52 protein-coding genes and 2 pseudogenes (1 of these 54 running past the window's edge) are annotated in these 56093 nt (G+C 68.4%); 31 read left to right on the forward strand and 23 right to left on the reverse strand.

From position 1 onward, the window contains the following. Window positions 1-282, forward strand: partial view of a GlxA family transcriptional regulator gene (locus tag H1Q64_RS25090; RefSeq protein WP_237906589.1) — the end only. The gene continues 675 nt to the left of window position 1, outside the view; only the last 282 of its 957 coding nucleotides appear in the window; its start codon lies off the left edge, out of view; its stop codon occupies window positions 280-282. A gap of 87 nt (window positions 283-369) precedes the next feature. Here the strand turns inward: H1Q64_RS25090 and H1Q64_RS25095 are convergent, their stop codons facing one another. From H1Q64_RS25095 to H1Q64_RS25175, 17 genes are all read right to left on the reverse strand, one after another. Continuing rightward, window positions 370-2034, reverse strand: coding sequence for an AMP-binding protein (locus H1Q64_RS25095; protein ID WP_237906590.1), 1665 nt, complete (start codon window positions 2032-2034; stop codon window positions 370-372). 14 nt (window positions 2035-2048) lie between these two features. Continuing rightward, entirely contained in the window at window positions 2049-3122 is a 1074-nt protein-coding gene (locus H1Q64_RS25100) for an SDR family oxidoreductase (RefSeq protein WP_237906591.1), read from the reverse strand. A gap of 26 nt (window positions 3123-3148) precedes the next feature. Further along, window positions 3149-3883 (reverse strand): ABC transporter ATP-binding protein, encoded by a 735-nt coding sequence (locus H1Q64_RS25105; protein ID WP_237906592.1) that lies wholly within the window; start codon window positions 3881-3883, stop codon window positions 3149-3151. Beyond that, complete coding sequence (locus tag H1Q64_RS25110; protein ID WP_237906593.1) at window positions 3880-5583, reverse strand: ABC transporter permease subunit; 1704 nt, start codon at window positions 5581-5583, stop codon at window positions 3880-3882. Before H1Q64_RS25110 ends, H1Q64_RS25105 begins: the two co-directional genes overlap by 4 nt. 16 nt (window positions 5584-5599) lie before the next feature. Beyond that, on the reverse strand, window positions 5600-6463 hold the full coding sequence (locus H1Q64_RS25115; RefSeq protein WP_237906594.1) for a branched-chain amino acid ABC transporter permease: 864 nt from the start codon (window positions 6461-6463) through the stop codon (window positions 5600-5602). Between the two features lie 211 nt (window positions 6464-6674). Next, window positions 6675-7820 (reverse strand): ABC transporter substrate-binding protein, encoded by a 1146-nt coding sequence (locus tag H1Q64_RS25120; protein WP_237906595.1) that lies wholly within the window; start codon window positions 7818-7820, stop codon window positions 6675-6677. 75 nt (window positions 7821-7895) lie between these two features. Next, the gene (locus H1Q64_RS25125) at window positions 7896-8642 is read right to left on the reverse strand and encodes an enoyl-CoA hydratase/isomerase family protein (protein ID WP_237906596.1); all 747 of its coding nucleotides are present in this window, start codon (window positions 8640-8642) and stop codon (window positions 7896-7898) included. Next, window positions 8639-9040 carry a MaoC family dehydratase gene (locus H1Q64_RS25130; RefSeq protein WP_237906597.1) on the reverse strand — a complete coding sequence of 134 codons (402 nt, stop codon included), beginning with the start codon at window positions 9038-9040 and terminating at the stop codon, window positions 8639-8641. The genes H1Q64_RS25125 and H1Q64_RS25130 overlap by 4 nt, the downstream gene beginning before the upstream one ends. 2 nt (window positions 9041-9042) lie before the next feature. Then, window positions 9043-9426, reverse strand: coding sequence for a MaoC family dehydratase (locus tag H1Q64_RS25135; protein WP_014198889.1), 384 nt, complete (start codon window positions 9424-9426; stop codon window positions 9043-9045). Between the two features lie 26 nt (window positions 9427-9452). Next, window positions 9453-9860, reverse strand: a complete 408-nt coding sequence (locus tag H1Q64_RS25140) for a Zn-ribbon domain-containing OB-fold protein (protein WP_237906598.1) — start codon at window positions 9858-9860, stop codon at window positions 9453-9455. 35 nt (window positions 9861-9895) lie between these two features. Beyond that, window positions 9896-10981 (reverse strand): thiolase family protein, encoded by a 1086-nt coding sequence (locus H1Q64_RS25145; RefSeq protein ID WP_237907193.1) that lies wholly within the window; start codon window positions 10979-10981, stop codon window positions 9896-9898. Window positions 10982-11040: 59 nt separating this feature from the next. After that, a complete protein-coding gene (locus H1Q64_RS25150; protein ID WP_237906599.1) occupies window positions 11041-11889 on the reverse strand; it encodes an IclR family transcriptional regulator in 849 nt (282 codons plus the stop codon). Between the two features lie 230 nt (window positions 11890-12119). Further along, a complete protein-coding gene (locus H1Q64_RS25155; protein WP_237906600.1) occupies window positions 12120-13286 on the reverse strand; it encodes an iron-containing alcohol dehydrogenase in 1167 nt (388 codons plus the stop codon). 136 nt (window positions 13287-13422) lie between these two features. Next, on the reverse strand, window positions 13423-14157 hold the full coding sequence (locus tag H1Q64_RS25160) for an ABC transporter ATP-binding protein (protein WP_237906601.1): 735 nt from the start codon (window positions 14155-14157) through the stop codon (window positions 13423-13425). After that, window positions 14150-15946 (reverse strand): ABC transporter permease subunit, encoded by a 1797-nt coding sequence (locus H1Q64_RS25165; RefSeq protein ID WP_237906602.1) that lies wholly within the window; start codon window positions 15944-15946, stop codon window positions 14150-14152. Before H1Q64_RS25165 ends, H1Q64_RS25160 begins: the two co-directional genes overlap by 8 nt. 9 nt (window positions 15947-15955) lie before the next feature. Further along, a complete protein-coding gene (locus tag H1Q64_RS25170; RefSeq protein WP_237906603.1) occupies window positions 15956-16840 on the reverse strand; it encodes a branched-chain amino acid ABC transporter permease in 885 nt (294 codons plus the stop codon). Window positions 16841-17039: 199 nt separating this feature from the next. Next, window positions 17040-18251: an ABC transporter substrate-binding protein gene (locus tag H1Q64_RS25175; RefSeq protein ID WP_237906604.1), complete on the reverse strand. Its 1212-nt coding sequence runs from the start codon at window positions 18249-18251 to the stop codon at window positions 17040-17042. A gap of 444 nt (window positions 18252-18695) precedes the next feature. Here H1Q64_RS25175 and H1Q64_RS25180 point away from each other — a divergent pair, with 444 nt between their 5' ends. The 8 genes from H1Q64_RS25180 to H1Q64_RS25215 are packed head-to-tail and all read left to right on the forward strand — an operon-like array spanning window position 18696 to window position 27585. After that, a complete protein-coding gene (locus tag H1Q64_RS25180; RefSeq protein ID WP_419468858.1) occupies window positions 18696-19712 on the forward strand; it encodes a thiamine pyrophosphate-dependent dehydrogenase E1 component subunit alpha in 1017 nt (338 codons plus the stop codon). A gap of 6 nt (window positions 19713-19718) precedes the next feature. Next, entirely contained in the window at window positions 19719-20693 is a 975-nt protein-coding gene (locus H1Q64_RS25185; protein WP_237906605.1) for an alpha-ketoacid dehydrogenase subunit beta, read from the forward strand. A gap of 26 nt (window positions 20694-20719) precedes the next feature. Then, entirely contained in the window at window positions 20720-21508 is a 789-nt protein-coding gene (locus H1Q64_RS25190; protein WP_237906606.1) for an enoyl-CoA hydratase/isomerase family protein, read from the forward strand. A gap of 2 nt (window positions 21509-21510) precedes the next feature. After that, window positions 21511-22758 carry a dihydrolipoamide acetyltransferase family protein gene (locus H1Q64_RS25195; protein WP_330874587.1) on the forward strand — a complete coding sequence of 416 codons (1248 nt, stop codon included), beginning with the start codon at window positions 21511-21513 and terminating at the stop codon, window positions 22756-22758. 18 nt (window positions 22759-22776) lie between these two features. After that, complete coding sequence (locus H1Q64_RS25200) at window positions 22777-23949, forward strand: acyl-CoA dehydrogenase family protein (protein WP_237906608.1); 1173 nt, start codon at window positions 22777-22779, stop codon at window positions 23947-23949. A 50-nt stretch (window positions 23950-23999) separates the two neighbouring features. Next, window positions 24000-25514: an AMP-binding protein gene (locus H1Q64_RS25205; protein ID WP_237906609.1), complete on the forward strand. Its 1515-nt coding sequence runs from the start codon at window positions 24000-24002 to the stop codon at window positions 25512-25514. Further along, a complete protein-coding gene (locus H1Q64_RS25210) occupies window positions 25511-26917 on the forward strand; it encodes an MmgE/PrpD family protein (protein WP_237906610.1) in 1407 nt (468 codons plus the stop codon). Before H1Q64_RS25205 ends, H1Q64_RS25210 begins: the two co-directional genes overlap by 4 nt. A 29-nt stretch (window positions 26918-26946) precedes the next feature. After that, on the forward strand, window positions 26947-27585 hold the full coding sequence (locus tag H1Q64_RS25215) for a TetR/AcrR family transcriptional regulator (RefSeq protein ID WP_237907195.1): 639 nt from the start codon (window positions 26947-26949) through the stop codon (window positions 27583-27585). 34 nt (window positions 27586-27619) lie between these two features. Here H1Q64_RS25215 and H1Q64_RS25220 read toward each other — a convergent pair whose 3' ends face one another. Then, window positions 27620-28558, reverse strand: a complete 939-nt coding sequence (locus tag H1Q64_RS25220) for a LysR substrate-binding domain-containing protein (RefSeq protein ID WP_237906611.1) — start codon at window positions 28556-28558, stop codon at window positions 27620-27622. A 225-nt stretch (window positions 28559-28783) separates the two neighbouring features. Between H1Q64_RS25220 and H1Q64_RS25225 the strand changes: the two genes are divergently transcribed. The 14 genes from H1Q64_RS25225 (at window position 28784) to H1Q64_RS25290 (ending at window position 42849) form a co-directional block, all read left to right on the forward strand. After that, on the forward strand, window positions 28784-29533 hold the full coding sequence (locus H1Q64_RS25225) for an SDR family NAD(P)-dependent oxidoreductase (protein ID WP_237906612.1): 750 nt from the start codon (window positions 28784-28786) through the stop codon (window positions 29531-29533). Window positions 29534-29558: 25 nt separating this feature from the next. Beyond that, window positions 29559-30404 carry a transketolase gene (locus tag H1Q64_RS25230; protein WP_237906613.1) on the forward strand — a complete coding sequence of 282 codons (846 nt, stop codon included), beginning with the start codon at window positions 29559-29561 and terminating at the stop codon, window positions 30402-30404. Further along, the gene (locus H1Q64_RS25235; RefSeq protein ID WP_237906614.1) at window positions 30401-31429 is read left to right on the forward strand and encodes a transketolase family protein; all 1029 of its coding nucleotides are present in this window, start codon (window positions 30401-30403) and stop codon (window positions 31427-31429) included. Before H1Q64_RS25230 ends, H1Q64_RS25235 begins: the two co-directional genes overlap by 4 nt. Window positions 31430-31549: 120 nt before the next feature. Further along, window positions 31550-32605 carry a TRAP transporter substrate-binding protein gene (locus H1Q64_RS25240; RefSeq protein ID WP_237906615.1) on the forward strand — a complete coding sequence of 352 codons (1056 nt, stop codon included), beginning with the start codon at window positions 31550-31552 and terminating at the stop codon, window positions 32603-32605. Between the two features lie 114 nt (window positions 32606-32719). Further along, complete coding sequence (locus H1Q64_RS25245; RefSeq protein ID WP_237906616.1) at window positions 32720-34609, forward strand: TRAP transporter large permease subunit; 1890 nt, start codon at window positions 32720-32722, stop codon at window positions 34607-34609. A gap of 85 nt (window positions 34610-34694) precedes the next feature. Then, window positions 34695-35579 carry an NAD(P)-dependent oxidoreductase gene (locus tag H1Q64_RS25250; protein ID WP_237906617.1) on the forward strand — a complete coding sequence of 295 codons (885 nt, stop codon included), beginning with the start codon at window positions 34695-34697 and terminating at the stop codon, window positions 35577-35579. Between the two features lie 326 nt (window positions 35580-35905). Then, on the forward strand, window positions 35906-37204 hold the full coding sequence (locus H1Q64_RS25255) for an alanine racemase (RefSeq protein ID WP_237906618.1): 1299 nt from the start codon (window positions 35906-35908) through the stop codon (window positions 37202-37204). 21 nt (window positions 37205-37225) lie between these two features. Further along, window positions 37226-37894, forward strand: a complete 669-nt coding sequence (locus H1Q64_RS25260) for an amino acid ABC transporter permease (protein WP_237906619.1) — start codon at window positions 37226-37228, stop codon at window positions 37892-37894. 14 nt (window positions 37895-37908) lie between these two features. Then, window positions 37909-38559: an amino acid ABC transporter permease gene (locus H1Q64_RS25265; protein ID WP_237906620.1), complete on the forward strand. Its 651-nt coding sequence runs from the start codon at window positions 37909-37911 to the stop codon at window positions 38557-38559. Next, a complete protein-coding gene (locus H1Q64_RS25270) occupies window positions 38546-39274 on the forward strand; it encodes an amino acid ABC transporter ATP-binding protein (protein ID WP_119509256.1) in 729 nt (242 codons plus the stop codon). Before H1Q64_RS25265 ends, H1Q64_RS25270 begins: the two co-directional genes overlap by 14 nt. Before the next feature lie 85 nt (window positions 39275-39359). Then, window positions 39360-40163: a transporter substrate-binding domain-containing protein gene (locus tag H1Q64_RS25275; RefSeq protein ID WP_237906621.1), complete on the forward strand. Its 804-nt coding sequence runs from the start codon at window positions 39360-39362 to the stop codon at window positions 40161-40163. Between the two features lie 35 nt (window positions 40164-40198). Further along, window positions 40199-40543 (forward strand): RidA family protein, encoded by a 345-nt coding sequence (locus H1Q64_RS25280; protein ID WP_237906622.1) that lies wholly within the window; start codon window positions 40199-40201, stop codon window positions 40541-40543. Between the two features lie 105 nt (window positions 40544-40648). Continuing rightward, complete coding sequence (locus H1Q64_RS25285; RefSeq protein WP_237906623.1) at window positions 40649-41695, forward strand: succinylglutamate desuccinylase/aspartoacylase domain-containing protein; 1047 nt, start codon at window positions 40649-40651, stop codon at window positions 41693-41695. Window positions 41696-41739: 44 nt separating this feature from the next. Beyond that, window positions 41740-42849, forward strand: coding sequence for a LacI family DNA-binding transcriptional regulator (locus H1Q64_RS25290; protein ID WP_237906624.1), 1110 nt, complete (start codon window positions 41740-41742; stop codon window positions 42847-42849). 261 nt (window positions 42850-43110) lie between these two features. On the opposite strand, the gene H1Q64_RS25295 is transcribed toward H1Q64_RS25290, so the two are convergent. Beyond that, window positions 43111-43986 (reverse strand): FadR/GntR family transcriptional regulator, encoded by an 876-nt coding sequence (locus H1Q64_RS25295; RefSeq protein WP_237906625.1) that lies wholly within the window; start codon window positions 43984-43986, stop codon window positions 43111-43113. Window positions 43987-44062: 76 nt separating this feature from the next. Here H1Q64_RS25295 and H1Q64_RS25300 point away from each other — a divergent pair, with 76 nt between their 5' ends. The 7 genes from H1Q64_RS25300 to H1Q64_RS25330 all read left to right on the forward strand — a co-directional run bounded on the left by H1Q64_RS25300 (window position 44063) and on the right by H1Q64_RS25330 (window position 51884). After that, entirely contained in the window at window positions 44063-44944 is an 882-nt protein-coding gene (locus H1Q64_RS25300) for a fumarylacetoacetate hydrolase family protein (protein ID WP_237906626.1), read from the forward strand. Window positions 44945-44986: 42 nt separating this feature from the next. Next, the gene (locus H1Q64_RS25305; protein WP_237906627.1) at window positions 44987-45751 is read left to right on the forward strand and encodes an alpha/beta fold hydrolase; all 765 of its coding nucleotides are present in this window, start codon (window positions 44987-44989) and stop codon (window positions 45749-45751) included. Window positions 45752-45907: 156 nt separating this feature from the next. Continuing rightward, window positions 45908-47179: a metal-dependent hydrolase family protein gene (locus H1Q64_RS25310; RefSeq protein ID WP_237906628.1), complete on the forward strand. Its 1272-nt coding sequence runs from the start codon at window positions 45908-45910 to the stop codon at window positions 47177-47179. 128 nt (window positions 47180-47307) lie between these two features. Beyond that, window positions 47308-48189, forward strand: coding sequence for an HpcH/HpaI aldolase/citrate lyase family protein (locus tag H1Q64_RS25315; RefSeq protein ID WP_237906629.1), 882 nt, complete (start codon window positions 47308-47310; stop codon window positions 48187-48189). After that, window positions 48173-50029: an arylsulfatase gene (locus H1Q64_RS25320; RefSeq protein ID WP_237906630.1), complete on the forward strand. Its 1857-nt coding sequence runs from the start codon at window positions 48173-48175 to the stop codon at window positions 50027-50029. The genes H1Q64_RS25315 and H1Q64_RS25320 overlap by 17 nt, the downstream gene beginning before the upstream one ends. A gap of 81 nt (window positions 50030-50110) precedes the next feature. Next, on the forward strand, window positions 50111-51160 hold the full coding sequence (locus H1Q64_RS25325) for a formylglycine-generating enzyme family protein (protein WP_237906631.1): 1050 nt from the start codon (window positions 50111-50113) through the stop codon (window positions 51158-51160). Window positions 51161-51620: 460 nt separating this feature from the next. After that, window positions 51621-51884 (forward strand): DUF4347 domain-containing protein, encoded by a 264-nt coding sequence (locus tag H1Q64_RS25330; protein WP_237906632.1) that lies wholly within the window; start codon window positions 51621-51623, stop codon window positions 51882-51884. On the opposite strand, the pseudogene H1Q64_RS34160 reads toward H1Q64_RS25330, so the two are convergent. From H1Q64_RS34160 to H1Q64_RS25340, 4 genes and pseudogenes are all read right to left on the reverse strand, one after another. Next, window positions 51848-52045: pseudogene (locus tag H1Q64_RS34160) on the reverse strand (hypothetical protein); the annotation flags it as partial. The gene H1Q64_RS25330 and the pseudogene H1Q64_RS34160 sit on opposite strands and share 37 nt — an antisense overlap. A 47-nt stretch (window positions 52046-52092) precedes the next feature. Continuing rightward, window positions 52093-52149 (reverse strand): annotated as a pseudogene (locus H1Q64_RS34165) (hypothetical protein); the annotation flags it as partial. A 21-nt stretch (window positions 52150-52170) separates the two neighbouring features. Further along, window positions 52171-52311, reverse strand: coding sequence for a hypothetical protein (locus H1Q64_RS25335; protein WP_237906633.1), 141 nt, complete (start codon window positions 52309-52311; stop codon window positions 52171-52173). Between the two features lie 301 nt (window positions 52312-52612). Continuing rightward, entirely contained in the window at window positions 52613-53284 is a 672-nt protein-coding gene (locus tag H1Q64_RS25340; protein WP_237906634.1) for a TetR/AcrR family transcriptional regulator, read from the reverse strand. Between the two features lie 361 nt (window positions 53285-53645). Here H1Q64_RS25340 and H1Q64_RS25345 point away from each other — a divergent pair, with 361 nt between their 5' ends. Continuing rightward, entirely contained in the window at window positions 53646-55604 is a 1959-nt protein-coding gene (locus H1Q64_RS25345) for a hybrid sensor histidine kinase/response regulator (RefSeq protein WP_237906635.1), read from the forward strand. Window positions 55605-56093 lie beyond the last annotated feature (489 nt).

Raw genomic sequence — 56093 nt, forward strand, 5'->3', positions numbered from 1 at the left:
GAGTTGGCGGGGGCCGCCGCCTTGAGCCCCCGTCAGTTCAGCCGCGCCTTCCGCGCCGAGACCGGGCAGTCCCCGGCCAAGGCGGTGGAGCAATTGCGGCTGGAAAGCGCGCGTCTGATGCTGGAGCAGACGCGGCACCCGGTCGAGGTCATCGCCCGCGAGAGCGGCTTTGCCGATCCGGAGCGCATGCGGCGCGCCTTTCTGCGCGCCTTCGGCCAGCCGCCCCAGGCGATGCGGCGGGCTGCAAGGCAGGACGTGCGATCCACCGAGGCACCCGCTTGACCGGCTGGGGCCCCACATCGGTGGATCGGTGCAGACCCCGCTTCCCGAAGCGCGCCAAGCCCATCACAAGACGGTGGCCTCGTCCTGCTAACCCGCCAGCCCGTTGACGACGGGGCCTTTGGCGACCGGAACTTTAGAGATAGGACCTGGCCCCGAGGTCACCGCCTCGCGGTCCCAGATTCCGTCGTTCGGCAACGCGCGCAGCTTGTGACGCTCCACTTCGCGCTTCGTCACGGAGCGGGGGAAGCTCTCCACGAAGGCGATGAAGCGGGGGATCTTGAAGGCGGCCATGCGGCCCTCGCACCACGCGGCGATGGCGGCCGGCTCCACGCCGCTGCCCGGTTCGCGGATGACGAAGGCCTTCACGTCCTCTTCCCCCTTCTCGGACGGCGTGCCGACCACCACGACCTCGCGCACACCCGGACACTGGCTGAGCACGCTTTCCACCTCATAGGCCGAGACGTTCTCGCCGCGGCGGCGCAGCCAATGGGCCTGACGGCCCGTGAAATGCAGATAGCCGTCCGCGTCCAGATGGCCGAGGTCCCCGGTGTGCAGCCACAAATTCGACAGGCATTCCAGCGTGCGTTCCGGCGCGTTGAAATAGCCCGACATGAAGATGTGCGGGTAACGGGGGCGCAGGGCGATCTGGCCGGTGACGCCCGGCGGCACCGGCTGGTCGTCCTCGTCCAGGATGGTCACCTCCGCCCAGCCGTGGGTCAGTCCGTTGGCGCGCGGCTTCGGCGAGTCCATCCGGTTGTTGACGATCAGCACGCCGCCGGTCTCGGTCAGCGAGTAGACGTTGACGAAGCCGACGCCGAACCGCTCCACGAAACGGTCGGCCACGGCGGGCGGGATCTGGCCCGTCACCCCCAGCGAGACGCGCACCCGGTGGTCCCGGTCGGCCGGGCTCTCCGGCTGTTCGGCCAGCACGGTGATCATGGTGCCGATGAGATCGACGATGGTCGCCCCGCTCTCCCGCGCCCGCGACCAGAAGTTGCTGCCGCTGAAACGGCGGTCGATCACCGCGGGGATGTCGGCGACCATCGGCCCCATCACGCCGAGCATCAGGCCGTCGACGTGGAACAGCGTCAGGATCGAGTAATGGACGTCGTCCGGCCGCGTCTCGAACGCCTCGACGTAGCGCATCCCCGCCGCGATCCAGGCGAAATGCGGCAGCAGGGCGCCCTTGGGCAGGCCGGTGGTGCCGCCGGTGTAGATGATGACCGCCGGATCGCCGCCGGACACCGCCACCACCGGCAGCGGATGCCCCGGCTCCAGTAGCTCGGCGAAGGGCGGGAAGCGACCGCCTCCCCTCTCCTCGCCGTCCTCCACCGTGTAGACGCGCATGCGGGGCAGCCGGTCCGCGACCGCCTCGACCCGCTCCGCCAGTTCCCCATCCACCACCAGGACGGTGGGCGTGGCGTTGGTCAGGGTGTGGACGAGATCCTCCCCCACCAGACCCGCGTTCAGCGGCACCCAGATTGCCCCCAGCTTGCCGGCGGCGACCCAGGTCAGCAGATGCTCCGGCGCGTTGCGCAGGAAGCAGGCGACCCGGTCGCCCCGGCGCACCCCCAGCCGGTGCAGGTTGGCGGCCACGCGGCTGGACTCCCCGTCCAGCTCCCGGTAGCTCATCGCCCGTCCGGCGACGGTCAGCCGGGGCGCGTCCCCGTGCTGCGCCGCGCGAGCGGCGACCAGCGCCGGCAGGGTTTCCCATTGCACCGGAACGCCGTGGATTTTGCGCGTGATGGTCATGCGGCGGGCCTCTCTCATTCCGGCAGGATGCGGCGCTTCTGGAGTTCCTGGAGGAGCTCGACGAACATCTCCTCGCTGTCCACGCAGTCGTGGAAGCCCAGCTTGCGGGCCTTGATCGTGCTCATGTGGTGCGGGTTGGGGCGCTGGCCGTAGCCGAACAGGAAGTCGGCGAACTGCCAGGACGGCACGACCTCGGTGTATTTGTAGGGCTTGAGACCGTGCTTCGCGACGACGCGGTCCCAGATCGGCTCGTTCTGCGGCATGATGCGGGCCAGCGAGAAGGGCTGCGCCGGCTCCAGCTCCATGCGGAACAGCTCCGCCACCTTGGGGAACACGTTCTCCCAGACATAGACGTCGCCGTTGGCGATGTTGAAGACCTGGTTGGCGCATTGCGGGCTGGTGCCGGCCCATTCGGCAGCCTTTGCGATCAGCCGGGCGTCGGTTGCCTCGCCGATGCGCGACGCGCCTCCGGGGAAGCGCAGCGGCAGGCCGTATTCGCGCGACACCGCGGCGAAGACGCCGATGGCGGTGATGATGTTCAGCGGGCTGCCGACCGCGAGGCCGCAGACGATCTGCGGGCGCAGCACGCTCCAGCTCCATTCCTTGCCCTGCTGCCGTTCGCTGATCCAGTCCTGCTGGTCGTAGTAGAAATTCGGGCGCATGTAGCGCTGGTCGCTCTCGCGCGCCGGCTGGCGGAAGGGGCCGAGATGGCCGCCATAGGCCTTGGTGCCCTGCAGCAGCGTGATATGACGCAGGTTGGGCGACACCGCCTCGACATTCTCCACCACGTTCTTCAGCATGGCGAGGTTGGTCTCGACATGATCCCATTCCGACCAGCCGCGCGTCACGTCGGGCTTCTCGTAGACGGCGGTGTAGCAAATGTTGGTGACGCCCTTGATCTCGCGCAGCTTGCGGCAATCGTCGGGGTCGCGCAGATCGACGGCGGCCCATTCGGCGGTGGTCTCGAAATCCGGGGTGCGGCGCGACACGCCGCAGACGTCCCACTCCGGGGAGGCTTCGAAATGCTCCAGCATCGGGCGGCCGACGGTCCCCAGCGCACCCACGATCAGCATCTTCTGACGGGCCATGATTTCGTCCTTCTGTGCGGAATTCTTCAGAAAAGGGTCATCAGGTATTGGCGGTCGCCCAGCGGCTCGGGCGGGCCCTCGTAAATCTTGCGGCCGGTGCGCAGCACGGTGACGCTCTGCGCGATGGGCAGGGCGTGGACGACGTTCTGCTCGACCATCAGCACGGCCATGCGCAGCGCCCGGTTGACCTCGGCGATGGCCTCCATGACGCGCTGGACGAGGTTGGGGGCGAGGCCGATCGACGGTTCGTCGAGGATCATCACGTCGGGCCGGTGCATCAGCGCCATGCCCATCGCCAGCATCTGCTGCTGCCCGCCCGACATGGTGCCGGCGATCTGGCCGGCGCGTTCGCGCAGGATCGGGAACAGGTCCATCACCGCGTCGCGGTTCGCCCGGATTTCCGCCGGGTCCTGCGCCGTATAGGCGCCAAGCTCCAAATTCTCGCGCACGGTCAGGCTGCGGAAGATGCCGTGCCCCTGCGGGACCAGCGCGATCCCCGCCTTCACGTTGTCGGCGCAGCGCCGCCGGGTGATGTCCTCCCCCCGGTAGCGGACGGTCCCGGCGGACGGCCGCAGCAACCCGAAGACGGAGCGCACCAGCGTCGTCTTGCCGGCCCCGTTGTGGCCCAGCAGCACGCGAATTTCGCCGGCCCGCACGGTCAGGTCCACCTCGTGGACCACCGCCCGCTTGCCATAGCCGGCGCTGAGGCCGCGCACCTCCAGGATGGGTTCGGCGATCGGCATGGTGTGAATCTCGGTCATCCGAAATACCTCTCGGCCAGTTCGCGGTCGCGCATCAGCGTGTCCGGCGGTCCCTTGGTCAGCACGCGGCCCTCGTCGATGAAGACGATCTCGTCGCAGACGCCGCGGATGACCTCCAGATTGTGCTCGATGATGCAGACGGCCTTGTTGGCGCGGGCGAGGTCGCGGATCACCCCGCAGATGCGCTCCACCGTCACGGTGTCGAGACCGGACAGCGGCTCGTCGAGCAGCAGCACGTCGGCCCCGGTCGCCAACAGCCGGGCGATGACCAGCAGCTTCTCCTCGGCGTAGGACAGGTTGGCGGCGGTCTCGTCGGCCTTGGCGAGCAGTCCGACGAAGGAGGCGATCTCCAGCGCGCGGGCGACGTTCTCGCGGTCGGCCCGGCGGACGAGGCCGGGGCGGAAGTAGACGTCCAGCGGGCGGTCGCCCGGCTGCGCGGGCAGCGAGACCAGGATGTTCTCCACCACCGTCAGCTTGGTGAAGAGTTTCAGGTCCTGGAAGGAGCGGGCCAGCCCGGCGGCCACCACCTCGTGCGGCTTCAGCGTCGTCACGTCGCGGCCCCGGTATAGGATGGTGCCGCCGGTCGGGCGCAGGAAGCCGGACAGCAGGTTGAAGGCGGTCGTCTTGCCGGCGCCGTTAGGACCGATCAGCCCGACGATCTCGCCGCGCTTCAGGTCGATGGTCAGGTCCTTGACCGCCTGGATGCCGCCAAAATGCTTGGACAGCGAGGTCGCGGAGACCACCACCTCCCCCGGCGTGCCACCAGCGCGCTCCAGCGCGCCCATGAGTGGGCCGTTGGCGGGAACGCTGGACCGCGCGGCCCCGGTCGGGGTGCGGAACACCGTCTCGGGGAACAGCCCCTCCGGGCGCAGGCGCAGGATGACGATCAGCACGACGCCGTAGATCACCTGCCGCACCATGTCGGCGATGTCGCCCGGCACATGAACGAACTTCAGCCCCTCCGGCAGCAGCACCAGGATCGCCGCCCCGGCCAGCGAGCCCCACAAATTGCCCATGCCGCCCAGGATCACCATGGCGAGGATGAGGATGGTCTCCTCGATGGTGAAGGATTCCGGATTGACGAAGGCGATGTAGTGGGCGACCAGAGATCCTGCGACCGAGGCCAGCCCCGCCGACATCGCGAAGACCACCAGCTTCATCCGGACGAGGTTCTTGCCGACCGCCTGGGCCGCCGCCTCGTTCTCCCGCATGGCGCGCAGGGAGCGTCCGAAGGGTGAGGCGCCAAGCCTCCAGGCGACCGCGCAGCACAGCGCCGCCATCACCGCGGCCAGCGGCAGGAAGGTCACCGGGCTGGTCAGCGCCGTGCCGAACAGCGACACCGGGGGAATGCCGGCGATGCCGTCCGGCCCGCCGGTCACCGGCTTGCTGTTCATCAGCACGTCGATGGTGATGGCCTGCAGCGCCAGTGTGATGACGACCAGATAGTGGCTGCCCACCCGCATGGCGGGAAAGGCGACCAGCAGGCCGATGCCGGCGGTCACCACCACCCCGACCAGCAGGGTCAGGGGAAAACCGATGCCGAGCTTCGTCGCCAGTATGCCGGCGGCGTAGGCCCCGCTGGCATAGAAGGTGGCGTGCGCCAGGGCGAAGATGCCGCCGAAGCCGATCAGCAGGTTGAAGGAGGTCGCCAGGATGCCGTAGAGGCAGACCATGACGAGGATGTGGGCGAGATATTCCATGGCTGTGTCCCTCTCCTCACGCCCGGCGGACGATGCCGGAGGGGCGGGCGAGCAGGAACCCGAACAGCACCACGAAGACGATGGTGTTCTGCCACTCGGTGGGGATCTGCCACATGCCCAGACTCTGCACGAAGGCCAGCAGGAAAGCGGCGATGACCGCCCCGCGCAGCGATCCCACCCCGCCGACGATCACCGCGACGAAGGCGACGAACACCGCGCCGAAGCCCATGTTGGGGTTCAGCCCGTCGCGCAGCAGGACCAGCGCCCCGGCCACTGCCGACACCGCCGAGCCCAGCGCGAAGACCAGGATGGACAGCCGCGTGGTGTCGATGCCGATGACCGTGGCCATCTCGCGGTTGTCGGCCATGGCGCGGATGGCCTTGCCGTAGCGGCTGGCCCGCAGGAACAGCGCGATGCCGCAACCGACCAGCAGCGCCGCCGCCACCTGTCCCACCTGCACCGTGGTGAAGAAGGCGTTGCCGACGAAATGCACGTTGTAGGCGACGCTGTCCACCGTCTTGACGCCGGTGCCGAAGACGATGCCGATCAGGTTCTTCATGACGATGAACAGACCGAGCGAGGCGACCAGAACGACAAAGGGCGGGCTGCCGCTGATCTCGAACGGGCGGTAGATGAACAGGTAGCAGCCGACGCCGAGCGCCGCGGTGAAGGCGACGCCCACCAGCACCGCCGCCCAGAAGGGCAGCCCGACCAGCGCCGCCAGCGCCCAGATGGCGTAGGCGCCGACCGCATAGACCGGCCCGTAGGCGAAATGCACGACGCCGGTCGTCCCGAAGATCAACGCGAAACCCATCGCCAGCAGGGCGAAATGCGCGCCGTTGAACAGACCGTTCAGGGCCAGTTGGATGAGCAGATCCATGGAATGGCGCTCCTGTCTATGTCCCCCTCTCCCCTCCGGGGAGAGGGTTGGGGTGAGGGGGATGCGCGTGTCGGAGCGTCCGGCAAAAGCGCAACCCCCTCACCCTCCCCTCTCCCCGCTTTCGGCGGACCGAAGGTCCGCCTGTCGCGTCAGCGCAAACTTCGTTTGCGCGTGAGCGAAGGGGAGAGGGTCTACTGCATTGGAACCGCGATCATTCGCCTGAGGTGAACTTCACGAACTTCTGTTCGCCGTTCTCCAGGCGGAACACCGCCACCGGCTTCTGCGCCACGCCGTTCTTGCGGAAGGTCAGCGTCTTGCCGTAGACGCTGTCGAAGGTCGGATTCTCCCACAGCGCCTGCACCAGACGCTCGCCGCTGTAATAATCGCCGCCCTTGGCCTTCGCCCGCCGGATCAGCTCGGCGATGACGTAGACGCCCTCGTAATAGTTGGCGGCGTAGAAGTCCGGCATCTCGCCGAACTTCGCCTTGTAGGCGTCGGCGAAGCGCTTGGACCAGGGATTCTCGTCGGTGGCGGCGAAGTAGTCGGTGACGACCTCCACCCCCTCGGCGTGCTTGCCGGCGACCTTGGTGTCCTCGGCGGTCCATTCCATGCAGTAGACCGGCTGCTTCATGCCCAGTTCGCGCATGCGCTTCACCGCCAGCCCGGCCTGCGGCGTGGTCGGCCAGTTGGCGATGGCGTCGGGCTGGGAGGCGCGCAGCTTGGCGACCTGGGTGTCGATGTTGGCGGCGTCGGCCTGGAACTGCTCGGCGGCGACCATCTTCAGCCCCATGCCCTCCCACGCTTTGGTGGTGGCGGCGATGGTGGCGTCGCCGAACTCCGACTTGATGGCGATCTGGGCGAGCTTCTTGGCCCCCTGCTCCGCCGCGCGATGGGCGATGCCGGCAGCCAGATCCGACGCCATGGAGCGGATGTTGAACATGTAGGGAGAGGTGCCGACCGTCTGGGCGCTGACCCCGCCGCCGTTGATCATCATCACCTTCTTCTGGTCGCCGATGGGCATGGTGGCCAGCGTCACCGTGGAGAAGGAGGGCAGCACCGCCTTCACCCCCTCGACGTCGATCAGCCGGTTCATGCCGGCGACCGCGGCCTGGGCGCTGCCGCTCTTGTGGTCCTCGATGACCAGCTGCAGCTTGACGCCGTCGATGCCCCCCTGGGCGTTGATCTCGTCCACCGCGAGCTGCGCCCCGGCGCTCATCACCTTGCCGTAATGGGGCGAGGCGCCGGTCATCGCGAAGATGCCGCCGATCTTGTAGACCGCCGGATCGGCGGCCAGGGCGGCGCCGCCGGTGAGCGCGCTGGTCAGCACGAGCGCGGCGAACAGGGTGCGTTTCGACATCGTTCCCTCCCAGGAATCCGTTGTTCGGGGGTGACGCGGTCCCGTTGGCGGGACTCGTTGCCGTTTCGAAAGAAATCAGCGGGCAAAAGACAGCCCGGACAGCAGCCGCCGGACGGACGGCGCCGCGTGGTTCTCGGCCAGCAGCGGGGCCAGCCGCGCGGTCTTCTCCGCCATCGACGGGCGGTTCTCCATCCGCAGGATGCGCCGGCCCGCCGCCAGGGCGTCCAGCCGGTCGCGGTAGTAGGCGATGCGCGCCTCCGCCGTCTCGGCGAAGCCGTCGGCGGGCAGGATCTCCGTCAGGAAGCCGAAGCCGTAGGCCTGCGCCGCGTCCATCATTCGGCCCCCCGCCAGGATCTGGAAGGCCAGCGCCGCCGGCAGCCGTTCCGTCAGGGCGGCGTGGACGAAGGCCGGGTAGAGGCCGAAGCGCATCTCGGGAAAGCCGAACTGCACATCGTCGGCCCCCAGCACGAGGTCGCTGAGGCACGCCACGATGCAGCCGGCCCCCAGCGTCCGGCCGTGGATCACGCTGATCACCGGAACCGCCGAGCCGTGCAGCGCCTGCATCGCCGCCCGCAGCGCCTCCTCCTGGGCGGCGAAGGTCTCGGCACCGCGGCTCATCTCGGCCACATCGCCACCGGCGCAGAAGCCGCGCGGCCCGGCGCCATCGATCGCCACCAGCGCTATTCCGGCGGCGGGAGCGCCGTCCACGGCCTCGGCCAGCGCCCGCAGGGTCGCGGTGTCGAGCGCGTTGATCTTCGCGGGGCGGTTCAGGGTGATGCGCCGCAGGTCGCCGTCGTCGCGGACGAGAAGCGTGCCGGTCATGACGCCGCCCTCCCCGCCCCGTGCAGCATGCGTCCGGCGATCACCGTTTCCCCATGCTGGTTGTCGATCCAGACGTCGTAGCCGTCGCCGTCGGCGCGGCGCTGGCCGCCCGCGGTCACCACGTCGTCCTCGCGCACCGGGCGCAGGAAGCGGATGTCGAGCGTCGCGTCGGACACCGCCGCCTCGCCCAGGCTGCGGCGGACCGCCTGCCAGAGCAGGTTCACCGACAGCAGGCCGTGGGCGATGATGCCCTTCATCGGCGTCGTCGCCGCGAAGTCGGGATCGACGTGGATCGGGTTGAAATCGTCGGTCAGCTCGGCGTAGAGCCGGATCGCCGCGCGGTCGATCCGCTTGGTGACCGGGGTCAGGCGGTCGATGGTGGTCGTCCCGTCCGCCATGGTCAGGCCGCCCACAGGATGGTCATGCGGCCGCGGAAACAGGGGGTCCCGTCTTCCCCTACGGTCTCGGTGTCGAAATGGACCCAGCGGCGGTCGCGCTTCAGCTCCTTTCCGGCGCAGGCGATGCGGGTGGTCAAGCGCTCCCCGACCGCCGGGCGGCGCAGCATCTCGTAACGCTGGGAGCCGTGGATGTTCCCCGGCGGGCGCGGCACGACGAGGCTGGAATAGGCCCGCATGGTCGCCACCGCGATCATCCCGGCGGGCATCCGCCCGTCCGGCGGGTCGTCGGGGTAGAGGCTGGTCCAGCGCTCCATCAGCGCGTCGGACAGGTGAAGCTCCTCGGCGCCGAAGGCGGCGCCCTCCCGGAGCGTGTCGAACAGATGCATGGATGGTCCCTCCCGAAGGGTTGGGTTCACTCCACCAGGGGCCGGACCTGCGGCAGCGCGCCGCCGCCGGCCAGCGGCTCGAACAGGACGCGGACGCGCAAGCCGATGCGGGCGTCCGACGGCGGTCCACCGCGCAGATTGACCATCAGGCGGAAGCCCTCGTCGAAGTCGACCAGCGCCAGGACGTAGGGCGTGTCCGCCTTGAAGGCCGCGGTCGGCGCCCGGTGGACGATGGTGAAGCTGTGGATGGTGCCGAGCCCGGCGGACCGCTCCGTCCCCGGCCCTGCGGCCCGGCACGCGGTGCAGAAGGGCCGCGGCGGAAACTGGACGTGGCCGCAGGCGGCGCAGCGCTGAAAGGTCAGCGCCCCCTCCGCGCAGGCGTCCCAGAAGGTGCGGGTGTCGGCGGTGACCAGCGGAACGGGCTTTGCGGCCATTGGATCTTTGGCTGATGGATCGGTCGCGGTCATCGTCAGGCCCTCCCCAGGATCAGCGAGCAGTGGGCGGACAGGATGCCGCCGTCGCCATGGACGAAGGCGGTTTCCGCCCCCGCCACCTGCCGGGCCTCGGCCTCGCCGCGCAATTGCCGCACCGCCTCGACGATGTGGAACATGCCGCCCGCCGCCCCCGAATGGCCGTAGGACAGCAGCCCGCCGTGGGTGTTGCAGGGCAGGACCCCGTCCAGCTCCAGAGCGCCGTCGAGGATCGCCGGACCGGCCTCCCCCTTCGGGAAGAAGCCGATGGATTCCAGCTCGGCCAGCAGGGTGATGGTGAAGCTGTCGTAGATCTCGGCCACGTCGATGTCCGCCGGGGTCAGCCCGGCCATGGCGAAGGCCTGCGCCGCCGACTGCCGGCAACCGAAATCGGTCAGCGAGGGCATGGCGAAGGCGTGCTCGTGCGTGTTCATCTGGCCGTAGCCGAGGATCGACACCGCGCGGTCCGTATGATCGGCCGCCGCGTCGGCGGCGCTGATCACCAGGGCGGCGCCACCGTCCGAGACGAGGCAGCAGTCGTACAGCCGCAGCGGGTCGGCGATCATGCGGGCGGACAGCGCCTGCTCCATGGTCAGCGGGTCGCGGGCCTGGGCCTTGGGGTGGCGGCGCGCGTGACCGCGCTGGGTAACGGAGATGGCGGCGAGATGCTCCGCCGTGACGCCGCGCTCGAACATGCAGCGCCGGGCGACCAGCGCGTAGGCCGCGGGGATCGACATGCCGTAGGGGCGCTCGAACTGCGGGTGGCCGACCTCGGCCAGCGCGGCGACGGCGCCGCTGCGCCCCAGCCCGGTCAGGCGGTTGTCGGCGCAGACGGCCAGGACGTTGCGGCAGATGCCCGCCCGCACCAGCGCCGCCGCCTGCATCACCAGCGCGCAGGCGGTCGCCCCGCCGGCCTGGACGGCGGCGCTGTAGGACGGCGCGATGCCGAAATACTCGTTGAAGACCGACGACAGCATCAGATGCGGCTCGGCCAGCGAATAGGCGCAGAGCACGCCGTCCACCTCGTCCGCCCGCAGGCCGGCGTCGGCCAGCGCCGCGGACGCCGCTTCGGCGTGGAGCGCCATGCAACCGCTACCGTCCAGCCGTCCGACGGCGGTGTCGGCAGCTCCGGAGATCACCGGGGTCAGCGCGTGGTCTCCCGTGGGGAAAGGGGGGCGGCGGCCCGGCCCGGTCCGGCGAGCAGCCGCCCGATGCGCCGCGTGGTGTCGCGCAGGTCGCCGGCCATGGCCGCGGCCCGCTCGTCGGAGAACTGAGCGGTCAGCCCGACCGCCGACAGGGCCAGGAAGGGCCGGCCCTCGGCGTCGAGGATCGGGCTGGACACCGTCGTCACGCCGCGCGTGAAGCCGTCGCGGTCCACCGCGTAGCCGGCGGCCCGCGCCTCCTCCACCTCGGCCAGGAATTGCTCGAAGGGCGGCGGGTTGTCCTGGCGGACGGCGGCGTATTGCCGCCGCATCTCCTCCACCGGCAGGCCGGCGTGTGCCGCCATGCAGCGGCCGAGCGCGCCGACCAGCAGCGGCAGCCGGTGGCCGATCCGCATGTGAATCTGGATGGCCGAACTGGACACCGCCTGATCCACCAGCATGACGCGGTGGTCGCTGACCCGCAGCCACGCCGTCATCGGCGTCTGCCACGCGGCGGCCAGCCGTTCCAGCTCCGGATGGAGCAGCCGGGTGTAGCCGACCTGATCGAGCGCGCTGCCCGCCAGCTCCAGCAGCCCGGCGCCCAGCCGGTAGGCCTTGCCGACCTCCTCGAACTGGACCACTCGCTCGGCGGCCAGGGTCTTCAGGATGTTGAAGCAGGTGCTCGGGTTGAGGCCGAGCGCGCGGGCGACCTGGGCGCTCGACACCGCCCCGTCCTGCGCCGCCAGATAACGCAGGATCGCGAAGGCGCTGACCACCGCGCCGACCGGCTTGCCGGCGTTGAACGCCGTTGAAAGGGTGAAGGACTCCCGGTCCTGGTCGTCGGTGAGCATGGCGCGCTCTCCGTTCTCTATTGAGAATTTTATTTTCTATAAAGATTATGAGTGCGCAGATATTGTTGGTCAAACGAATTATCTGCCCTTGGCATTGTTTGAAATGCATACCCCCATAGTCATTTTGCACGGCTGCTCCCCTCCGCATCCCGAACGCAAAACGGTCCCGCCGGGAGGGGCGGGGCCGTTCGGGCTGCAGAGTGGCGGCGCAGAGTGGTGGCGCCTGCGGATCACCAGGCCAGTTCGAGGATCTCCCGGACATCGTCCTCCTTGGTGACCGGGCGCGGGTTGCTGCGGACCATCATGTTCTGCATGGCCCCGGCGGCGATGGCCGCGAAATGGTCGCGCGTCACGCCGACCGCCCGCAGGCTGTCGGGCTGTCCCAGGGCGCGCACCAGATCGGCGACCGCCGCCGCCGCGTCGCCGTCCTGCCGCCCCAGAGCCTGCGCCACCAGCCGTTGGCGGTCGGCGTTCACCGGGTGGTTCCAGCGCAGTACGCTGGGCAGCATGACGCAGGAGCAATGGCCGTGTGGCACGTTGGCGACGGCGCCGAGCTGATGGCCGATGCCGTGGCTGGCCCCCCACTCCACCCGACCCAGGCCGGTCGAGGCCAGCCAGACGCCGAGCTGGCTTTCCAGCCGCGCGTCGAGATCGTCCGGCCTCTCCCGGTTGGCGGGGAGGGAGCGCGCCAGCATCGCCAGCCCGTGCAGGCAGGTCGCGTCGGTGAAGGGCTGGGGCTTGCGCGAACAGACCGTCTCCACCGCGTGGTCGACGGCGCGGATGCCGGTGGACAGCCACAGCCGCTCCGGCGTGTGGACGGTCACGGCGGGGTCGAGGATGACCACCTGCCCGCCGATGTACCGCCCGGTGTAAAGGTCCTTGACCCGGCGGTCGGGGTCGGTGGCGCCGCCCAGGTTGGAGAATTCGGCACCCGACAGGGTGGTCGGCACGATGATCTGGCGCAGCGGCGGGTCCTTCACCGCCGGGACGATGCGGGTCCCGTCCTCGGCGACGCGGATGCGCACGGCGTCGAAGCCAGCGGTGTCGGTGATGCCCTCGGCCAGCGCGACCAGGGCGACCTTCACCGTGTCCATCGGCGTGCCGCCGCCGACCGTGACGATCAGGTCCGGCTCCAGCCGCCGCACCTCCTCGGCCAGCGCCAGGACGGAGGCGCGCGGCACATGCTCGACGCAGGAGTCGAAGACCCCGGCGCAACGCGCGCCCAGCGCGTCGCGGATGGCGGCGACGACGCCTGTGCCTCGGCTCAGCGTCCGGCTTGCCACGATCAGCGCGCGCTGTTTTCCCAGCTTGGCGACGGTTTCCGCCACCGCCTCCGCCGCCGGGCGGCCGTAGATGACGCGGTCCTGCGCCAGGAACTCATAGACACCCGACTGCATAGTGGTTCCCTCCCGTTCTTGTCTGGACACGCGTGCCCCCACCCCGGCCCTCCCCCGCTGACGCAGGGGAGGGGACCATTCTCCCTCCCCTGCGTCAGCGGGGGAGGGCCGGGGTGGGGGCAAGCGCAGCACCCACTCACCCGCCCAGATACGCCGCCGACAGCGCCGGATCGGCGGCCAGCTCCGCCGCCGGACCGCCGCGCACCACCTGCCCGCGCCGCAGCACGCAGCCGGAATGGGCGACGCGCAGGGCGATGGCCGCCACCTGCTCGCACAGCAGGATGGTGGTGCCGCGCTCGCGGCAGACGGACTCGATGAAGCCGAAGATCTGCTGCACGATCACCGGCGCCAGCCCGAGCGACGGCTCGTCGAGCAGCAGGTAGCGTGGCTCGTGGATCAGCGCCGCCGACAGGATCACCATCTGCTGCTGGCCGCCCGACAGCATGCCCGCCGGAGTCTGCCGCCGCGGCGCCAGCATCGGGAACTGCTCGTAGACGCGGTCGGCCACCGCGCGAAAGTTGCCGCCGCGGTTGCGGAAGTCCCAGGCGACCTTCAGATTCTCCTCCACCGTCATGCGGTGGAACAGCCGACGCCCCTCCAGCGCGTGCGACAGGCCGCGCCGCGCCCGCTCGTGCGGGGCCAGCCGCGTGATGTCGTCGCCGTCCAGCGTGATGCGCCCAGCCGTCGCCGGGACCAAGCCGGAAATCGCCTTCATCAGCGAGGATTTGCCGGCCCCATTGGCGCCCAGGATGGCGGTGATGGTCCCCGGCTCGGCCCGCAGCGTGACGCCGCGCACCGCCTCCACCGGTCCGTAGCGGACCTCCAGCCCGTGGATTTCGAGGCCCCTCGCAGGATTGATCTGGTCAGGCATGGATGGCCTCCCCCGGGTGGGTTTCGGTGCCGAGATAGGCGGCGACCACCGCCGGGTCACGGTACATGCCGGCCATGCCGCCCTGATAGATGACCCGCCCGCTGTCCAGAACGACCACGCGGTCGACCAGCTCGTTGAGGAAATCCATGTGGTGCTCGATCAGGATCACGCCGACACCCCGTTCCTTCAGATGGCGGACCAGCCCGCCCAGCCGTTGCAGTTCGACCTCCGACAGGCCCGCCGCCGGCTCGTCGAGCATGACGAGGCGCGGATCGGCGAGGATGACGCGCGACAGCTCGGTCATCCGCTGGTCGCCGTAGGGCAGGTCGCGCACCGGCGTGTCGGCCAGATGCGACAGGCCGGCCATGGCCATGATGGCGTCGGCGCGGCCCAGCATCGCCGCGTCCTCGCGCAGGGCGCCCGGCAGGTTCAGCGCCGCCGCCAGCGGGTTCTGCCGGTAGAGGCGGTGCCCGCCGAGCAGCACGTTCTCGCGCACCGTGAAGGCGGGGACGAGCCGCGGGTCCTGGAAGGTGCGCAGCGCGCCCCGCCGGGCCACCGCGTGGTCGGGCAGGCCGGTGATGGCGGCGCCGTCGAAGGTCACTCGACCGTCGCCCGGCCGGTAGATGCCGCTGATGATGTTGACCAGCGTGCTCTTGCCCGAGCCGTTCGGCCCGACGAGGCCGAGAATCTCCCCCGCCCCCACGGTGACCGATGCGTTGTCGAGCGCCCGCAGCCCGAGGAAGCTGATGGAAACCCCTTCCGCGCTCAGCAGCGGCCCGCTCGCCGATGGTTTCGGTGCAGCGGGCGGCGGGGTGGGCAGCGGCGCCACGTCCTTGGCGAAGCGCGGGCGCGGCAGCAGCAGGCCGGCCAGACCGCGCGGCAGCAGGACGAAGGACAGCAGCAGGATCAGGCCGTAGACCATGAACTGGTACTCGGCGAAGATCTGGAGCTTCTCCGGCAGATAGGTGAAGACGACTGCGCCCAGCACCGGCCCGGCCAGCGTGCCCAGCCCGCCGACCACCGCCATCACCAGCACCTCCACCGAGCGGTGCAGGCCGAAGGTCTCCGGCCCGAGATAGCCGACGAGATGGGCGTAGAAGCCCCCCGCCAGACCGGCCAGCGCGGCGCTGAGCATGTAGGCGTTGCGCTTGGTGCGGGCGCGCGGCACGCCGATGCTGCCGGCGGCGACCTCGCTGACATGGATGGCGAAGAAGGCACGGCCGAAGGGGCTGGTGACGAAGTTCCGCAGCAGCCACACCACCCCCGCGACCACCGCCAGCATGATCTGGAAGTAGGCGGTCGGGCCGATGGACCAGCCGAGCAGGGTCAGCGTCCGCAGGCCGGGCGACGGCACGCCGCTCAGCCCCATCATGCCGCCGGTGACCGAGGTCCACTCGCGCACCACCTCGTAGAAGATCATGCCGAAGCCGAGCGTCATCATGGCGAGGTAGAACTCGCGCACCCGCCCGGCGGCGAAGGACAGCAGCCAGCCGCTCAACGCCCCCATCGCCGCGCCGGCCAGCAGGGTCAGCGGCAGCGGAAGCCCGAAGTTCTTCATCAGCAAGGCGGAGCCGTAGGCGCCGATGCCGAGGAATCCGGCGTGGCCCAGCGAGATCTGACCGGCGACGCCGGTCAGCAGGTTGATACTCTGGGCCAGCAGGACGTTGACGAGGAGGAAGGACCAGATCTGCACGGTGGAGCCGCTGACGAACTCCGCCGCGACGCCCAGCGCCACCAGCAGGGCCGCGACCACCGGGGTCCGGGTGAGGAAGGAGAGGAGATTCCGCATCGCTGGCCCTTACACCTTCGTGAATTCCTTGCGGCCGAACAGGCCCTGCGGGCGGATGGCGAGGATCACCATCAGGATGGCGAAGGCCATGCCGTGTTCGGCGGCGGTGGAGACGTAGCCGCCGACCAGCTTCTCGATGACACCGAGCGCGATGCCGCCGACCAGGGCGCCCGCGGTGTTGCCCATGCCGCCGAAGACCGCGGCGACGAAGCCCAGCACCATCAGGTTGAAGCCGAAGCTGGGATCGACGGTGCCGGTGATCTGCGCCACCATCACCCCGGCGATGCCGGCCAGCACGCCGCTGGCGACGAAGGACAGCACGATCACCCGGCGCACCGGGATGCCGGCCAGCGCCGCCGCGTCGGCGTCGTGCGACACCGCCCGCACCGCGCGGCCCCAGGCGGAGCGGCGCAGGAACAGCTCCATTGCCACCATCAGGGTGAGCGACAGGCCAAGAACGGCGAGATACTGCGACGACACCTGGACCCCGGCGATGTCCACCGAATCCAGGCTGTCGAAGACCAGCGACGGGAAGGCGATGGCCTGCGACCCGAAGACGGTGGAGACGAAGCCCTGGAGGAAGATTCCGAGCCCCAGCGTGGAGACCACCCAGCCCATGCTGTCGCCGGATTTCAGCAGCGGGCGGATCGCGATCCGCTCCGCCACCACCATCAGCCCGCCGGCCAGCAGGATGCCCAGCGGCACGGCGAGGGCCGCGGGCATCCCGGCCGCCAGCATCGCCACCGTCGCGACCGAAGCGGTCATCAGCAGCGAGCCCTGGCCGAAATTCAGCGTCCGCGTGGTCCAGAAGGTCAGCGACAGCCCCATGGCGATGAGCGCGTAGACCGCGCCGACGCAGACGCCGGCGAAAACGAGTTGCAGCACGAAATGCATGGCGTCGTCCTTGTTGTCCTTTTCCCCCCGTCGCAGCACCCGCCTTTGAGTCCCCTCTCCCCTCTGGGGAGAGGGTTAGGGTGAGGGGGCCTCGCATCGCCTGCACTTTCCGTCCCCCGACATCCCCCTCACCCCGGCCCTCTCCCCAGAGGGGAGAGGAGGATCGCTCCGGAGACGAAAGGAGGAGAGGGGAAACCGATCAGTTCTTGACGATCGTCAGCCCGATCTTGTCGCCGGTCTTCACATACTCGAAGATCGCGACATCCTCCGGCGCGATGGCGTGGTGCTTGGTGGCGGAGAAGGAATAGGTGGCGTTCACCCCGCGCAGGCCCTGGATTCCCTCGATGGCCGTCGCAATGGCCTTGGGATCGGTGGAGTTGGCGCGCTTGATGCCCTCGAACAGCACGTCGGCGGCGTCGTAGGCGTTGCTGACCGACAGCGACATGAAGATCTGCGGGCGCTGCGGGTCGTTGCCCCACCAGCGGTCGGTGCCGTACTTGGCCTTGTAGGCGTCGGCGAAGCCCTGGGCCGCCGGATTCAACGTCTCCTCGCCGAACACGTAGACCATCGAACCGCGCGTGCCGGTCACCAGATCCCCGGCGGCCTCCTGGTAGGGGATCGACAGGGCGCCGTTGGAGGCGACCAGCGGCACGTTGAAATTCAGCCGCGCCATGGTGCGGCGGATCACCGCCAGATCGGCGCCCAGCCCGACGCAGACCACCACGTCGGCCCCGGCCCGCTGGAGGCGGGCGATCTGCGCCGTCACGTCCTGGGCACGCTGGTTGTAGGTTTCCGTCGCCACGACGGCACCGCCCGCCGCCTTCAGCTCCTTGGCGATCATGTCGGCGCCGGACACGCCGTAGGCCGTGCTCTCGTGGACCAGCCCCGGCTTCTTGAACTGCTTGGCGACGTAGCGGCCGAGCACCGTCGATTCGACGTCGTTCTGCAGCGCGAAGGAGAAGACGTTCGGGCGCGGCTTGCCGCCGTCCGGGTAGGTGACGGTCGGGGTCTGCGCCACCGGGTTCATGTAGGGGCGCCCGTCGGCGGCGGCCATCTCGATCACCGCCAGCGTCGGGCCGCTGCCCGCCGGGCCGATGATGGCGACCAGTTCCTTGTTGTCGAGCAGCCGGCGCATGTTCTGCACCGCGCGGTCGGGCACGAGTTGGTCGTCGAGCAGCATCGCCAGCTCGACCTTCTTCCCGTTGATGCCGCCCTTGGCGTTCCACTTCTCGATGGCGAGTTCGACGCCGCGCCGCCCGCCCTCGCCATACTCGTTGTAGGGGCCGGTCAGGGCCGAGGTCATGCCGATCTTGATGGTGTCCTGAGCGGCGGCGGACCCGGCGGACAGGGCGAGAGCCGAGGTCAGCGTGACGGCGGCCCCGAGCAAGCCGATGACGGAACGACGGTGCATGGCGCTTTTCCCTCCCTTGTGCGGCGGAGCGTGCTGCCTCGCCCTTTTTGAATGAACCATGAGTCATTTTTCATTGAGAATGTAACGCGCGCCAACTGTCAGCGCAACGGTGTATTTGAGGCTGCCCCCTTTCCCGCCCCGGAAGGGGGTGCCCGCGGAGGCGGGCGGGTGAGGGTTAGCACAAGGATCAAAGACCTTACTGGCGGCAACACCCTCACCCTTCCCGCGCTGGGCGCGGGCCCCTTCCCTCTCCCGGGGCGGGAGAGGGGCACCAGATGCCAGCGCCCCACCCAGCAGGAGGGAGCCGGAGCAGGGGCAAACAGACCGCTTGACTGAAATATGAATCATCATTCATTGTTTGATCGACCAACGGAGCATCGACTCCGCACCGCGCCTTCCCACACACACCGGCGGGGCGCGGAAGAAACGCGAAGGGAGGCATCCATGCCGTCATCCGCCGCTCAGGCAGATCCGATTCCGGCCAACTCAATCCCAACCGACCGGCGGCTGGCGCTTCACCGCACCATGCAGACGATCCGGGCGACCGAAACCACCCTGTCCCGGCTGTTCGCCGACGGCGAGATCCCCGGCTTCATCCATCTCAGCGTCGGGCAGGAGGCGGTGGCCGCCGGGGTCGTCGGCGCGCTGGGGCCACGGGACAGCTTCGCCACCACCCACCGCGGCCACGGCCATGTGCTGGCCCGCGGCGTGAAGCTGGACCTCTTCTTCAAGGAGATCATGGGGCGAGCCGGCGGTATCTGCGGCGGGCGCGGCGGCTCGATGCACGTCGCCGACCTGTCGCTCGGCGTGCTGGGGGCCAACGGCATCGTCGGGGCCGGGCTGCCGCTCGCCACCGGAAGCGCACTGGCCCACCAGACGCGGCGCACCGGCGGCGTGGCGGTCGCCTTCTTCGGCGACGGCGCCATGGCCGAGGGCGCCCTGCACGAATGCCTGAACATGGCGGCGCTGTGGAAGCTGCCGATGGTCTTCGTCTGCGAGAACAACGGCTGGTCGGAATTCTCGCCGACCTCCACCCAGTTCGCCGCGACTCTGGACAAGCTGGGTGCGGCCTTCGGCGTGCCGCACCGCCGGGTGGACGGCAACGACGTCGCCGCGGTGGCCGAGGCCGCCACGGAGGTGGTGGAGGCCGCCCGCGGCGGCGGTCCGCGCATCCTGGAATGCCTGACCACCCGTTGGCACGGCCATTTCGAGGGCGATCCGCAGCGCTACCGCAACGCCGACGAGATCGCCGGCCTGCCGCAGAACGACCCGCTGCGCCGCTCCGCCGAGGCGCTGCTCGCCGCCGGAGTCGAGGAATCGGCGCTCGCCGCCCTGGTCGACTCGGTGGACGCCGAGATCCGGGAGGCGCTGGAGGCCGCCCGCGCCGACGCCCTGCCCGACGTGGACGCCGCCTTCCGCGACGTCTACACGCCGACCGCCACCCTCACCGCCGGGGCCTGACCGCCGATGCCGAAGCCTTTGCGCTATGTGAACGCCGTCGCCCAGGCCCTCAACGACGCGATGGCCGCCGACCCCGCCGTGATGCTGATGGGCGAGGACGTGGCCGCCGCTGGCGGGCCGTTCAAGGCGACCCGCGGCCTGCTCGACGCCCACGGGCCGGAGCGGGTGCGCGACACCCCGATCTCCGAAGCCTCCCTGGTCGGCGCCGCCGTCGGGGCCGCGCTGACCGGTATGAAGCCGGTGGTCGAGATCATGTTCATGGATTTCGTGACGCTCGCCATGGACGCCGTTGTGAACCAAGCCGCCAAGGCCCGCTTCATGTTCGGCGGGCAGTGCAGCGTGCCGATGGTGCTGCGCACGCCGCACGGCGGCGGGCTGAACGCCGGGCCGCAGCATTCGCAGTGCCTGGAGGCGTGGTTCGCCCACATCCCCGGCCTGCGCGTCGTCTGCCCGGCCACCGTCGCCGATGCCTACAGCCTGCTGCGCGCCGCCATCGAGGCCCCCGACCCCGTCGTCGTCGTCGAGAACAAGGCGCTCTACGCGCTTCAGGGCGACATCGACGTGAACGCCCCGCGCGAAGTCGGCAAGGCGCGACTCGACCGGGCGGGCCGTGACGCCACCATCGTCACCTACGGCGCCACACTCTACGCCGCCCGCGCCGCCGCCGACCGGCTGGCCGCCGAGGGCATCGAGGCGGAAATCGTCGACCTGCGCTGGATTCAGCCCTGGGACGAGGAGGCCGTCTTCGCCTCCGTCGCCAAGACCCACCGGGTGGTCATCGCGCACGAGGCGGTGCAGGCCTTCGGCGTCGGGGCGGAGATCGCCGCGCGCATCGCGTCGGACGCCTTCGACGACCTCGACGCCCCGGTGCTGCGGGTCGGCGCGCCCTTCATGCCCATCGCCTTCGCCAAGACCCTCGAAGCGGCCTATCTGCCCGACGCCGACCGGATCGTCGCGGCGGTCAAGAGCACGCTCGCCTGATACCGACCCACGGGAGGACACACACCATGACGGAAGAAAGCCCCATCCTCACCAGCCGCGACGGCGCCGTGGGCCTGATCACCATCAACCGCCCGGCGACTCTCAACGCGCTCGACGTGCCGACCCTGCTGGAGCTGGAACGGGCGCTGGGCGAGCTGGAGACCGACGACGGCGTGCACGTCATCGTCGTCACCGGGGCGGGCGAGCGCGCCTTCGTGGCCGGCGGCGATATCGCCGACCTCGACAGCCGCCAGGGCCTCGCCCACTATCTCGACTTCGCGGAGATCGTGCACCGGGTGTTCCGCCGGTTCGAGACCTGCGACAAGCCGACCATCGCCGCCGTCAACGGCTGGGCGCTCGGCGGCGGGACCGAGCTGGTGCTGTCGCTCGACATCCGCATCGCCGCCGACAGCGCGAAGTTCGGCCTGCCGGAAATCAACCTCGGCCTGTTCCCCGGCGCCGGCGGCACCCAGCGCATCCTGCGCCAGGTTCCGCCTTGCCGGGCGCGCGAGCTGGTCTTCACCGGCGACCAGTTCACCGCCGCGGAGGCGGTCGCCTGGGGATTGGTCAACCGCGCCGTCCCCAAGGCCGAGCTGATGGCCGAGGCGATGGCCACCGCCCACAAGATCGCCGCCAAGTCGCCGCTGATCCTGAAGCTGACCAAGCGCACGCTGCGCCACGGGGCGGAGATGCCGCTCGGCGCCTCGCTGGCCTATGAGCAGGCGATGATCGGGCTGGTGCTCGACAGCCAGGACGCGCACGAGGGCTGCCGCGCCTTCCTGGAGAAGCGCAAGGCCGCCTTCACGGGGCAATGACCATGGTCCGCGAACTGGTGATGCCCAAGCTGGGGCTGACGATGACCGAGGGGGTGCTCGCCGAATGGCGGGTGTCTCCCGGCCAGCCCTTCCGCAGCGGCGACGTGCTGCTCGTCGTCGAAACCGACAAGATCGCCTCGGAGGTCGAGGCCGACAGCGACGGCGTGCTGATCGAGACGACCATCCCGGCCGGCGAGACGGTGGCCGTCGGCACCCCGATCGCCCGCTGGTCCGCCGATGGCGCGGGCGCCGCCCCCGCTCCGGAACCGGCGGAGGCGTCCGCCGCAAAGGCCGCCCCGACACCCGTCGCCGCCAATGCCCGTTCCCTGCCCGCCCCCGTCCGCAGCAACGGGGAGCGCATCCTGTCGACACCGCTCGCCCGCCGCCGCGCCGAGGGGCTTGGCGTCGATCTCGGGACGGTGGCCGGCAGCGGCCCGCGTGGTCGCATCAAGGTCGCCGACGTCGATGCGGCGGCCCAAATGCGGCCAGCGCTTCAACCAGCGCCCCAACCCGAGCTCCAGGCGCCGAAGATCGACGCTCCCGTCGCGGAACGCTCGAAGCCCACCACCCTGCAGGCGACCGTCGCCCGTCGTCTGACCGCCGCCAAGCGCGACGTGCCGCACTTCTATCTCGCCGCGGAGGCCGAGGTGACGGAGCTGGCCGCCCTGCGCGACCGGCTGAACGCCGACACCGAGTCCGGGCTTCCGCGGATTTCGATGACCCATCTGGTGCTGGCCGCGGTCGGGCGGGCGCTTGCCGCCATGCCGGAGATGGACCGGGTGTGGGACGACGAGCCTCCCGGCGGCGCGATCCTCGCCCTTGGCCGCGGCGACATCGGCATGGCGGTGGACACGCCGCGCGGGCTGGTCGCCCCGGTGCTGCGCGGGGCGGCGACCCTGCCGCTCGACCGGCTGGCGGCGGAGGCCGCGTCGCTGACCCGCCGCGCCCGCGACGGGCGCCTGACGGAGGAGGACTTCCAGGGCGGCGCCATCACCGTGTCGAACGCCGGCATGCACAACGTCACCTACATGACCTCGATCATCAATCCCGGCCAGTCGAGCATCCTCGGCGTCGGCAGTGTCCGCTCCGTCTTCCGTCCCGACGAGGCGGGGGCCCCGGTGCTGAAGCGCGAGCTCGGCCTCGTCCTGTCGGCGGATCACCGGCTGTTCGACGGCGTGACCGCCCTGGCCTTCCTCAACCGCATCATCGCCGGGCTGGAGCGGCCGTTGCGCCTGCTTCGCGCCGCCTGACCCAAGGAACGATTCCCCATGGACTTCCAGCTTTCCGAAGAACAGCGCCTGATGATCGAGACGGCGTCGCGCGTCGGCGCCGAATTCGGTCCCGACTATTGGCGCGAGCAGGACGCGAAGAAGAGTTTCCCGACCGAGGCCTGGGCCGGCATCTGCGAATCCGGCCTCGGCGGCGTCTCCCTGCCCGAGGAATATGGCGGCTCCGGCCTCGGCATGCTCGACATGGCGCTGGTGGTGGAAGCGCTGTCGGCGGCCGGCGGCGGCTCGACGCTGGCCCAGCTCTTCATGATCAACCCGATCTTCGGTGGCGTGGCGCTGGCGAAGTTCGGCACCAAGGCGCAGAAGGACGCCATGCTGCCCGCCCTGATCCAGGGCAAGCTGAACTTCTGTATGGCGCTGACCGAGCCGAACGCCGGCTCCAATAGCCTGGAGATCCGGACCTTCGCCCACGCCGACGGTCAGGGCTGGCGGCTGAAGGGCCAGAAGATCTGGATCACCGGCGTGCCCGACGCGCAGAAGATGCTGGTGGTCGCCCGCACCACCCGGCTTGAGGAGGCGGGCCGACGCACCGCCGGAATCAGCCTGTTCCTGATCGATGTCGACCGCGAGGGCCTCAGCCACCAGCCGATCGAGAAGGTTGGCACCAACACGCTGGCCTCCAGCACCGTCTATTTCGACGACGTGCGGATCGAGCCGGACGAGCTGATCGGCACGCTCGACGGCGGCTGGCACCAGCTTCTCGATGTGCTGAACACCGAGCGCATCGTCACCACCGCCGGTCTGGTCGGCGCCGGCAGCCTCGCCATCCGGCTGGCGGTGGATTACGCCAAGGACCGCAAGGTCTTCGGCGACAAGCCGGTGGCCGCCTACCAGGGCGTCCAGTTCCCGCTCGCCCAGGCCCACGCCGAGCTGCAATGCGCCCGGCTGATGAATCTGAAGGCGGCGTCCCTCTGCGACACGGGCCTGCCCTACGGCAGCGAGGCCAACATCGCCAAGCTGATCGCGGCGCAGGCGGCGTCCCACGCCATCGAGCGGTCGATGCAGGCGATGGGCGGCATGGGCTATGCCAAGGAATACCATGTCGAGCGGCTGTGGCGCGACGCAAGGCTGTTCCGCTTCGCCCCGGTGTCGGAAGAGATGGTGCTGAACTTCATCGCCATGCACGATCTCGGCATGCCGAAATCCTACTGAGCGGAACCGGCGGGCAACGCCGGACGCACATCCCGAGGGAGGGGATACCCGTGGTCAATCTGAGCGCCTTCATCCGGTTCCACGCGCTGCGCACGCCGGACCGGCTGGCGCTGGTCTATGGCGACCAGCGCATCAGCTACGCCGACTTCCTCGACCGCATCGGGCGCATGGCCGCCTTCCTCCACCGGCGCGGCGTGCGCGAGGGCGACGTGGTGGCGGTGGTGATGAAGAACAGCGCCGCCTTCCTGGAGATCGCCTTCGCTGCCAGCCACCTCGGCGCGGTGTTCCTGCCGATCAATTACCGGCTGGCCGCCCCCGAGGTCGCCTTCATCACCGGCAACGCCGGGGCGACACTGGTCTTCGCCGACACCGAGCTGGCGGCGGCGGTGAAGGACGACCCGCGCGCCGTTCTGGTCGACGCGGCGGCGCAGGCGGACGGGCGGGTTCTGGCCGGTACGGAGGGACCGGTGCCGCCGATGCGGGTGCGCGGCTCGCAAGACCTGTTCCGGCTGATGTACACGTCGGGCACCACCGACCATCCCAAGGGGGTCATGCATTCCTACGAGAACTTCTATTGGAAATGCATGGACCATGTGACGGCGCTGGGGCTGACGGCGGAGGACCGGCTGCTCGCGGTCGGGCCGCTGTACCATGTCGGCGCCTTCGACCTGCCGGGCCTCGCGGTGCTGTGGCTGGGCGGGACGATCTGCGTCCTGCGCGACTTCGACCCGGACACGGCCCTCGCCGCGATCGAGCGCGAGCGACTGACCGGCGCTTGGTTCGCCCCGGTGATGGTCGGGCGCATCCTGTCCCACCCGGAGCGCGGGCGCTACGACGTCTCCAGCCTGAAATGGGCGATCGGCGGCGGCGAGCGCACGCCGGAGCAGCGCATCCGCGACTTCACCGGCCTGTTCGCCAACGCCCGCTACATCGACGGCTATGGCCTGACCGAGAGCTGTTCGGGCGACACGCTGATGGAGGCCGGGCGCGAGATCGAGAAGATCGGCTCGACGGGCCGGGCGCTCGCCCATGTGGAGATCGACATCCGCGACGATGCCGGCACCTCCCTGCCCACCGGGGAAATCGGCGAGATCTGCCTGCGTGGCCCGAAGGTCACCAAGGGCTACTGGAGGGACCCGGAGAAGACGGCGCGCAGCTTCTACGGCGACTGGTTCCGCACCGGCGACGTCGGCTATCTCGACGCCGACGGCTTCCTGTTCCTGACCGACCGCAAGAAGGACATGATCATCAGCGGCGGCGAAAACATCGCCTCCTCGGAGATCGAACGGGTCGTCTTTCTGCTGCCCCAGGTCGTCGAGGTCGCCGTTATCGCCGTCCCCGACGAGCGCTGGGGCGAGGTGCCCGCGGCGGTCGTGGTGCTGAAGGAAGGCGAGAGCCTCGACGCCGAGACGCTGGAGCAGCACTGCCGCCGGCACCTTGCCGGCTTCAAGATCCCCAAGCGCCTGCTGCTGCGCGAGGCGCTGCCGCGCAACCCGTCCGGCAAGGTGCTGAAGCGCGTGCTGCGCGACGAACTGGCCCCCGCCCAACCGGAGGACACCCCATGACCGCTCCCTACGATACCCTGGCGGCGTCCATCGCCCGCTTCATCGCCGGCCTGACCTTGGACAACCTGCCGCCCGACGTGGTGGAGAAGGCGCGGGTCTGCCTGCTGAACGGCTACGGCATCGCGCTCGGCGGGCACGGCACGCCCTACGCCCCGGTGGCACGGACGGCGGCGCTAGCCCTGCATGGGGAACATTCCGGTGGCGTTACCATGCTGGGGGATGGACGACGGACCAGCGTTCCCGGCGCGGCGCTGGCAGGCTCCCCCCTGTTCCATGGCCGGGCGCAGGAGGACACCTGCGGCGCCGCCCACATCGGCGCCGTTCTGATCCCGCTGCTGACCGCGCTGGTCGAGGCCGGGGACGGCCCGGTCGAACGGCTGCTGCCGGCCCTGGTCGCTGGCTACGAGGCGGGCGGGTTGCTGGAGAACGCCTTTTCGCCGCTGACCACGCCCGCCGGTCTTCGCGCCTCGCCGCTTTACGGCACATTGGCCGCCGCCGCCGGGGCGGCGTACCTGCTCGGCCTGCCGGAGGAGCGCATCGCGGCGGCGTTCGCCAACGCCGCCTCCTTCACCGGCGGCATCCTGCAATCCTTCGACGACGGCACCGACGAGTGGCGCTATCAGGTCGGCGTCGCCGCCGTGAACGGGTTGACGGCGGCGCGGCTGGCGGCGGCGGGCTCGGTCTCCGCCCCCCGCGCCTTCGAAGGCCGCACCGGCTTCGTCCGCGCCTTCGCCCGCACCGGCTGCGACCCTGCGGAACTGGCGGCCCGGCTGGGTCGCGACTGGTCGATCCACCGCGTCACCTTCAAGCCCTACCCGGTCTGCGCCTTCAACCAGACCCCGGTCACCGCGGCGCTCGCCCTGCGCGGCGAGGTGGCGGGCCGGGCCATCCGGTCGGTGACCGTGCGCATGAACCCGTTCGAGACCGGCTATGCCGGCATGGATTCGAAGGGGCCGTTCACCAGCATCTCCGGCACGCTGATGAGCATCCCCTTCTGCATCGCGCTGACCCTGCTGCGCGGCGTGCCGACCATGGAGACGATGACCCGCTACGACGACGGCGCGGTCAACGCCCTGGTCGAACGCGTCGACCTCGTCCCCGACGAGGGCGTGCGGCGGCTGTGCTGCGCCATCGAGGTGGTGCTGGAGGACGGCACGGCGCTGACCCGCCGCCAGGACATGACGACCGACGACTTCTCACTGCCCTGGGAGGCGGTGAGCGCGCTGGTCCGCCGCATCGGGGACGAAACCGGGGTACCCGCCGACGCCTATGACCGGATCGAGCGTTTCGCCCGCGCCCTGCCCGACGCGGCGATCGGCGACGTGCTGGAGGCGTTCGGGCGGCTTCCCGATCACCCGCATCAGGCGTCGGTTTCTCTCGTCAAAGGCGTGGGGAACGGCTAAATCCGGGACGGAGAGGGAGATTGCAGGCGATGGCGGCGATGGGGCGGACGGCGGGAAAGAAGACGCGGGTGCAACGGTCGGAAGAGGTCCGCGACGCCCTGTTCCAGGCCGCCGCCGAGGTGGTGGGGGAATACGGTTACATCGACGCCTCGATCACCCGGATCACCCAGCGGGCGAACCTGGCGCAGGGCACCTTCTACAACTACTTCGCCTCGCGGCAGGAAATCTTCGACGAGCTGCTTCCGGTGCTGGGCGCCAAGATGCTGGCCCACATCCGCCAGCAGGCCAGCGGCGCCAGAACCTTTCTGGAGAAGGAGGAACAATCGTTCCGGGCCTTCTTCTCCTTCCTCAAGCGCATGCCCTATTTCCTGCGCATCCTCAACGAAGCGGAGATTTTCGCACCCAAGGCCCACCGCCAGCACTTCCACAACATCACCGGCGGCTACATGCGCTTCCTGCGCAGCGCCCGCAAGAACGGCGAGATCGCCAACCTCGGCGACGAGGCGCTGGAGCCGCTGGTCTACATGCTGATCGCCACGCGGGGCTATCTCGCCTTGCGCTACACCGACGAGGACGGCGTCGTCAATCTGCCGGAAGAGGCCGTTCAGATGTACCTTCAACTGCTCTCCAAGGGCCTTCTGAACAAGGAACCGGGTGCGCCGTCGTAAAGACCGCACCGCAACGGCCGTGGGCCGGGCGGCCTTACGCGCTCCTGTTCAGTGACGACAGGAACTCGTCCTCCCACTGCCGCCCCGCCTCCAACTCGCTGAACAGCCATTCGCGGAACAGCCGGATCTTGGGAAGGTTGGCGGTCGACTTCAGCGTGACGAAGCCATGCCCCTGCGCCCGCAGGCCGCGGGTCGGGAAAGGGATGATGAGCCGGCCCGACAGCAGTTCCTGCCGGGCCAGCAGCAGGCTGTCCAGGCACACGCCCATGCCGTTCGCCGCGGCGTTGATCGCCATGAAGGAGCGGTCGAAGCGCAGGCCGCGCTCCATGTCCAGCTCGACGCCGCGGTGCCGGTTCGCCCAGTCGCGCCAGCCGACGATGTTGATTTCCGAATGGATCAGGATGTGGCGGCTGATGTCCGACGGCTTGCGGATCGGGTTCAGCCCGTTTGCGAGCGCCGGGGAGCACATCGGCACGATGACGTCGTCGGGAAACAGCTCCAGCACGCAGCCGGCCGGCGGCGGGCCGGGGTTGTAGCGGATGTCCACGTCGACCGCCCCCGTCGTCAGGTCGATGGGCGAGACCGACGCCCGCAGGCGGATGTCGATGGCGGGATGGATCTCCTTCACCCGTCCCAGCCGCGGCATCAGCCACTGCGCGGCGAAGCTGGGCATCGAGCGCACGGTCAGGATCGTGGTGCCGCTGCCCGTCGTCGTGACGTTGCGGGTCGCCGTGTCGATGCGGGCGAAGGCGGCGATGATCTCCGCGGCGTAGGTCCGCCCGTCGTCGGTCAGCGCGACCGACCGGTGGACGCGGTGGAACAGCCGCAGGCCGAGCTGCTCCTCCAGAATCTTCACCTGATGGCTGATCGCCGAGGGCGTCAGGCCGAGATCCTCCGCCGCCGTTGCGAAGGAACCGAGCCGCGCCGCCGCCTCAAAGGCTTGCAAAGCCTTGATGGAAATCCGTTTCCGCATCGCATCATATTCATGAATTCAATTCAGCATTCAGCAATCTTATTCGTTTGTCGAATTCATCTCAAGACCATAGGATTGTTGCAACGATCGGAGGTACGAACCATCCGTCCTCCGCACCGAAAAATCATCAAAACCGAGCGCAAACGACGCTCCGCCGCGGCATCCCCAGGGCCGCCACGCCCACGGCCGTCATGGCGGAGCCAGCTTCGAACAAAGGGAGCGAGCATGTTGCTGTCCAACAAGGTGTGCGTGATCACCGGAGCGGCGTCGCGCCGCGGCATCGGCTTGGCCACGGCGCGGCTGTTCGCGCTGCACGGCGGGCGGGCGATCATCCTGGACCTCGACGGCGGTCAGGCCGCCGAAGCCGCCGCCGAGCTGGGCGAGGCGCACCGCGGCATCGCCTGCGACGTGACCGACAAGACCGCCTGCGTCAACGCCGCCGCCCGCGTGGTCGAGGAGTTCGGCCGCATCGACGTGCTGGTCAACAACGCCGGCATCACCCAGCCGCTGAAGTTCATGGACATCGAGCCGAAGAACTACGAGGCGGTGACCGACGTCAGCCTGCGCGGCACGCTCTACATGAGCCAGGCGGTTGTCCCGCACATGCGCGCCCAGAAGTCCGGCTCCATCGTCTGCATCTCCTCGGTGTCGGCGCAGCGCGGCGGCGGCATCTTCGGCGGTCCGCACTACAGTGCCGCGAAGGCCGGCGTTCTCGGTCTCGCCAAGGCGATGGCGCGGGAGCTGGGTCCGGACAACGTCCGCGTCAACTCCGTCACCCCCGGCCTGATCCAGACCGACATCACCGGCGGCAAGCTGACGCCCGAGCTGCGGGCGGACATCCTCAAGGGCATCCCGCTGAACCGCCTGGGCGACGCCGAGGACGTGGCGCGCTCCTGCCTCTTCCTGGCGTCGGAGCTGTCGTCCTACGTCACGGGCGCCACGCTCGACGTCAACGGCGGAATGCTGATCCACTGACCCTGAAACGCTGGAGACGACTCCCGTGGACACCACCCAACTGGGCCACAACGTTCCCCTGACCGAACGCGCCTATCGCATCCGCCGCAACGCCGTTCTGATGGGCGAGGTGCAGGGCCAGGGCTACATCGGGCAGGCCCTGGACATCGCCGACGTGCTGGCCGTGTCCTACTTCCACGCCATGCGCTACCGGCAGGAGGACCCGCACTGGGAAGGCCGCGACCGCTTCCTGCTGTCCAACGGCCACTACGCCATCGCGCTCTACGCCGCCCTGATCGAGGCCGGCATCGTCCCGGCCGAGGAGCTGGAGACCTACGGCAGCGACGACAGCCGCCTTCCGATGTCGGGCATGGCCGCCTACACGCCGGGCATGGAGATGTCGGGCGGCTCGCTCGGCCTCGGCCTCAGCATCGCGGTCGGCATCGCCCTCGGCCTGAAGCGCAAGGCGTCGGACAACCGCGTCTACACGCTCTTCTCCGACGGCGAGCTGGACGAGGGCTCGGTCTGGGAGGCCATCATGTCGGCGGCCCATTACAAGCTCGACAACCTGATCGGCATCGTCGACGTCAACAACCAGCAGGCCGACGGCCCCTCCACCCAGGTGATGGCCTTCGAGCCGCTGGTCGACAAGCTGGAGGCCTTCGGCTGGTTCGTCCAGCGGGTGGACGGCAACGACATGGACGTCGTGGTCGCCGCCTTCGACGCCGCCCGCGACCATCCGGAGCCCAAGCCCCGCATGATCGTCTGCGACACCAAGATGGGCAAGGGCGTGCCCTTCCTCGAAGCCCGCGAAAAGAATCACTTCATCCGCGTGGACGCGCACGAGTGGAAGCTCGCCCTCGACGCGCTGGACGCCGGGAGGACCGCATGAGCACCGCCACCGCCTCTGCCGCCACCACCGCTTCTGCCGCCGCCAAGCCGCGCCTGAAGACCTCCGCCATGATCGCCTCGATCGCGGGCGAAGGGCAGCGCACCAAGCCCGCCCCCTTCGGCCACGCGCTGGTCGAGCTGGCGAAGGCCCGTCCGGAGATCGTCGGCCTCACCGCCGATCTGGCGAAATACACCGACCTGCACATCTTCGCCCAGGCCAACCCGGACCGTTTCTACCAGATGGGCATGGCCGAGCAGCTGCTGATGGGCGCGGCGTCCGGTCTGGCGCACGAGGGCTTCATGCCCTTCGTCACCACCTACGCGGTCTTCGCCTCGCGCCGGGCCTACGACTTCGTGCACCAGACGATCGCGGAGGAGAACCGCAACGTCAAGATCGCCTGCGCCCTGCCGGGCCTGACCTCGGGCTATGGACCCAGCCATCAGGCGGCGGAGGATCTGGCCCTGATGCGCGCCATGCCGAACATGGTGGTCATCGACCCCTGCGACGCCCATGAGATCGAGCAGGCGGTGCCCGCCATGGCCGCCCACCAGGGGCCGGTCTACATGCGCCTGCTGCGCGGCAACGTCCCGCTGGTGCTCGACGAGTACGACTATACGTTCGAACTCGGCAAGGCGAAGCGGCTGCGCGACGGCGCCGACGTGCTGGTCATCTCCTCCGGCATCATGACGATGCGGGCGCTGGAGGTGGCGAAGGCCCTGGAGGCCGACAAGGTCGGCGTCGCCGTGCTGCACGTCCCGACCATCAAGCCGCTCGACACCGAGACCATCCTGGCCGAGGCCGGGCGCAGCGGGCGCATGGTCGTCGTCGCCGAGAACCACACCGTCATCGGCGGTCTGGGCGAGGCGGTGGCCGGCACGCTGCTGCGCGCCGGGGTCGTTCCCAGCGCCTTCCGCCAGATCGGCCTGCCCGACGAGTTCCTGAAGGCCGGCGCCCTGCCGACGCTGCACGACCTCTACGGCATTTCCACCGACGCCATGGTAACCAGCATCAAGGGGTGGCTGTAAGCCGCCCCCAACCCCCGTCGCTCACCCCACCCCGGCTGTCGCAGAAGCGAGGACACCGAAGAACCGCGCCGCGCCCGTTCCCGATACGCTGAACGACAAAAGACCACAGGAGAGGAAACAATGGACAAGAAGCCGCCCCAAACCCCCGCTCACTCGACCCTGGGCCTTCTTCGCCCGAGCCGCCGCGCCGTTCTGGCCGCCGCCGCCGCCGTGCCGCTGGTGACCATCCTGAAGCGCCCGGCCAACGCCGCCGAGTTCCAGTTCAAATACGCCACCGGCCAGGACCCGACCCACCCGGTCAACATCCGCGCGCAGGAGGCCATCGACCGCATCCGTGAGGCGACGTCCGGCCGGCTCGACATCAAGCTGTTCCCCGCCAACCAACTCGGCAGCGACACCGACCTGCTGGGGCAGGTGCGCAACGGCGGCGTGGAGATCTTCAACCTCTCCTCGCTGATCCTCGCCACCTTCGTCCCGCTGTCCGGCATCACCAGCATGGGCTTCGCCTTCAAGGACTACGACGCGGTCTGGCAGGCGATGGACGGCGAGCTGGGCAAGCATGTCCGGGCGGAGATCGCCAAGACCCCGATCATGACGCTCAGCAAGATCTGGGACAACGGCTTCCGCCACGTCACTTCCTCCACCCGCGTCATCAAGACGCCGGAGGACATCAAGGGCTTCAAGATGCGGGTGCCGCCGGCGCCGGCCCTGACCTCGCTGTTCAAGGCGATCGACGCCGCGCCCGCGCCGATCAACTTCAACGAACTCTACTCCGCCCTTCAGACCACCGTCGTGGAGGGACAGGAGAACCCGCTGGCGATCATCGCCACCGCCCGCCTGTACGAGGTGCAGAAGTCCTGCAGCCTGACCGGCCATGTCTGGGACGGCTATTGGGTGCTCGGCAACAAGCGCGCCTTCGCCCGTCTGCCCGCCGACATCCAGGCCATCGTCAGCCGCGAACTGGACCGTTCGGCGGACGACCAGCGGGCCGACATCGCGGCGCTCACCGAATCGCTGCAGAAGGACCTGTCCGCCAAGGGACTGACCTTCCACACCATCGACCGCGAACCGTTCCGCAAGGTGCTCGCCGGGACGAACTTCTACGCTGAGTGGAAAGGGAAGTACGGGGCCACCGCCTGGGATCTGCTTGAGAAGGTGACCGGCAAGCTGGGCTGACGCGGTCCGCCGACGCGGCCGACCTCCCGGTTCCTCGAAGGCCCCGCGGGGCCGGCCGCTTCCCCATCACCGATCGTCCCCACCACCGATCGTCCATGCGAAGGGCTGGTTACCATGAACACTCCCGTCAACACGGCGGACGCCGCCGTTCACGGCGCCGGGCGGCCATCGGGCGCCGGCACCGGCTGGCTTGACCGGCTGGACCGCGGCATCGGGCTGCTGGTCGAGACGCCGGCGGCACTGCTGGTGCTCGCCGAGGTCGGCGTCCTGCTGGTCGGCGTCATCTGGCGCTACCTCCTGCACAGCCCGATCATCTGGTCGGACGAGCTGGCCTCCATCCTGTTCCTCTGGCTCGCCATGTTCGGCTCGGTCGTGGCGCTGCGCCGGGGCGAGCACATGCGGATGACCGCGATCGTCGGCATGCTCCGGCCCCGCACCCAGGCGTTCCTCGACGTGGTGGCGATCACCGCGGCGCTGGCCTTCCTGCTGCTGATGGCCGAGCCGGCCTACGAGTTCGCGGTGGAGGAGGTGTGGGTCACCACGCCGGCGCTGGACATTCCCAACTCCTGGCGGGCGAGCGCGCTGCCGGTGGGCTTCGTCCTGATGATCGCGGTGGCGCTGCTTCGGCTGGCGCGGCTGGGCCGCCCGTCCGACGTGCTGCGGGCGGTGGTGGCGGTCACGGCGGTGGTCGGCGTCATGGCGCTGGCGGCGCCGCTGTTTGCGGGGCTCGGCAACTACAACCTGCTGCTCTTCTTCGTGGTGGGCGTCGGCGCGATGGTGTTCCTTGGCCTGCCCATCGCCTTCGCCTTCGGTCTGGCGACCTTCGGCTATCTGGCGCTCGCCACCTCGACCCCGGCCATCGTCATGGTGGGCCGCATGGACGAGGGGATGAGCCACCTGATCCTGCTGTCGGTGCCGCTGTTCGTCTTCCTCGGGCAGCTCATCGAGATGACCGGCATGGCCCGCGCCATGGTCGGCTTCCTGGCCAGCCTGCTCGGCCATGTGCGCGGCGGCCTGTCCTACGTGCTGATCGGCGCCATGTACCTCGTCTCGGGCATTTCCGGCTCGAAGGCGGCGGACATGGCGGCGGTCGCCCCGGTTCTGTTCCCCGAGATGAAGGCGCGCGGCGCCAAGCCCGGCGACCTCGTCGCCCTGCTGTCGGCCACCGGCGCCCAGACCGAGACCATCCCGCCGTCGCTGGTCCTCATCACCATCGGATCGGTCACCGGCGTGTCCATCGCCGCCCTGTTCACCGGCGGCCTGCTGCCGGGCATCGTGCTGGGCGCCGCTCTGGCGGCTCTGGTCTGGTGGCGCTACCGCCACGAGGATCTGTCCCACGTCCGCCGCGCCAGCAAGGCGGAGGTCGGCAAGGCCTTCCTGATCGCGCTGCCGGCCATCGCGCTGCCCTTCATCATCCGCGCCGCGGTGATCGAGGGCGTCGCGACCGCGACCGAAGTGTCGACCATCGGCATCGTCTACGCGGTGGTCGCCGGCCTGCTGATCTACCGCCAGTTCGACTGGCGCCGCATCTACCCGATGCTGGTCGAGACGGCGTCGCTGTCCGGAGCGATCCTACTGATCATCGGGGCGGCCACCGGCATGGCCTGGGCGCTGACCCAGTCCGGTTTCTCCAGCTCGCTGGCCGAGGCGATGCGGGCCCTGCCGGGCGGGGTGCCGGTCTTCATCGTGGTGTCGATCATCGCCTTCATCATCCTGGGCAGCGTTCTGGAGGGCATCCCCGCCATCGTACTGTTCGGCCCGCTGCTGTTCCCCATCGCCCGCCAACTGGGGGTGCATGAGGTGCACTACGCGATGATCGTGATCCTGGCCATGGGCATCGGTCTGTTCGCCCCGCCCTTCGGCGTCGGCTACTACGCGGCCTGCGCCATCAGCCGGATCAACCCCGACGAAGGCATGAAGCCCATCATCGGTTATCTGGTGGCGCTGACCATCGGCCTGATCGTCGTCGCGGCGGTGCCCTGGATCTCCATCGGCTTCCTCTGATCCGCCTTCCGGCCCGGTCCCCCGATTTCCCAATGGGTGGATCGGGCCTTCCTCTCCTTCTTCCGTTCAGGAAAGTGATACGGCCATGACGACGGTGGGCTTTATCGGCCTCGGTTCCATGGGCATGCCGATGGCGTGCAACCTGCTGGCCCGCGGTTTCGCGCTGCGCGGTTTCGACGTGCGGCGCGAGAGCGTCGCCGCTCTGGAGGTCCGCGGCGGGCGGGGGGCGGACAGCGCCGCCGCCGCCGCCGAAGGGGCTGACGCCCTGGTCCTGATGGTGGTCAACGCCGCCCAGGCGGAATCCGTCCTGTTCGCCCAGGGCGCGCTGGACCGCCTGCCGGACGGCGCCACGGTGATCCTGATGGCGACCTGCCCGCCGGACGCCGTCGCCGCGCTGGCCGAGCGGGTCGAGGCGGCGGGACGGCGCTTCGTGGACGCCCCGGTGTCGGGCGGAACGGTCGGCGCGGTAGCCGGAACGCTGTCGATCATGGCGGCGGCCCCGGCCGCGGTGGTGGAGCGGGTGCGCCCGGTCCTGGCGGCGATGGGCGACAAGGTCTTCCACGTCGGTGAGGTGCCGGGGCAAGGCGCCACGGTGAAGACGGTCAACCAGCTGCTGTGCGGTGTCCACATTGCCGTGGTGGCGGAAGCCTTCTCGCTGGCCGCCAAAGCCGGCGTCGATCTGGCGGTCCTGCTGGAGATCATGAGCGGCTCCGCCGCGTCGAGCTGGATGCTGAAGGACCGCGGCCCGCGCATGCTGGAGGCCGAACCGGGCATCACCAGCGCCGTGGACATTTTCGTCAAGGACCTCGGCATCGTCCTGGAGGCCGGGCGCGGCGCCAAGGCCGCGCTGCCGCTGGCCGCCGTCGCCCACCAGATGTTCCTTTCCGCCTCCGGGCGCGGCGAGGGCGCGATGGACGACAGCCAGGTGATCCGCAGCTATCACCTTCTGAACGGTGTCACGCCGGGGTGAGGCGGGGCGTCGTCAAGAAACGACGGCGCTCCATTGGTCATGACGGTCTTCGCCCGGAATGCCGGCGGTTCACGCTGAACCGCCGGCATTCCGGGCGCATCAGGTCGCCGGGCTCCGCCTGGCGCTTTTTTCTTTCGGCACGACGACGACAGGGTCCGATGATGAAGGCCCCCGGTGCGCCTCGCGGCCGACAGAGCCGGGCAACGAAAAAGAAATCCACAAACCTAAATGACAACGTTGTCATTCACGCCTGACAGCGCTATGATAACGTTGTCATCGGGCGTTCATCGCCTCGCCCTCATCCGGCCGATCAGGATTGTCCCCTCATGAGCGTGTTTCTCGATGCCCTGCTCGACAGCAGTTTGGACGACAGCATCCGGGGGGTGCCGCCTGGGACGGCGCCGCTGCGGCTGCGTGATGTCGGCGCCTGGGGCTGGCGGCCGGCCGCGGGAGACATGGCGCTTCCGGTGCTGACGCTCGACGAGGATGCCTTCGCCGCCAACCGCGATCTGATCTTCGCTTATGCGCGCCGCCACGGCGTGGCGCTGGCGCCCCATGCCAAGACGCCGATGGCCCCGCAGATCGCCTCGGCGCTGGTGGAGGCCGGCGCCTGGGGCGCCACCGTCGCCAACCTGCAGCAGGCGGCCGTTCTGCTGCGCGCCGGCGTGACCCGGCTGATCCTCGCCAACGAGATCGGTGGCCGGGCCAGCGGCGAGCGGCTGGGAGCGCTGCTCGCCGCTCATCCCGACGCCGACCTGCGCGCCTTCGCCGACTCCCCCGCCGCGGTCGAGACGCTCGCCGCCGCGGCGCGTGCCGCCGGCCGCCCCCCCGAACATCCGTTGCCCGTCCTGGTCGAGGTCGGCGCCGGCCGCGCCGGCGCCCGCGACCGGGCGGCGGTGGACGCGATCCTCGCGGCGGTCGTCCGCCATCCGGGCCTGCTGGTCCTCGACGGCGTCGCCACCTACGAAGGAGCGGTCGCCACCGCCGATCCGGCCGAGACCGCCGCCAACATCGCCGCCCTGATGCTGCGCACGGCGGAGGCCTTCGCGCTGGTGCGCTCGCTGGCCCCGGAGCGGCCGCTGTTGCTCACCGCGGGCGGTTCCGCCTTCTTCGACATGGTGGTGACCGGACTGGCGCCGGTCGCCGCGACGGACGGCAACGCCACGCTGGTGCTGCGCAGCGGCGCCATCTTCTTCCACGACCACGGCGTCTACGAACGCGCTCTCGGCGCGCTCGACGCCCGGCAAGGGTTCGCCTGCGGCGGTGCCACGGCGGCCGATTTCCGCCCGGCTCTGCGCCTGTGGGCGGAGGTTCTGACCCGACCGGAACCGGAACTGGCCATCTGCGGCTTCGGCATGCGCGACGCCTCCTTCGACCAGGGCCTGCCCCGGCCACTGCGGGTTCACCGCGACGGCCGCGCGCTCTCCGCGGAGGGCTTGCGGGTGACCCGGCTGAACGACCAGCACGCCTTCCTCGCCGTGCCGGGCGGGCTTGATCTCGCGGTTGGCGACATCATCGAGTTCGGAATCTCGCACCCCTGCACCTGCATCGACCGCTGGCGGGTGCTGTTCGGCCTCGGCGCCGACGGGCGGGTCCGCAGCGCCTACCGCACCTTCTTCGGCTGATCCAAGGCGGCCAGACACGCCATGCAGACATTGAATTTCCAGCAACTCCTGCGCTACCAGGACCAGCTGATCGACGGCACGCTGCACACGCTGCTGCTGACCCTGGTCGCCGCGGTGATCGGCACCGCCATCGGCGTCGCCGGGGCGGCGGCGGTGCGCAGCGGGCCGCGCCCGGTGCGCTGGGCGATCCGCGGCTACGTTGAGCTGATCCGCAACACGCCATCGCTGATCCAGCTGTTCGTGGTCTTCTTCGTGCTGCCGGGCTTCGGCCTGCGGATGGGCGCCTTCGAGGCGGCGGCGATCGCGCTCGGCCTCTATTTCGGCGCCTATTGCACCGAGATCGTCCGCGCCGGGCTGGACGCCATTCCCGGCAGCCAGGTCGAGGCCGGCCAGTGCCTGGGGCTCACCCGCTGGCAGGTGTTCCGCCATGTTGTGCTGCCGCCGGCCCTGCGCAGCGTCTACCCCGCCTTCACCAGCCAGTTCGTCCTGCTGCTGCTCGGCACCTCGCTGGCCTCGCAGATCTCGGCGGAGGAGCTGTTCCACACCGGCGGCTTCATCGAGACGCGCACCTACCGCAGCTTCGAGGTCTATGCCGTGATCTGCGGCATCTACTTCGCCCTGGTGATGAGCTTCAAACTGCTGTTCGCCGCGGTGGGGCGCCTCGCCTTCCGCTGGCCGGTGCGGCGCTGACGGAGACACCGGCCATGCGTTCCTTTTCCCTCGCCGACTTCCTGTCGCTGCTCAGCGCGCTGCAATGGACGGGCGTCCTCGTCCTCATCGCGCTCGGCTTCGGCGCCCCGCTGGCGCTGGCGCTCGCCCTGATGCGGACCAGCGCCCGCCGCGCGCTGCGCTGGACCGCCACCGCCTTCCTCCAGATCGTCCAGGGCGTCCCGCTGCTCGGCCTGCTGATGTTCTTCTACTTCGGCATGCCGGTCTTCCTCGGCGTGGAGATGTCGCCTCTGGTCGCCGTCGGCATCGCCATGACCGTCTACACCGCCTCCTTCCTCGGCGAGATCTGGCGCGGCGGCATCGAGGCGGTGAAGCACGAGCAGTGGGAGGCCGCCGCCTGCCTCGGCCTGTCGACTTGGCACCAGTTCCGCTACGTCATCGCGCCGCAGGCCTTCCGCATGGCGCTGCCGCCGACCGTCGGCTTCCTCGTCCAGCTCATCAAGGGAACGTCGCTGGCCTCCATCGTCGGCTTCGTCGAACTCGCCCGCGCCGGCCAGCTGGTCAGCGCCGCCACCTTCCAGCCCCTGCTGGTCTACTCGATCGTCGCGGCGATCTACTTCGCCGCCTGCCTGCCCCTCACCCTGTGGGCGCGTTCCCTGGAGGCCCGTCTCAATGGCGCTCGTTGACATCAAGAACGTTACCAAGAGCTACGGTTCCATCGAGGTGCTCAAGGGGGTTTCGCTCAGCATCGACGAGGGCGAGATCGTCACCATCATCGGCAAGTCGGGCTCCGGCAAATCGACCCTGCTGCGCTGCATCAACGCGCTGGAGCGCATCGACGGCGGCGAGATCACGGTGGAGGGCCAGTCGGTGCGCACCGACATGCCGAACCTGCGCGGCTTCCGCCAGCGCGTCGGCATCGTCTTCCAGGCCTTCAACCTGTTCCCGCACCTGACGGTGGAACGCAACATCACGCTGGCCCCGATCCTCAACAAGCGGATCGCCAAGGCGGAGGGCCGGGCGCTGGCGCTCGACGTGCTGGCCCGCGTCGGACTGGCCGACAAGATCGACGCCTATCCGGCCCAGCTCTCGGGCGGGCAGCAGCAGCGCGTCGCCATCGCCCGCTGCCTCGCCATGGGACCGCAGCTGATGCTGTTCGACGAGGTGACCTCGGCCCTCGACCCGGAGTTGGTCGGCGAGGTGCTGAAGGTGATGGAGGACATGGCGCGGCAGGGCATGACGATGGTCCTGGTCACCCACGAGATGGGCTTCGCCCGCAACGTCGCCTCCAAGATCGTCTTCATGCACCAGGGTCGCGTCTGGGAGGAGGGTCCGCCGGCGGAACTCTTCGCCAACCCGCGCACCCCCGAACTGCGGAGCTTCATCGCCTCTGCGCGCTGATCCCATTCCCCCGAAACGGCCCCCGCATTCGCCTGCCAAGGTCAGGACAAGGGCCGGACAACGACCAGAACAGAGGAGCAATGTCGTGAGACTCTTCCGGACCCTTGCCGCCGCCGTGGCGGTCTGCGCCACCGTCGCCCTGTCCTCCGCCGCCCTGCCCTCCGCCGCGAAGGCGGATGCCCTGCAGAACGTCCTGTCGGCGGGCAAGCTGCGCGTCGGCGTGCTGCTGGACGCCGCCCCCTGGGGCTTCAAGGACGCCAAGGGCGAGGCCGCCGGCCTCGACATCGACCTTGCCAAGCTGATGGCCGCCGACATGGGCGTGAAACTGGATCTGGTCCAGGTGACCGGCGCCAACCGCATCCCCAGCCTGCTCGCCAACAAGGTGGACGTGCTGATCGCCGCCGCCGGCGCGACGCCGGAGCGCGCCCAGCAGGTGACCTTCTCCCAGCCCTATGCCGCGGTCAATCTCGGCGTCTACGGGCCGAAGGCGATGGCCACCGCCACCGATCCGGCCGAGCTGAAGGGCCATAGCATCGGCGTCGCCAAGGGCTCGACGCTCGACATCTGGCTGACCGACAACGCCCCCGGCGCCAAGCTGGTCCGTTTCGAGGACACCCCCGGCGCCATCGCCGCCTATCTGGCCGGCCAGGTCGAGACCTTCGCCGAGAACAGCGCCATCGCGCTGAAGGTCTCCGAGGACAATCCCGGTAAGGATGTCGAGCTGAAGTTCCTTATCCGCCAGTCGCCGGCCCATGTGGCCGTCCGCCACGGCGAACAGGATATGGTCAACTGGATCAACACCTTCCTGTTCTACAACCGCCTGAACGGCAAGCTGAGCGCCCTTCAGATGAAGTGGTTCAAGGAAAAGCAGACGCTTCCGCAGATGTAATCCGCCGTTCGGCATCGCAAGAGAGGTTCTATTCGATGATCACGAGGTTCCAGGTCGGTTCGCGCATGAGCCAGGCCGTCGTCTGCCAGGGCATGGTCCACATCGCGGGTCAGGTCGCCAACAACCGCACCGGCTCGATCCGGGAGCAGACCCGGGACGTGCTGGCGAAGATCGACGCCCTGTTGGAGGAGGCCGGCACCGACAAGTCCAAGCTGGTCGCCGTCAACGTCTTCCTGCCGCACATCACCGACTTCGACGCCATGAACGAAGTCTATGACGCCTGGATCGACCCCGCCAACCCACCGGCCCGCGCATGCACCGAGGCGCGGCTGGCCGATCCGGACCTGCGGGTCGAGATGACGGCCCTCGCCGCCCTCTGAAGGGCCTCTTAGGCGAACCGGAGGGCGCGCCGGGCAGCCGCTGCCCTGGCAAACGCTGTTAGGACGCCCCTCCGCCACAAGGTTTTTGGCCACAAGGTTTTTGGAATGCACACTGGCCTCTACCACGCGCTCGATTTCGCCGCCGACGGCAAGTCGCTGGATTTCCTCAGCATCCCGTTCTCGGTGGACCGCTCCCCCTACTATCAGGTGAAGGTCCCGGTCTGCCGCGTGCGCAACGGGGCTGGGCCGCGCGTGCTGCTGATGGCGGGCAACCATGGCGACGAGTACGAAGGCGAATTGCTGCTGGGCCGCCTGTTCCGCCGGCTCGACCCCGCGCGCATCCGCGGCGAGGTGACGATCCTACCGGCCACCAACGCGCCGGCCGTGATGGCGGCGCGGCGCCGCTCGCCGCTGGACGAGGGCAACCTCAACCGCGCCTTTCCCGGCGACCCCGCCGGAGCGCCGACCTTCCGGCTGGCGCATTTCCTCGAGCACGAGCTGTTTCCGCGCCATGACGTGGTGTTCGACCTCCATTCCGGCGGCACCTCCATGGCCCACCTGCCGTGCGCCCTGATCGAGCGGCAAGGCACGCCCGATCGGCTCGGCCGCGCCCTGGAGCTGATGCAGGCGCTGGGTATGCCCTACGGCTTCGTGGCGGAAAACGGCGCCACGGCCCCGACGTCGATGGCGGCCGCGGCGCGGGCCGGCGTCATCGGCATCAGCGGCGAGTTCGGCGGCGGCGGCACGGTGACGCCGGAGACCATGGCCTATACCGCCCGCGCGATCGACAACCTGCTGATCGCCGTCGGGTTGACCGATGCGCCGGTGCTCTCGCTCGCCGGGGCCGCCCCTGCCCCCATGCAATTGCCCATGCAACTGCTTCAGCTTGACAGCCACCGGCAGGCGATTTACGCGCTGCGGCGCGGCTGGTTCGAACCGGCGGTCGACATCGGGGCGCGGGTCGCCGCCGGTGACCTCGCCGGCTGGTTCCACGACCTGACGCGGCTCGACCAGCCGGAGGAGGAACTGCGCTTCCAGGAGGCGGGCATCGTCATCTCGCGGCGCCTGCACAGCGACAGCGAGGCCGGCGACTGCCTGATCCAGGTGGCGCGTCCGGTTGAGGAGGCGGGCATCCTGGCGCGCGCGGCCTGATCGCGGATTGACAACCGCGGACCAACAGACGGGAGATGGGCGGCATGACTGACACGGGTGCGGCAAAGCGGCCGCCGACCATCGACGACGTCCTCCGCCTGCGGGCAGCGGAACCGCTTCCCTCAAGCGACGGGGACCCGGTCGAAGGGGCGGCCCGCGACGGGGCGGCTCCGCCGCGCATCGTCGAGATCGCCCGGCTTGCCGGGGTTTCGCCGATCACCGTCTCGCGCGCCCTGCGTCAGCCGGAGAAGGTGGCCGAGGCCAAGCGCCGCAAAATCCTGGAGATCGTGGAGCGCACCGGCTACGCCACCAACCCCCATGCCCGTGCGCTGAGGTCCGGCCAGTCGAACATCGTCGCCGCCTTCGTTTCGAATCTGCAGAGCCAGCAGTTCTGCCTCGCCGTGCAGGGCTGCGGCGAGGTTCTGGAGCCTCAGGGCTACCAGTTGATGATCGGACAGACCTCTTACTCCTACGCCAAGGAGACGACGATGATCCAGTCGCTGCGCGAGATGCGTCCGGCGGCGGTGATGTTCACCGGCGTCATCGAGATCGAGGAGAACCGGCGGGCTTTGCGGGCGCTGGGAATCCCGATCATGGAGACCTGGGCCTATCCCCGCGACCCGATCGACATGCTGGTCGGCTTCTCGAACATCGACAGCGGCCGCCTGGCGGCCGAGCATTTCGCCGAGCGCGGCTATCGTCGCATCGGCTTCATCGGCCGCCGCAGCGGCCGCGGCGCCCTTCGCCTCACCGGCTTCCGCGAGGGCGCCCGCGCCGCCGGTCTCGACATCGTCGCCGAACTGTCGGTCGACGGGGTGAGCAGCATGGTCGACGGCCGCCGCGCGCTTGGCAACCTCCTGTCGCGCAACGCGGCGGTCGAGGCGGTGTTCTGCGCCAACGACCTGCTGGCGACCGGCGCGTTGCTGGAGGCGCGCCGGCTGGGCATGCGCCTGCCCGACGACATCGCCATCCTCGGCTTCGGCCACAACGACATCGCGGAAGAGCTGCCGCCCGGACTGACCACCATCGGGATCGACAGCCGCGATCTCGGCCGCCAAGCCGGATCAATGATCCTGCAACGGATGCGCGGCGAGATGCCTTCGGAACCGACCCGCGCCGTCGAGCTGACGCTGACCCGCCGCGGCAGCAGCTGACGCGCGCTTGGCCTTGAGCTGGCGGTACCGGACCGCCAGCGGCTGGCAACAAACCAGCCTGGGATGGACGAAATGGCTGCGTGGGCAACAGCGCAACACGCCGCCTGCGCCGGCTTGGCTGGCCCAACGCCCAAACCAGGAAAGCACCGGGTCCCCTGCCCTTCCCAAACATGGCGCGTTTGGACGAGGCAATGCCCTGGCCAATCCACGCTCGGCGTCCTGTTCGCTCCCCTCCCCCACCGGCATGACGGTGGCTCAGGATCAGCTTCCCAGGAGGTTGGTGCGGACTTGCAGCAGATGCTCCTGAAGGGCGGCACGGGCCTGATCCCCATCACGATCCTTGAGCGCGCTGACGATGCGCCGGTGCTGCTCCTCATAAACGGCACGCCGCGCCGGCGTGAGGCTGCGCACCTTTAGGCGCGCCCATTCCGGCTGGTTTCGGATGGCGTTGATTGCGTCGTAAACATCCGCCAGCAAGCCGTTCTTGGCCGCGCCGATGATCGCCACGTGCAGCATGCCGTCCCAATGTTCGAACTCCGGAATGTCCTGGGCGCGCTCGGCATGGGCCAGGCATTCCTCCATCCGGTGGAGATCCGCCGCGGTGGCCCGCCCAGCGGCCAGCTCTGCCGCCTGCGGCTCGACCATCAGTCGCAGTTCCATGACTTCCGCCGGGCTGGCGCCGATGATACGGCTGGTCAGGCTTTGGTCCCCGGCCGTGGCCTTCACCGCCGCCTCCGACGTGACGAACGAGCCCCGGCCCACATGGCGGACGATCTTGCCCTGCTCCTCAAGCACGCGAAGGCTCTTGCGCAGCGTGTTGCGGGAAACGTTGAAGCGCTTCTCCAATTCACGCTCGGTCGGCAGCTTGGTGCCCGGACCCCAGGTTCCGTCGGCAATGCCTTGTTCGATCAACGCAACAACCGCGCTCGCTCCGGAAGCAGCCCGATCCCTGAGATTCAGCGCGTCCATACCCGTTCCACCAGCATTTTTGCTCCATTCTTCATCCAATATGGCGCGTCCGCAGCCGCCGCGCAATCTCAATTTTAGGGTTGCCAGCGCACGGATCCCGACAACCGGTTTAGAAAAAATGGACCAGACGCATTTTCTTCTTGACCAATTATGAGCCGTGATCGTCATATTGGATCACTGATGGCGCTGGTAGCGTCGTATTGGTCCTGATAATGGTTCATAATTGGATCAGAGGAGGCAGCGCATGAGATTCGTCACCTTCCAACATGATGGACGCCGCAAGGTCGGGGTGATCGATCCGGACACGCAGCGGGTTTGGCCGATCGAATCCGTTCTCGGCCAACCGGTCCGTGACATGCTCGATCTCATCCGCCGTTACGACGCGGCCAAGGGCGAGATGACGCTTGGTTCCGTGGGGATTCCGCTGGCCGACGTCCGTGTCGACGCGCCGATCCCGCGTCCCGACCGCAACATTTTCTGCGTCGGCAAGAACTACCACGACCACGCCCACGAGTTTACCCGCAGCGGATTCGATGCCGGGTCGAAGGTGGCGGCCGACGCGATCCCGGAAGCGCCGATCTTCTTCACGAAGCCGCCGGAGACGGTGATCGCCAATGGTGATCCAATCCGTTACCCGCATGGCGTCAGCGACAGCCTCGACTATGAGGCCGAACTGGGCGTGGTCATCGGCAAGGGTGGCCGCGGGATCACCAAAGCCGAAGCCTACGACCATGTCTTCGGTTACGTCATCATCAACGACATGACGGCGCGTGACTGGCAGTCGCGCCATAAGCAGTGGTTCCTGGGCAAGAGCTTCGACACCTTCTGCCCGATGGGACCATGGCTGGCGACGGCCGACGAGGTCGACGCGGCCAACCTGGCGCTGCGTTGCTGGGTGAACGACGAACTCCGCCAGAACGCCAACACGCGCGATCTGATCTTCGACATTCCGACCATGATCGAGACCCTGTCGGCCGGAATCACGCTGTACCCCGGTGACATCATCGCCACCGGCACGCCGGCCGGGGTCGGCATCGGCTTCAACCCGCCGAAGTTCCTGAAGCCGGGCGACCGCGTGACGATCGAGATCGACGGGCTCGGCCGGCTCAGCAACATGCTCGACTGAGCACGGGCGGCCATTCTGCAACGGCAACAAGGGAAACACCTTATGGCACAGCATCTGGCTGTCGAGGTTCACGGCGCGGGCGACCCGGTGATCCTGGTCCATGGCCTGGGCGGCACCTCGAACGTGTTCACCCCGCAGGTCGGCGCGTTGTCGCGGTTCTTCCAATGCGTGCGCTTCGACCTTCCCGGTTCCGGGCGAAGCGCCATCAACGACGACGTCTCGATTTCCGGCTTCGTCGATGCGGTCGTGGCGGTTCTCGACGGCTGCGGCATCGAGCGCGCCCATGTGGTCGGCCATTCGCTCGGCACCGTCGTGTGCCAGCATCTCGCCGTCCGCCAGCCGGAGCGGGTGCGCAGCTTGGCGTTGATCGGGCCGCTTCACGCGCCGCCCGAGGCCGCCCGTCCGGCTCTCCGCGACCGCGCCGCCAAGGCGCGCGCCGAAGGCATGGTCGGGATCGCCGATGCGGTCGTTCAGGGCGGCACCTCGGCCAATACCAAGGCCAACCGGCCGGAAGTGGCGGCGTTCGTGCGCGAGATCCTGATGCGCCAGGATCCGGAAGGCTATGCCCGCACCTGCGAGGCTTTGGCCGCCGCCGAGCCCGCCGACGTGGCGCGGATCGCCTGCCCGACGCTGCTCATCACGGGCGACGAGGACGGCACGGCGCCACCCCCGGCCGTGCGGGCCCTGGCGTCGAAGATCCCGGGATCGAACCTGCGCATTCTCGATCGCTGCGGCCATTGGACGACGTTCGAGCGTCCGGCGACGGTCAACGAAGCGCTGGTTAACTTCCTGTTCTCCGTCGCCTGAACGCCTTGCGGAAAAGCGCACCGCCGTGACGCGTGTCGATCACGGAAGCGGCGGTGCCGTTCGGAGGGCGGAGCCACGGTCCCGGCAAAGCCATCCGCAGCACGAACGAGACAATAAGCCGGCCAACCGGCATCCCCGATCGACCAGGAGGAAACGATGCAAACGACTCTCTTCACCAACGTGCGCGTCCTCGACAGCACCGGCGAGCAGCCTTTCGCCGGCGAAGTGCTGGTCCAAGGCAACCGCATCGCCGAGATTTCCAGACAGGAAGGGACGATCTCCCGCGACGCGCACCGCCATGTGAACGGCGGCGGCGCCACGCTGATGCCGGGCCTCATCGACTCGCACCTGCACCTGTCGTGGAACAACCAGCCCACGCTCGCGGCCATTCAGCAGATGCCGCCGGAAGAGCATGTCCTCTTCGCCGCCGACATGGCCAAGCTGGTGCTGGACGCCGGCTTCACGGCGGGCTTCGGCGCCGCCGCCGCCAAGCCCCGCCTGGACGTGGTGATCCGCAACGCGATCAACGCGGGCCAGATCCCCGGACCGCGATACCGCGCGGCGGGCCAGGAGATCGCCACGCCCGGCGGGCTTGGCGACACCTCGCCGCCGCACATCGAGCATGAGGGCCTGAATTTCGGCATGATCGTGTCCGGGCCGGAGGAGGTCCGCCGCGCCGTCCGCAAGTTCATCAAATACGGTGTCGACAACATCAAGCTGAACCTGTCGGGCGAGGAGATCACCGGCGTCGGGGCCGAGGTGACCCCGATGGCGCGCGAAGAGATCGCGGTGGCGGTGAGCGAAGCCAAGATGCATGGGAAGACCCTGTGCGCGCACGCGCGCTCCTCCAAATCGGTCAAGCTCTGCGTCGAGTTCGGCATCGATGGCATCTTCCACGCCTCCTACGCGGACGAGGAAGCCCTGGACATGCTGGAGGCGGTGAAGGACCGGCACTTCGTGGCGCCCGGCCTGGCGTGGCTGCTCACCACGGCGCGGGAAGCGGGCGCGTATGGCATCGCCCCCGGGTCGCCGCTGTCGCAGCAGTACGAACGCGAGTTGGAGATCGCCGTCGACAGCATGAGGAAGATGCACAAGCGCGGCATCCGGGTCCTCCCCGGCGGCGACTACGGGTTCGCGTGGCAGCCGCATGGCACGAACGCCCGCGACCTTGAGATCTTCGTGAATATGCTCGGCTTCACGCCGATGGAGGCGCTGGTTGCGGCGACCCGGTATGCCGGGCAGATCATGGGCATGGGCGACGAGTTGGGCATGGTCCGGGAAGGCTGTCTGGCCGACCTGCTGCTGGTCGATGGCGATCCTCTCGCGGACGTCACCATCCTGCAGGACCGGAAGCGTCTTCTGGCGATCATGAAGGACGGCGTCTTCCACAAGGCGCCGGAAGCCCTCGCCCCGCGCGATCGCGTCTGAAACCAAACCCGACCCGGCCGTTCCCAGCTCATCGCCTCCCGGCGGAGGCTCCGCCTTTTTTCCGGAAGCATGGACGCCCGCAGCGGCCGGGTCGCCGCACAGGCCAAGCAAAGGAGGGGGGACGCGCGATGGACGATCTCGGCTGGCGTAGCGTGCTGTTTGTCCCGGCATCGCGGCCCGACCGCTTCGACAAGGCGCTCGCCGCCGGCGCCGACGCGGTCTGCGTGGATCTGGAGGACGCCGTGGCGCCGGCTCACAAGCAGGATGCCCGTGCCGCGGCCATGCGCTTCCTGGCGGAAGGCGGCGGTGGTCGCGGTCCCGACCGCGTGATACGCATCAACACGCCGCGCAGCGTGGCGGGGATGCGCGACGCGCTCGCCCTCATCGAGGCGCACCCCTCGGGTGGCGCCGTGGTCGTTCCCAAGATCGACTCGCCCGAGGAGGTCTGCTGGATCGATCAGTTGCTGACCGAGGCCGGGCTCGATCTTCGCCTGGTGGCCCAGATCGAGACGTTGCGCGGGATCGATCAGGCCGCCGCCATCACGGCCGCGTCCCGCCGGGTAAGCGCCGTCATGTTCGGAGGCTTGGATCTGGCGGCGGAACTCGGCGTCCCGGCGTCCTGGGATGGGCTTCTGTACGGTCGATCGCGGGTCGTCCATGCCGCCGCGCAGGCCGGCATCCCGGCCATCGACATGCCCTTCGTCGATGTGCGCGACGCCAAGGGCTGCCGCACCGAGGCGCAACGCGCCCTGTCTCTGGGCTTCACCGCGAAGATGGCCATCCATCCGGCCCAGGTTCCGACCATCAACGAAGCCTACACACCGACACCGGACGAGGTCGCCGACGCCGAGCGGATCGTCGCGGCCTGGAAGGACGCTCCGGACGGCGTCATTCAAGTCGACGGGAAAATGGTCGAGCGTCCGATCGTGCTCGCGATGCGGCGCACGCTGGCCCGCGCGCGGGCTCCCGGACGCGCATCCACATCGACGCGGCATGGTGATGTCGCCTGACGGCCTTGCGGTTGGCGTGGGCCGGCCTGCAAGGGCGGACTTTGAAATCAGAAAGAGGGGGGAAGAGGCAATGCGCAGATCCGCATCATTCCGGGCATCATTCCGGGCGAGGCTGGCGCTGGGAGCCATCGTGGCGGCGACCGCCAGCGCCGTTCTGGCGTGCCCATCCATGGCGGCGGACGTCCGGACGGGTGCCGGCCCGTCGGGGGGCGACAAGCGTCCCAACATCCTGCTGATCCTTGCCGACGATCTGGGCTATTCGGACATCGGTGCGTTCGGCGGCGAGATCCAGACGCCCAATCTCGACGCCCTGGCGCGCTCCGGTCTCCAACTGACCAACTTCCATGTGTCGCCGGCCTGCTCGCCGACGCGGGCCATGCTGATGGCCGGCACCGACAATCATGTGGCCGGGCTGGGGACGATGGCGGAACTGCCGACGCCCGAGCAGAAAGGAAAGGCGGGCTACGAGGGCACCCTCGGCACCAACGTTGTCCCGTTCCCGGAACTGCTGCGCGACGCGGGCTACCACACCTACATGGCCGGGAAATGGCACCTGGGCATGACGGAAGAACTCAGCCCTCCGGCGCGCGGCTTCGATCAGTCCTACGCCATGCTCCAGGGCGGGGCGGGGTTCTTCGACCAGACCGGCAACGCGCCGCCGCCCGACGGCAAGGGCACGACGAAGGCGCGCTACCGCGAGAACGGCAAGCCGGTTGAACTGCCGAAGATCGACTACACGACGAATTTCTACACGGACAAGGTCATCGAATACATCGGCAGCAACAAGGCCGATGGAAAGCCCTTCTTTGCCTATGCGGCGTACACGGCGCCGCACTTCCCCCTGCAGGCGCCCGACCACCTCATCGAGAAGTACAAGGACACGTACAAGGCGGGATACGAGGTCATTCGGAACGAGCGCTTCAAGCGCATGCAGGCAGCAGGGCTGATTCCGGCAACCATGACGTCGTCCGAGCCGCCCGCGCCCTGGCCGAAATGGGACCAGCTTTCCCAGCAGCAGAAGGATGTCGAAGCGCGCCGGATGGCGGTATACGCGGCCATGGTCGATTCCCTGGACCAGAATATCGGCAGGCTGGTGTCCTACCTGAAGGAGATCGGCGAGTTCGACAACACCGTCATCGTCTTCCTGTCCGACAATGGCGCCGAGGGGAACGACATTCTGGACCTCGTCCCCGCCGCGTGGGTCGAGGAAACCTTCGACAACAGCCTGGAGAACATCGGGCGTCCGGGCTCCTACGTCGGCTATGGGCCGGGGTGGGGCCATGTGAGCGCCGCCCCCTTCCGCCTTTTCAAGGCGTTCCCGACCGAGGGCGGCGTGCGTTCGCCGACCATCATTTCGTACCCCAAGCTGGCGCATCGCGGAAAGATCGACGGCCAGATCGCCTCGGTGATGGATCTGGCGCCGACCTTTCTTGAGGCCGCCGGGGTCAAGCACCCTGGAAACAGCTACAAGGGGCGCACCGTCCATCCCATGCAGGGAACTTCCCTCTGGCCCTATCTGAACGGCCGGTCCGATCGCGCCCATCCGAAGGACTACGCGTTGGGAATGGAGTTGTTCGGGCGTGCCTCCGTCAAGAAGGGCGACTGGAAGCTGGTTTGGGTGAATCAGCCCTGGGGAACCGGCGGGTGGGAACTGTTCAATCTTGCCGATGATCCCGGCGAGACCCGCAACCTCGTCGATGCCCGACCGGAAAAGGCCAAGGAAATGATGGCCTCCTGGGATGAGTACCGGGAGAAGAACGGTGTGATCTTCGATGAGAAGATCGCCGGCCAGCTTCAGTACAGCAATGGCACGCGCTACTACCAGGAACTTGAGTGGTAAGCGATGCGACAGCGGCGGCCGGGCGTGGCACGGCCGCCGGCCACGACCGGGATGCGGCCGATCGCAAGGAAAGACAGACTCATGGTCAACAAAAGCGCAGTCTTCATCACGGCACTTGTGACGGCTGGATTTGGTGTTGCCACGGGACTGGTGATGTTCGCCTGGCCTGCTCCGGCCCCCGCCATGCCAAACGTCGCGCAGGACATGCTGTGCGACGGTTCCGCCGCGACCCCCGGCATGAAAAAGGCGCCTCCCGGCATGGTGTGGATTCCGGGAGGGGAAACCCGGATTGGTTCCGACGAGCACTACCGCGAGGAGGGACCGGTGACGCGGGTGAGCGTCGATGGATTCTGGATGGACCGGACCGAAGTCACGAACGCCCAGTTCCGCCGGTTTGTCGAAGCGACGGGGTATGCCACCGAGGCGGAACGTGTCGTGGCTGGAACTGGCGCTGGTTCGCGGCGGCCGGCCGGCTCCGTGGTCTTCGTCGATCCGGTTTCCCAGGCTGGGAGGAGCGACACGTGGTGGCACCTGGTTCCCGAAGCGAACTGGCGCCATCCGGAGGGCCCCGGCAGCGACATCAGGGGGCGGGAGAACCACCCCGTGGTGCATGTCACGTACAACGATGCCGTCGCGTATGCGCGATGGCTCGGCCGGGAACTCCCCACCGAGGCGCAGTGGGAACACGCGGCCCGGGGCGGGCTGGATGGGGCGCCATACGCCTGGGGCGGCGAGTTCACGCCTCAGGGCGTGGCGATGGCCAACACGTGGCAGGGGTTTTTCCCGATCCAGAACACGCGGGGCGATGGCTATCTGGCGACCGCCCCCGTGGGCTGCTTCACGGCGAATGGTTACGGGTTGCGGGATATGATCGGCAATGTCTGGGAATGGACGTCGGATTGGTATCGGCCGCGGCATGACGGTCTGGGCGACGTCAACCCGACCGGTCCCCGGCAGGAGGACAGTTACGATCCCCGACAGCCGGGGGTCTCCAGCCGGGTGATCAAAGGAGGCTCCTTCCTCTGCGCGCAGAACTTCTGCCAGCGGTACCGGCCGGCGTCACGCCATCCGCAGGACGTCGGCCTCGGAGCAAGCCATCTGGGGTTCAGGACGGTGCTGAATACGAGGTAGGGCCGGCGCCGAGACGGAAGTTGATGGAGACATCGCGGCGACCGGGTTGGGCCGTTTCGAGGTCGCGTCCCCGAGAGTGATGTAGGAGCTGTGGGGAACCGTCCCGCCTGTTCCGAGAGGCGCCAAGTGCGATACCCGCGAAAGGGGGAGAGCGACGGGACCCAAGCCTTGCATCCTTGGCCTTCCCTTTGCGCTCCGACTGCGCCGATCAACCACAGGCAAGGGCTGGAGCTGTGTCCGTTCCGGGCTGCCTACCTGGGCATGTGAAATTTTGTTGCATCGTGACAACATATTGCAATTTTCGACATCACGCTCCGTCGAATGAACACGCAATATGCATTCTGATGGATAGAGATTAATAGGAAATCTTTCTATTAAGAAAACAATCTTAGAGAGAACTCGATAGGCGGCCGCCCCCAAGCGTTGCCCCCAAGCGATGGAAATAAGCAAGGGCGCAAACATGGACACGACCAACCTCATCGCTCCCGCAGCCGGGTCGATTCCGCGTCCGGCCGATCCCGTCGCCGACGGCGGGCGCAAGGAGGTCGTGTTCATCGATACCTGCCTTGCCGACTGGCAGACTCTCGTGGCGAGCGTGGCGGCCGGGATCGAAGTCGTGCTCCTGGACGGCGCGGCGGACGGGCTGGCGCTGTCGGCGTCCTGGATGTTGGCGGCATGGACGAGGACACCGAGCAGGAAACCCGAGGTGTCGACGGCGATGTGACGCTTGCGGCCCTTGACCTTCTTGGCCGCGTCGAAGCCGCGCGCGCCCCCTTTTCCGTGGTCTTGACGCTCTGGGTGTCGAGGATGGCAGGCGAGGGCGTCGGATCGCGGCCCTCCTGCTCGCGCAGCATCACCACCAGATGGTGGCGCAAGTTCTCCCACACGCCGGCTTCCAGGAAGGCGCGGAAGTAGCGGTAGACCGTAGGCCAGGGCGGGAAGGCCGGCGGGGGCGGCAGGTGGCGCCATTGGCCGCCGGTCCGCACCACGTGGAACAGCGCATCCAGCAATCAGCGCATGTCCGTGCTGCGGGGACGACCGCCGGGCTTCGCCGGTGGGAGCAGCGGCTCGATCTGGCGGTACTGGTCATCGCTGAGAGCTTGGCCGGCACCGTAATCGCCAACCAATCGGCGGTCCGCGGGCGTCCACATCGGCGGCCTCCGGCAGTGAGTTTCCCTGCCAACAGCTGCCGCCTCAGAGCCTCACCCCGTCAGCGCAACTTTCGAAGCGGGCTGTAAGTCGTTGCGCAGAACCGGGTCGCCTCGCGCCAAGCGCCAAGCAGTGAGGAACGGAAAGAGCAGCCCTAGCAACAAAAGCATTGCCACGGTCGTCAGGCCGGCAGGGCCGATTCCGTCCCGATGGCTCAGCCACCCCATGCCGTCCATGAGCCCAACGTGGCGAGGGTGTAGAAAGTCCAAGGGCGGTCGTAGCATTGAATGATCTGATCTTCGGTCATGATTGCACCCTCCCCGCTTCGGCGGCACTCGGTGCCGCTCCGGCCAGAACGGCCAGAAATGCCGAGACGAGACTGCCTGGAGGGGCGCCGAGCGCGCGTTCGGTCAGATGCAGCGTCGCCATCAGCCGCATGCCATGCTCGTCCTGCGACCAGCCGAAGCGCGGGTTCCCGAGCAGAAAGGCCTGTCCAGCGAGAATGAACTGAATGGTCGACAGCGGGTCCTCGACGGCGAAATCCCCGGTTTTACAGCCGTGATCGATTACACTGGCGATCAGGGGGCCGACCTTGAGGACCAACGCGATGTTGGCCCGCTCCTGCAGTTCGATATTGTCCGGGTGATCGAGTGCCTGCATCAGCGGTGCATTATCCGCTTCCACCGCTTTCAGCGCTGTCAATGCGAGGACCAGCGTTTCGTGCGGCGAGCTTTCGGACATTGCAATGGCCCGCTCCACGTTCTCTGCCATGGCAGTCACCGTCGCCTCTGCCATGCGCACCAGCAGGTCTCGCATGGACTGGAAGTGAAGATAGAAGGTGCCCTTTGCGATACCGGCCTCACGAGCGATCTGGTCGATCGACACCGCGCCGACGCCATGCTGGCGGAACAGTTTGGCGGCTGCGTTCAGGATTTCGGCCGATCGAACATCGGCAGGCTTGCTCGTGCGTGGCATGACATGCGCCCTGAATATGACTGACTGTCAGTCATTATTGCGCCTGCATTCAAACTGGCAAGCTGTTGTTGAGAGTTGACGGTGCTTACGCGACAGCGCCAGGGCGGGCGAGTGAGGTGATGTGGTGGACGGCCCTTTCACCAAATGCCGGTGAGCAGCTTTGACCGTCGAAGAAACCACCTCCGTCTGCTCGGCGTCGCAAGTCGGTCGATGCCCAGGCGGTGTGCGCTCTTGCGGCTTGGCGCGAGTTGAGAGCAACCCTGGGTTTCCCAAAGGGCGGTGGCGTTGAGTAACGTCAGAAACAGCGATAATATGGCTGTCATCAGTCGACATCCTGCGGAGAATCTTAGTGGAGAGTGAGTTGCCGACCGGCGTTGGCGGTGAGCCGCTGTCGGGCGAGCGGCGATTCGAACTGCTCGTCAACAGCGTCCACGATTACGCCATCTACATGCTCGATCCACACGGAATCGTGACCAGCTGGAATCCGGGTGTCCAGCGGTTCAAGGGATACACGGCCGCGGAAATCATCGGCCAGCATTTCTCGCGCTTCTACACCGATGACGATCAGCGTGCCGGAGTGCCGCAGCGGGCGCTCTCCATCGCCTCGATCGAAGGAAAATTCGAGGCGGAAGGTTGGCGGGTTCGCAAGGACGGCACGCGCTTTTGGGCGCACGTCATCATCGATCCCATCCGTGACGACGCCGGGAAGCTGATTGGGTTTGCCAAGATCACGCGCGACGTCACCGAGCGCAAGCAGGCGCAGGAGGCTCTGCAACAGAGCGAGGCACGCTTTCGCCTGCTGGTCCAGGGAGTGATCGACTACGCGATCTTCATGCTCGATACAACCGGGCATATCACGAACTGGAATTCCGGTGCCCAGCGAATGAAGGGCTACGCTGCCGAGGAGATCATCGGAGAGCATTTCTCCCGCTTCTACACCGCCGAGGATCGCGCCACCGGCGTCCCGATGCAGGGGTTGCGCACCGCTGAGCAAACCGGAAAATTCGAAACCGAAGGCTGGCGGCTCCGTAAGGATGGCACCCGCTTCTGGGCCAGCGTTGTCATTGACGCGATTCGGGATGACAACGGGCGCCTCGTCGGTTTTGCCAAAGTCACCCGCGACATCACCGAACGCAAGTTGGCGCAAGAAGCATTGGAAGAAACCCGTGCAGCACTCTTCCAGGCGCAGAAGATGGAAGCGGTGGGCCAACTGACCGGCGGCATCGCGCACGACTTCAACAATTTGCTTCAGGCCATTGGCGGCAGTCTGGAGATTATCCAACGGCGGCTCGTGACGGGGCAAGGCGACATCGAGGCGTATGTGACCGCCGCCAAAACCTCGGTTGACCGGGCGAAGACTCTGACGCAGAGGCTGCTCGCCTTTTCCCGCCGGCAACCGCTTCAACCCGAGCGCACCGACCTCAAGACGCTCGTGGATGGACTGCGGGACCTGATCGAACGTTCGGTCGGCGAAGCGATCCAGGTCGAGACAGTGCTGGCTCCCGAACTGTGGCCGATCTGGGCGGACGCCAATCAGGTCGAGGCTGCGCTGCTGAACTTGGCCATCAACGCCCGCGATGCAATGCCCCGTGGCGGGCAACTCACCATTCGGGGCGTCAACATCCATCTGGATGCGACCGCGGCGGCTTCGGAGGCCGGAGTGCAGCCCGGCGACTACACACTGCTTGAGGTGGCCGACACCGGCACCGGCATGCCGCCGGACGTTCTCGACCGTGCCTTCGAACCATTCTTCACGACGAAGCCGCTTGGTCAAGGAACGGGTCTGGGGTTGAGCCAGATCTATGGCTTTGCCCGTCAGTCGGGCGGGTATGTCCGAATCGACAGCGAAGTGGGCCATGGAACCTCCGTGAAACTGTACCTGCCTCGCTCTCACCAAGCGGAAAATCTCGGTTCCGTCCCTGTGAAGGTCCCCGATCAGCCGCAGCAGCCGGTGCCGGGAACCGTGCTGGTGGTGGAGGACGAACCGATTGTCCGCATGCTGCTTGTGGAGGCGCTCCGGGAGCAGGGGGCGACGGTCTTGGAGGCCGAGGATGGAAACGAAGCCTTGACCATTCTCAACTCCCCGGTGGGGATCGACCTTCTGGTAACGGATGTCGGCTTGCCAGGCATCACCGGACAACGGGTCGCGGAAACAGCCCGGTCATTGCGGCCGGACCTGAAAATCATGTTTTTGACCGGCTACGCCTGCAATGCCGTCCTGGACAAGGAACTGCTGGCACCACATACACGACTTTTGAGCAAGCCCATTGCCATTGACCAGTTCCTCGCCCAGGTGAATGCAATGTTGCGCAGCGGTTGAAAATTCTTCGACCTGCCTCATTCCTGCTCAGCTGGAATCCTGCTCCATCAGGCCGCCGTTGACGTCGGGCTTGGTGGCGTTGGGTGCAGCCGCATAGACGGTGCATCGTGACGTTCACCAGGGGACCGATGCCGTCCGCTTCAGCGCTGTCGGCTCTGTCGCCGCGTTTTCGCAATGGCGGAGAGCGGGTAGAACCCGACCTCTTTCACCAACGTTGCCGGATGTGCGGTTGGGCCATTTTTTATCTGGTCTTTGCACGTCGTTGCGCCGTTTGAAGGCCACAACGGCTGGGCTCCCAGCCCATCCAGGCCAAAAGACCACGCCCTGTTTTCATCTCTCCTTTCCTTACTGGAACGGTGAAGAGGAGCTGCTGTTAAGACCCCAGTGGCCCAGCCGGAGATGACGTCATGGCGAACGATCGAGGTCCCAAAAAGTTCGGTGTTTATGAAGCTGCAAGCGCAGGTGGTCTCAATTGGACGTGGATCATCG

This window comes from Azospirillum brasilense (assembly GCF_022023855.1).
Classification (GTDB): Bacteria; Pseudomonadota; Alphaproteobacteria; order Azospirillales; family Azospirillaceae; genus Azospirillum; species Azospirillum brasilense_F.

Excerpts from the sequence above, each read along its gene's own strand:
- H1Q64_RS25095 (WP_237906590.1), bottom strand. The coding sequence starts at position 2,034 with ATGACCATCACGCGCAAAATCCACGGCGTTCCGGTGCAATGGGAAACC.
- H1Q64_RS25100 (WP_237906591.1), bottom strand. The coding sequence starts at position 3,122 with ATGGCCCGTCAGAAGATGCTGATCGTGGGTGCGCTGGGGACCGTCGGC.
- H1Q64_RS25105 (WP_237906592.1), bottom strand. The coding sequence starts at position 3,883 with ATGACCGAGATTCACACCATGCCGATCGCCGAACCCATCCTGGAGGTG.
- H1Q64_RS25110 (WP_237906593.1), bottom strand. The coding sequence starts at position 5,583 with ATGGAATATCTCGCCCACATCCTCGTCATGGTCTGCCTCTACGGCATC.
- H1Q64_RS25115 (WP_237906594.1), bottom strand. The coding sequence starts at position 6,463 with ATGGATCTGCTCATCCAACTGGCCCTGAACGGTCTGTTCAACGGCGCG.
- H1Q64_RS25120 (WP_237906595.1), bottom strand. The coding sequence starts at position 7,820 with ATGTCGAAACGCACCCTGTTCGCCGCGCTCGTGCTGACCAGCGCGCTC.
- H1Q64_RS25125 (WP_237906596.1), bottom strand. The coding sequence starts at position 8,642 with ATGACCGGCACGCTTCTCGTCCGCGACGACGGCGACCTGCGGCGCATC.
- H1Q64_RS25130 (WP_237906597.1), bottom strand. The coding sequence starts at position 9,040 with ATGGCGGACGGGACGACCACCATCGACCGCCTGACCCCGGTCACCAAG.
- H1Q64_RS25135 (WP_014198889.1), bottom strand. The coding sequence starts at position 9,426 with ATGCATCTGTTCGACACGCTCCGGGAGGGCGCCGCCTTCGGCGCCGAG.
- H1Q64_RS25140 (WP_237906598.1), bottom strand. The coding sequence starts at position 9,860 with ATGGCCGCAAAGCCCGTTCCGCTGGTCACCGCCGACACCCGCACCTTC.
- H1Q64_RS25145 (WP_237907193.1), bottom strand. The coding sequence starts at position 10,981 with ATGGCGCTCCACGCCGAAGCGGCGTCCGCGGCGCTGGCCGACGCCGGC.
- H1Q64_RS25150 (WP_237906599.1), bottom strand. The coding sequence starts at position 11,889 with ATGCTCACCGACGACCAGGACCGGGAGTCCTTCACCCTTTCAACGGCG.
- H1Q64_RS25155 (WP_237906600.1), bottom strand. The coding sequence starts at position 13,286 with ATGCAGTCGGGTGTCTATGAGTTCCTGGCGCAGGACCGCGTCATCTAC.
- H1Q64_RS25160 (WP_237906601.1), bottom strand. The coding sequence starts at position 14,157 with ATGCCTGACCAGATCAATCCTGCGAGGGGCCTCGAAATCCACGGGCTG.
- H1Q64_RS25165 (WP_237906602.1), bottom strand. The coding sequence starts at position 15,946 with ATGCGGAATCTCCTCTCCTTCCTCACCCGGACCCCGGTGGTCGCGGCC.
- H1Q64_RS25170 (WP_237906603.1), bottom strand. The coding sequence starts at position 16,840 with ATGCATTTCGTGCTGCAACTCGTTTTCGCCGGCGTCTGCGTCGGCGCG.
- H1Q64_RS25175 (WP_237906604.1), bottom strand. The coding sequence starts at position 18,251 with ATGCACCGTCGTTCCGTCATCGGCTTGCTCGGGGCCGCCGTCACGCTG.
- H1Q64_RS25180 (WP_419468858.1), top strand. The coding sequence starts at position 18,696 with ATGCCGTCATCCGCCGCTCAGGCAGATCCGATTCCGGCCAACTCAATC.
- H1Q64_RS25185 (WP_237906605.1), top strand. The coding sequence starts at position 19,719 with ATGCCGAAGCCTTTGCGCTATGTGAACGCCGTCGCCCAGGCCCTCAAC.
- H1Q64_RS25190 (WP_237906606.1), top strand. The coding sequence starts at position 20,720 with ATGACGGAAGAAAGCCCCATCCTCACCAGCCGCGACGGCGCCGTGGGC.
- H1Q64_RS25195 (WP_330874587.1), top strand. The coding sequence starts at position 21,511 with ATGGTCCGCGAACTGGTGATGCCCAAGCTGGGGCTGACGATGACCGAG.
- H1Q64_RS25200 (WP_237906608.1), top strand. The coding sequence starts at position 22,777 with ATGGACTTCCAGCTTTCCGAAGAACAGCGCCTGATGATCGAGACGGCG.
- H1Q64_RS25210 (WP_237906610.1), top strand. The coding sequence starts at position 25,511 with ATGACCGCTCCCTACGATACCCTGGCGGCGTCCATCGCCCGCTTCATC.
- H1Q64_RS25215 (WP_237907195.1), top strand. The coding sequence starts at position 26,947 with ATGGCGGCGATGGGGCGGACGGCGGGAAAGAAGACGCGGGTGCAACGG.
- H1Q64_RS25220 (WP_237906611.1), bottom strand. The coding sequence starts at position 28,558 with ATGCGGAAACGGATTTCCATCAAGGCTTTGCAAGCCTTTGAGGCGGCG.
- H1Q64_RS25225 (WP_237906612.1), top strand. The coding sequence starts at position 28,784 with ATGTTGCTGTCCAACAAGGTGTGCGTGATCACCGGAGCGGCGTCGCGC.
- H1Q64_RS25235 (WP_237906614.1), top strand. The coding sequence starts at position 30,401 with ATGAGCACCGCCACCGCCTCTGCCGCCACCACCGCTTCTGCCGCCGCC.
- H1Q64_RS25240 (WP_237906615.1), top strand. The coding sequence starts at position 31,550 with ATGGACAAGAAGCCGCCCCAAACCCCCGCTCACTCGACCCTGGGCCTT.
- H1Q64_RS25245 (WP_237906616.1), top strand. The coding sequence starts at position 32,720 with ATGAACACTCCCGTCAACACGGCGGACGCCGCCGTTCACGGCGCCGGG.
- H1Q64_RS25250 (WP_237906617.1), top strand. The coding sequence starts at position 34,695 with ATGACGACGGTGGGCTTTATCGGCCTCGGTTCCATGGGCATGCCGATG.
- H1Q64_RS25255 (WP_237906618.1), top strand. The coding sequence starts at position 35,906 with ATGAGCGTGTTTCTCGATGCCCTGCTCGACAGCAGTTTGGACGACAGC.
- H1Q64_RS25260 (WP_237906619.1), top strand. The coding sequence starts at position 37,226 with ATGCAGACATTGAATTTCCAGCAACTCCTGCGCTACCAGGACCAGCTG.
- H1Q64_RS25265 (WP_237906620.1), top strand. The coding sequence starts at position 37,909 with ATGCGTTCCTTTTCCCTCGCCGACTTCCTGTCGCTGCTCAGCGCGCTG.
- H1Q64_RS25270 (WP_119509256.1), top strand. The coding sequence starts at position 38,546 with ATGGCGCTCGTTGACATCAAGAACGTTACCAAGAGCTACGGTTCCATC.
- H1Q64_RS25280 (WP_237906622.1), top strand. The coding sequence starts at position 40,199 with ATGATCACGAGGTTCCAGGTCGGTTCGCGCATGAGCCAGGCCGTCGTC.
- H1Q64_RS25285 (WP_237906623.1), top strand. The coding sequence starts at position 40,649 with ATGCACACTGGCCTCTACCACGCGCTCGATTTCGCCGCCGACGGCAAG.
- H1Q64_RS25290 (WP_237906624.1), top strand. The coding sequence starts at position 41,740 with ATGACTGACACGGGTGCGGCAAAGCGGCCGCCGACCATCGACGACGTC.
- H1Q64_RS25295 (WP_237906625.1), bottom strand. The coding sequence starts at position 43,986 with ATGACGATCACGGCTCATAATTGGTCAAGAAGAAAATGCGTCTGGTCC.
- H1Q64_RS25300 (WP_237906626.1), top strand. The coding sequence starts at position 44,063 with ATGAGATTCGTCACCTTCCAACATGATGGACGCCGCAAGGTCGGGGTG.
- H1Q64_RS25305 (WP_237906627.1), top strand. The coding sequence starts at position 44,987 with ATGGCACAGCATCTGGCTGTCGAGGTTCACGGCGCGGGCGACCCGGTG.
- H1Q64_RS25310 (WP_237906628.1), top strand. The coding sequence starts at position 45,908 with ATGCAAACGACTCTCTTCACCAACGTGCGCGTCCTCGACAGCACCGGC.
- H1Q64_RS25315 (WP_237906629.1), top strand. The coding sequence starts at position 47,308 with ATGGACGATCTCGGCTGGCGTAGCGTGCTGTTTGTCCCGGCATCGCGG.
- H1Q64_RS25320 (WP_237906630.1), top strand. The coding sequence starts at position 48,173 with ATGGTGATGTCGCCTGACGGCCTTGCGGTTGGCGTGGGCCGGCCTGCA.
- H1Q64_RS25325 (WP_237906631.1), top strand. The coding sequence starts at position 50,111 with ATGGTCAACAAAAGCGCAGTCTTCATCACGGCACTTGTGACGGCTGGA.
- H1Q64_RS25330 (WP_237906632.1), top strand. The coding sequence starts at position 51,621 with ATGGACACGACCAACCTCATCGCTCCCGCAGCCGGGTCGATTCCGCGT.
- H1Q64_RS25335 (WP_237906633.1), bottom strand. The coding sequence starts at position 52,311 with ATGTGGACGCCCGCGGACCGCCGATTGGTTGGCGATTACGGTGCCGGC.
- H1Q64_RS25340 (WP_237906634.1), bottom strand. The coding sequence starts at position 53,284 with ATGCCACGCACGAGCAAGCCTGCCGATGTTCGATCGGCCGAAATCCTG.